This is a genomic window from Streptomyces gilvus (assembly GCF_022513565.1).
Classification (GTDB): Bacteria; Actinomycetota; Actinomycetes; order Streptomycetales; family Streptomycetaceae; genus Streptomyces; species Streptomyces gilvus.
Map to the genome: position 1 here is coordinate 286,882 of NZ_JAKWBE010000005.1, position 42,717 is coordinate 329,598.

General features: G+C 69.8%; 34 protein-coding genes and 1 pseudogene (1 of these 35 only partly in view). 14 read left to right on the forward strand and 21 right to left on the reverse strand.

Annotated elements, in window-relative coordinates; genetic code table 11:
* The 5 genes in view from sbnA to MKW14_RS11325 are tightly spaced (at most 37 nt apart) and all read right to left on the reverse strand, a layout consistent with a single transcriptional unit that may run on beyond the window.
* Window positions 1-38 carry the 5' end (the start) of a 2,3-diaminopropionate biosynthesis protein SbnA gene (sbnA, locus tag MKW14_RS11305; RefSeq protein WP_240861756.1) on the reverse strand. It extends 928 nt beyond the left edge of the window, so 38 of the gene's 966 nt are visible here — the first part of the coding sequence; the start codon lies at window positions 36-38; its stop codon lies beyond the left edge, outside the window.
* 36 nt (window positions 39-74) lie between these two features.
* Window positions 75-1,148, reverse strand: a complete 1,074-nt coding sequence (sbnB, locus tag MKW14_RS11310; RefSeq protein ID WP_240861758.1) for a 2,3-diaminopropionate biosynthesis protein SbnB — start codon at window positions 1,146-1,148, stop codon at window positions 75-77.
* Window positions 1,145-2,149, reverse strand: a complete 1,005-nt coding sequence (locus MKW14_RS11315) for a TauD/TfdA family dioxygenase (protein ID WP_240861760.1) — start codon at window positions 2,147-2,149, stop codon at window positions 1,145-1,147. Before MKW14_RS11315 ends, sbnB begins: the two co-directional genes overlap by 4 nt.
* Window positions 2,146-4,284, reverse strand: a complete 2,139-nt coding sequence (locus MKW14_RS11320) for a non-ribosomal peptide synthetase (RefSeq protein ID WP_240861762.1) — start codon at window positions 4,282-4,284, stop codon at window positions 2,146-2,148. Before MKW14_RS11320 ends, MKW14_RS11315 begins: the two co-directional genes overlap by 4 nt.
* Window positions 4,285-4,321: 37 nt before the next feature.
* Window positions 4,322-6,787, reverse strand: a complete 2,466-nt coding sequence (locus MKW14_RS11325) for a Pls/PosA family non-ribosomal peptide synthetase (protein WP_240861833.1) — start codon at window positions 6,785-6,787, stop codon at window positions 4,322-4,324.
* A 498-nt stretch (window positions 6,788-7,285) separates the two neighbouring features.
* Here MKW14_RS11325 and MKW14_RS11330 point away from each other — a divergent pair, with 498 nt between their 5' ends.
* Window positions 7,286-8,422 (forward strand): YihY/virulence factor BrkB family protein, encoded by a 1,137-nt coding sequence (locus MKW14_RS11330; RefSeq protein WP_240861764.1) that lies wholly within the window; start codon window positions 7,286-7,288, stop codon window positions 8,420-8,422.
* A gap of 4 nt (window positions 8,423-8,426) precedes the next feature.
* On the opposite strand, the gene MKW14_RS11335 is transcribed toward MKW14_RS11330, so the two are convergent.
* Entirely contained in the window at window positions 8,427-8,921 is a 495-nt protein-coding gene (locus MKW14_RS11335) for a hypothetical protein (RefSeq protein ID WP_240861765.1), read from the reverse strand.
* 23 nt (window positions 8,922-8,944) lie between these two features.
* On the opposite strand from MKW14_RS11335, the pseudogene MKW14_RS11340 reads away from it, so the two are divergent.
* Both MKW14_RS11340 and MKW14_RS11345 read left to right on the forward strand, forming a co-directional pair.
* Window positions 8,945-9,157 (forward strand): annotated as a pseudogene (locus tag MKW14_RS11340) (cupin domain-containing protein); the annotation flags it as partial.
* 48 nt (window positions 9,158-9,205) lie between these two features.
* Window positions 9,206-9,886, forward strand: coding sequence for a helix-turn-helix transcriptional regulator (locus MKW14_RS11345; RefSeq protein ID WP_240861767.1), 681 nt, complete (start codon window positions 9,206-9,208; stop codon window positions 9,884-9,886).
* Here the strand turns inward: MKW14_RS11345 and MKW14_RS11350 are convergent.
* Together MKW14_RS11350 and MKW14_RS11355 are read right to left on the reverse strand one after the other, a co-directional pair.
* Window positions 9,875-10,270 (reverse strand): VOC family protein, encoded by a 396-nt coding sequence (locus MKW14_RS11350; protein WP_240861769.1) that lies wholly within the window; start codon window positions 10,268-10,270, stop codon window positions 9,875-9,877. The two genes, MKW14_RS11345 and MKW14_RS11350, sit on opposite strands and share 12 nt — an antisense overlap.
* Window positions 10,271-10,396: 126 nt before the next feature.
* Window positions 10,397-11,029, reverse strand: a complete 633-nt coding sequence (locus MKW14_RS11355) for a VOC family protein (RefSeq protein WP_240861771.1) — start codon at window positions 11,027-11,029, stop codon at window positions 10,397-10,399.
* Window positions 11,030-11,090: 61 nt separating this feature from the next.
* On the opposite strand from MKW14_RS11355, the gene MKW14_RS11360 reads away from it, so the two are divergent.
* The gene (locus MKW14_RS11360; RefSeq protein WP_240861773.1) at window positions 11,091-11,765 is read left to right on the forward strand and encodes a hypothetical protein; all 675 of its coding nucleotides are present in this window, start codon (window positions 11,091-11,093) and stop codon (window positions 11,763-11,765) included.
* On the opposite strand, the gene MKW14_RS11365 is transcribed toward MKW14_RS11360, so the two are convergent.
* On the reverse strand, window positions 11,766-12,788 hold the full coding sequence (locus MKW14_RS11365) for a DUF5954 family protein (protein ID WP_240861774.1): 1,023 nt from the start codon (window positions 12,786-12,788) through the stop codon (window positions 11,766-11,768). It abuts the gene before it with no gap.
* 98 nt (window positions 12,789-12,886) lie between these two features.
* Here MKW14_RS11365 and MKW14_RS11370 point away from each other — a divergent pair.
* A protein-coding gene (locus tag MKW14_RS11370; RefSeq protein ID WP_374116554.1) for an IS5 family transposase occupies window positions 12,887-13,761 on the forward strand; the annotation gives its coding sequence in 2 pieces (ribosomal slippage) (window positions 12,887-13,280 and window positions 13,280-13,761; 876 coding nt in all).
* Window positions 13,762-13,765: 4 nt separating this feature from the next.
* On the opposite strand, the gene MKW14_RS11375 is transcribed toward MKW14_RS11370, so the two are convergent.
* Complete coding sequence (locus MKW14_RS11375; protein ID WP_240861776.1) at window positions 13,766-14,263, reverse strand: GNAT family N-acetyltransferase; 498 nt, start codon at window positions 14,261-14,263, stop codon at window positions 13,766-13,768.
* A 224-nt stretch (window positions 14,264-14,487) separates the two neighbouring features.
* Between MKW14_RS11375 and MKW14_RS11380 the strand changes: the two genes are divergently transcribed.
* Window positions 14,488-15,135, forward strand: a complete 648-nt coding sequence (locus MKW14_RS11380) for a ThuA domain-containing protein (protein ID WP_240861778.1) — start codon at window positions 14,488-14,490, stop codon at window positions 15,133-15,135.
* Between the two features lie 179 nt (window positions 15,136-15,314).
* Here the strand turns inward: MKW14_RS11380 and MKW14_RS11385 are convergent, their stop codons facing one another.
* From MKW14_RS11385 to MKW14_RS11420, 8 genes are all read right to left on the reverse strand, one after another.
* Window positions 15,315-15,797, reverse strand: coding sequence for a carboxymuconolactone decarboxylase family protein (locus MKW14_RS11385; RefSeq protein WP_240861780.1), 483 nt, complete (start codon window positions 15,795-15,797; stop codon window positions 15,315-15,317).
* A gap of 227 nt (window positions 15,798-16,024) precedes the next feature.
* Window positions 16,025-17,068, reverse strand: coding sequence for a LacI family DNA-binding transcriptional regulator (locus MKW14_RS11390; RefSeq protein ID WP_240861782.1), 1,044 nt, complete (start codon window positions 17,066-17,068; stop codon window positions 16,025-16,027).
* A 193-nt stretch (window positions 17,069-17,261) separates the two neighbouring features.
* Window positions 17,262-18,842, reverse strand: coding sequence for a glycoside hydrolase family 43 protein (locus tag MKW14_RS11395; RefSeq protein WP_240861784.1), 1,581 nt, complete (start codon window positions 18,840-18,842; stop codon window positions 17,262-17,264).
* Window positions 18,839-19,744: a carbohydrate ABC transporter permease gene (locus MKW14_RS11400; protein ID WP_240861786.1), complete on the reverse strand. Its 906-nt coding sequence runs from the start codon at window positions 19,742-19,744 to the stop codon at window positions 18,839-18,841. The genes MKW14_RS11395 and MKW14_RS11400 overlap by 4 nt, the downstream gene beginning before the upstream one ends.
* Entirely contained in the window at window positions 19,744-20,628 is an 885-nt protein-coding gene (locus MKW14_RS11405) for a carbohydrate ABC transporter permease (protein ID WP_240861788.1), read from the reverse strand. Before MKW14_RS11405 ends, MKW14_RS11400 begins: the two co-directional genes overlap by 1 nt.
* Before the next feature lie 19 nt (window positions 20,629-20,647).
* Window positions 20,648-21,982: an ABC transporter substrate-binding protein gene (locus tag MKW14_RS11410; RefSeq protein ID WP_240861790.1), complete on the reverse strand. Its 1,335-nt coding sequence runs from the start codon at window positions 21,980-21,982 to the stop codon at window positions 20,648-20,650.
* A gap of 524 nt (window positions 21,983-22,506) precedes the next feature.
* Complete coding sequence (locus MKW14_RS11415; protein ID WP_240861792.1) at window positions 22,507-23,592, reverse strand: LacI family DNA-binding transcriptional regulator; 1,086 nt, start codon at window positions 23,590-23,592, stop codon at window positions 22,507-22,509.
* Window positions 23,593-23,942: 350 nt separating this feature from the next.
* A complete protein-coding gene (locus tag MKW14_RS11420) occupies window positions 23,943-24,956 on the reverse strand; it encodes a hydroxyacid dehydrogenase (RefSeq protein WP_240861794.1) in 1,014 nt (337 codons plus the stop codon).
* Between the two features lie 476 nt (window positions 24,957-25,432).
* On the opposite strand from MKW14_RS11420, the gene MKW14_RS11425 reads away from it, so the two are divergent.
* From MKW14_RS11425 to MKW14_RS11455, 7 genes are all read left to right on the forward strand, one after another.
* Window positions 25,433-26,827, forward strand: a complete 1,395-nt coding sequence (locus tag MKW14_RS11425) for an extracellular solute-binding protein (RefSeq protein ID WP_374116555.1) — start codon at window positions 25,433-25,435, stop codon at window positions 26,825-26,827.
* A complete protein-coding gene (locus MKW14_RS11430) occupies window positions 26,824-27,816 on the forward strand; it encodes a carbohydrate ABC transporter permease (RefSeq protein ID WP_240861797.1) in 993 nt (330 codons plus the stop codon). The genes MKW14_RS11425 and MKW14_RS11430 overlap by 4 nt, the downstream gene beginning before the upstream one ends.
* Complete coding sequence (locus MKW14_RS11435; RefSeq protein ID WP_240861799.1) at window positions 27,813-28,670, forward strand: carbohydrate ABC transporter permease; 858 nt, start codon at window positions 27,813-27,815, stop codon at window positions 28,668-28,670. Before MKW14_RS11430 ends, MKW14_RS11435 begins: the two co-directional genes overlap by 4 nt.
* A 43-nt stretch (window positions 28,671-28,713) precedes the next feature.
* Window positions 28,714-30,240, forward strand: coding sequence for a glycosyl hydrolase family 28 protein (locus MKW14_RS11440; RefSeq protein ID WP_240861800.1), 1,527 nt, complete (start codon window positions 28,714-28,716; stop codon window positions 30,238-30,240).
* A complete protein-coding gene (locus MKW14_RS11445; RefSeq protein WP_240861802.1) occupies window positions 30,237-33,578 on the forward strand; it encodes a putative Ig domain-containing protein in 3,342 nt (1,113 codons plus the stop codon). The genes MKW14_RS11440 and MKW14_RS11445 overlap by 4 nt, the downstream gene beginning before the upstream one ends.
* A gap of 25 nt (window positions 33,579-33,603) precedes the next feature.
* Window positions 33,604-34,863 carry an alginate lyase family protein gene (locus MKW14_RS11450; RefSeq protein ID WP_240861805.1) on the forward strand — a complete coding sequence of 420 codons (1,260 nt, stop codon included), beginning with the start codon at window positions 33,604-33,606 and terminating at the stop codon, window positions 34,861-34,863.
* A 137-nt stretch (window positions 34,864-35,000) separates the two neighbouring features.
* Window positions 35,001-36,584 (forward strand): carboxylesterase/lipase family protein, encoded by a 1,584-nt coding sequence (locus tag MKW14_RS11455; RefSeq protein WP_240861808.1) that lies wholly within the window; start codon window positions 35,001-35,003, stop codon window positions 36,582-36,584.
* A 188-nt stretch (window positions 36,585-36,772) separates the two neighbouring features.
* On the opposite strand, the gene MKW14_RS11460 is transcribed toward MKW14_RS11455, so the two are convergent.
* Both MKW14_RS11460 and mmuM read right to left on the reverse strand, forming a co-directional pair.
* Complete coding sequence (locus MKW14_RS11460; protein ID WP_240861809.1) at window positions 36,773-37,828, reverse strand: LacI family DNA-binding transcriptional regulator; 1,056 nt, start codon at window positions 37,826-37,828, stop codon at window positions 36,773-36,775.
* Between the two features lie 165 nt (window positions 37,829-37,993).
* Window positions 37,994-38,923, reverse strand: a complete 930-nt coding sequence (mmuM, locus tag MKW14_RS11465; protein ID WP_240861811.1) for a homocysteine S-methyltransferase — start codon at window positions 38,921-38,923, stop codon at window positions 37,994-37,996.
* Window positions 38,924-39,056: 133 nt separating this feature from the next.
* On the opposite strand from mmuM, the gene MKW14_RS11470 reads away from it, so the two are divergent.
* Window positions 39,057-40,523: an APC family permease gene (locus MKW14_RS11470; protein ID WP_240861813.1), complete on the forward strand. Its 1,467-nt coding sequence runs from the start codon at window positions 39,057-39,059 to the stop codon at window positions 40,521-40,523.
* Window positions 40,524-40,760: 237 nt separating this feature from the next.
* Here MKW14_RS11470 and MKW14_RS11475 read toward each other — a convergent pair.
* Window positions 40,761-42,717: autotransporter-associated beta strand repeat-containing protein (locus MKW14_RS11475; protein WP_240861815.1), on the reverse strand; the 1,957-nt coding region annotated here is incomplete at its 5' end.

The window sequence follows — 42,717 nt, forward strand, 5'->3', positions numbered from 1 at the left end:
TCCTCGTTGAACTGAACAGGGTCGGAAATGACGGGCATGATGCCCCCTTCTCATGCGTCACGCAGCCGGGCCGGTCAGCCGTACCGGCGCAGCTCGTGGAAGAACCCCTCGACGACGTCGAGCCCGCCCCGGCGGGCCACCTCGTCGTGGACGAACCTGCCGACCGCCAGGTCGAGCACCCCCAGTCCGAACGGCGAGAACACCACCGTCCGGTCGTCCGGGACGCTCACCCGGCCGGTCAGCACGTCATGGAGCGTGCCGTCCAGGAAGTCGCGGCCCCCGGTGAGCTGTTCGGCCAGATGCGGCGAGGTCTGCGCCTTCAGACAGTGCTCGACGTCGTCCACGTAGTTGGCCGAGTCCAGCAGGATCCTCGGATCGAGGTCCCGCAACGACACGTGCAGCACCAGCGGACGGTGCGCGAACCACGACGGGTCGTGGATGTGCGGCTCGGCGGCGACCGTCGCGAAGACCAGCAGGTCCGAGGCGCGGACCACGGACTCGGCGTCCTCGTGCACACCGATCCTCCCCTTCGCGCCCGTCCGCTCCAGATAGCCGCAAAACCCCGCCGCGCTGCGCGACGACACGTCGTACACGCCCGTCTCCTCGAACTCCCAGCCGGTGGCCGTGAGATGGGTGTGGATGTAGCGCGCGATCAGGCCGGTTCCCACGAACCCCACCCGCGTCGGCCGCGGTCGGCTCCGGCTCAGCCGGTCGGCCGCCAGCGCGGCCGAGGCGGCCGTGCGGGTGGCACTGATGACCGAGCTCTCCAGACAGGCGAACGGGTAACCGGTTTCGGGATCGTTGAGGATCAGCACCGCCGAGGCGCGCGGCAGACCGGACCGTGTGTTGTCCGGGAAACTGGAGATCCATTTCAGTCCGTCCACCCGCAGCGGTCCGCCGAGCGAGGCGGGCAGCGCGATGATCCGGGAGGCCGGACGGTCCGGGAAGCGCAGGAAGAACGACGGCGGGTTCACCGACTCGCCCGCCCCGTGCAGGAGGTACACGGCCTCGACGAGCTCGGCGATCTCGGACTCCCGCCCGTGCAGGACCTGTTGGACCCGCTCTCCGGAGATGACGGAGAAGGACGGTGCCGCGGCGGTCATACGGTCGGTGGTCATACGGTCGGTGGTCATACGGTCGGTGGTCATACGGCCCTCACCTCGAAAGTCGGCGCGCAGTCGGTCAGCCGTACGGGATCACCGAGCGCGGCCAGCACCTCGCGCGGGCCCTCGAAGGGCTCCCGGCTGTGCGCCGTGCGGATGTTGTCGACGAGCAGCAGATCGCCGGACTGCCACGGCTCGCGCAGGGCGTGCGCCTCGTACACCTCGTTGATGGCGCGTACGACGCCCTCGTCGAGCGGATCGCCGTTCCCGTGGCGGGTGTTGAAGGGCAGCCCGTCGGGGCCGTACACGTCGACCAGGTACTCGCGCACCTCCGCGTCCATGGTCCACTCGTTGAGGAAGGCGATCTGGTTGAACCAGCAGCGCCGGCCGTCAGCCGGGTGCCGGACCACCGCCGGGCGGTGCTGCCGGGTGCACAGGGAGCCGTCGTCCCGCCAGGCGAACTCGATGGCGTGGGCGCGGCAGTGCCGTTCCACGGCGGCCCGCTCGTCGGTGCCGAAGGCCTCCTCGACCGTGGCGCCGATCTCGTCGTTGTACGTCCGGGTCAGCAGCCAGCCCTCCCGCTCGAACCGCTCGGTCAGCTCGACGGGCAGCGCCTCCAGCACGGACGGTGCGTCGGCGAGGGCGGTCGCCCCGCCCGACTCCGGCGCCTCCAGACAGGCGAAGAGCAGCACACCCGGGAACTCGAGCGAGTAACTCAGCTCGTGGTGCATGCACATCTGCTGGTTGGGCGGCCACTTGGAGGAGGAGTACACGCCGTCCCCGTAGGAGCGGCGGGGCGCGAACGGCTCGCGGTCGGCCATCAGCGCGTCGGTGAGGTGCCCGAACACCGCCCGTACGGCGGCCGGTTCGGTCAGGCCGAGCCCACGCACGAGCAGGCTGCCGTGCCCGGCGACCGCGGCACGCAGCACGTCACGGTGCTCGGCGGCCCAACTCGCCGCACCGGCCTCCGGCTTGGCGTGCAGGAGCGGTGGGCGGCCGGGGGCTGTGTCGATGTCGGGCGAAAGAGCCGGGGAGACGTGCGTCATCGCACAGGTTCCTTTCCGTGGCGCTGGTGCAACAGGCCCGCCAGGTCGGCGAGGACCGGGTGGCGGGTGACGTCGTCGACGGTGACCGCCCGGTCCAGGGCGATCGCGAGCTTCACGGCGGACAGCGAGGTGCCGCCGCGGTCGAAGAAGTGGTCCCGGCGGCCGATCCGGTCCGCGGGAATGCCGAGCACCTCGGCCCAGGCGGCGGCCATGCGCCGCTCCCCGGGGCCGTCCGGACCACCGGAGGTGTCGCATTCCGGCTGCCGGTCCGCGGAGGTTTCGCGATCCAGCCGGTCGGCAAGGCAGGTGAGGGCCTTGCGGTCGGTCTTGCCGTTATCGGTCAGGGGCAGCCGCTCCCGCCAGTGCACGACCGCCGGCACCATGTACTGCGGCAGCGACTCGGCCAGCCGAGCCCGCACCCGGTCGGCGCCCACCGGATCGGGCCCCGTGCAGAACGCCACCAGCCGCGCACCCCCCACGACGACCACCGCGCCGTCGCGCACACCGGCCACCCGCAGCAGCGCGTTCTCGATCTCGCCGATCTCCACCCGGAATCCGCGCACCTTGACCTGGCTGTCCCGGCGCCCGAGGAACTCCAGCTTCCCGTCCGGCCGCCAGCGCCCGTGATCCCCGCTGCGGTACAGCCGCTCTCCGGGCCGGTACGGGTCGTCGGTGAAGGCCGCCTTGGTCCGCTCGGGGTCGTTGACGTACCCGCGGCCCACGCACACCCCGGAGAAGACGATCTCGCCGGGCGCGCCCAGCGGCACGGGCACCAGGTCCTCGTCGACGACGTAGACGCGGACGTTCGCGATCGGCCGCCCGAGCGGCACCCGGGCCCCGTCCGGCGCCCGGTCCATCACCTCGTGGTTGGTGTCGTCGGAAGTCTCCGTCAGGCCATAGGCGTTGACCAGGCGGATGCCGGGCTCGACGGCGAACCAGCGCTCGACCAGCTCCCGCTTCACCGCCTCCCCGGTCACCGACACACAGCGCAGGTCCGGCAGTTCGCGCGGCCGCTGCTCCAACTCGGCCAGCACCGCCTCCAGATACGACGGCACCACCTGCAGCACGTCGACGCGGCCCCGCGCGATCGTGTCCACGAACCGCGGCACGTCGAGGATCGTCTCCTGCCCGACGATCAGCGTCCGCCCGCCGGTCAGCAGCGCGGAGACCAGCTGCCACAGGGAGATGTCGAAGCACTGCGGCGCGGTCTGCGCGACCGTCCGGCCGGCGCCGACGCCCAGGTCGGCGATCTTCGCCAGGACGTGGTTGACGAACCCGGCGTGCTCGCACATCGCGCCCTTCGGCTCACCGGTGGAGCCCGACGTGAAGTAGATGTAGGCGAGTTGGCCGGCCGTGACGGGCAGTCCGAGATCGCGCTCGGCGTGCCCCTCGCCGTACGCCATGTCCACGAACAGCTTACGCACGCGCCCGCCCACCCGGGTGTCGCTGCCGTGCTCGGTGAGGACCAGGCCGCACTGGGCCCGCTGAAGCGTCCGCGCGATCCGGTCGGCCGGGAAGTGCGGCTCGACGGGCAGATAGACACCGCCCGCCTTCAGCACGCCGAGCACGGCCGCCGCCCAGTCCAGGTTCCGCTCCATCACCACGGCGACCACACCCTCGTGCCGCAGCCCCCGGGCGAGCAGCGCCCGCGCTATGCGGTTGGCACGGGAGTTCAGCTCGCCGTACGTCCACCGCCGGCCGTCCTGGACGACGGCCACCTCGTACGGGTGCAGCGCCACCCGCTCCTCGAACAGCTCGTGCACCCGCCGGTCCGGCAGCGGTCGGCACGGACCCGCCAACTCGTCCAGCTGGAAGCGGAGTTCCTCCTCGGAGAGCAGGGTGGGCCGGTGCGGGTCGGTGAGGGCGGTGAGGTGGTATCCGGCGACACGGGCGGCGGCCCGGGCGTCGAGGAGGTCGGTGCGGTAGCGCAGCCGCAGGGTGCGGCCCTGGAGACCGACCTGCAGACCGGGGTCGGCGAGGGCCGGGGTTGCGTGTTCGCCGGAGAGTTCGGCGAGCACCCTTTGGTGGGCGGCCGCGAGGGCCGACGGATCGCCCGGCACGCTCTCCGGCAGTGCGATGTCGTACTCCGCGACGCCCGGTACCGGGTCGAGCGTCCAGCGCGGGATGATGTCCATGGATCTCTTCCCCCTGTTTTCTTTCCTTGCCGTCCGGTCAGCCGTGCCGTGGCGCGACCGCCGGGTTTCCGCCCCATCGCGCGCCGGCCGGCATCTCCTCGCCCTTCATCAGGAAGGAGTCGGGCGCGAGGACGGCCCCGTCGCCCATGGACACGCCGTAGTGCACGAGCGCTCCGGTGCCGAGCGTGCAGCCGGCGCCGATGGTGATGTGGTCGGACTTGAAGGTGCCGTCCTCCTGGGAGTGGGCCTGCACCTTGGTGTGCGCGGCGAGCGTGCAGTCGTCGCCGATCGCGGCGAGGGTGCGCTCGGTGATGTAGCAGCCGTCGTCGAAGACACGCCGCCCGAGCCGCACCCCCAGCGCCCGCCAGACGAGGTTCTTGAACGGTGTCCCGTTGAGGACGACCAGATGGTTGTCGGGCACCTTCCACAGCCGCTCGTGCCACCAGAAGTACGGGTCGTAGATCGAGCACAGCTTCGGCGCCAGCGGCCGGAACCGGCCGATCAGCCGCTCCACGAGCACGTAGTAAGCGGTACTGAAAGCGAGTCCGACGATCAGGGACGCACCGATCAGCAGGCCGCCGACCGTGCCGTGGCTGCCGTACAGATCGAAGGCGGCGAAGCCGATCACGCCGAGCACGAACCAGTCCAGCCAGCGCAGAAACAGGAACAGACCCATGGAACGGAGGTTGAACCGGTTCTTCAGGGCCAGCCTGCGGCGCAGTTCGGCCCCCTCGCGCAGATGGTCGAAGCGGCTGTCGCGCTCCACCGAGCGCGGGATCTCGAAACAGGGCGAGCCCAGCAGGCCCACGCCCTCACGGATCTCGCCGTCCAGCGGGACCATCACCTTCGTCGCCAGCAGACAGTTCTCGCCGGTGCGGCCGCCGCTGGGGTAGGCGATGTTGTTCCCGAGGAAGTTGCGCCCTCCTATCGTCGCGCGGGAGACACGGAACGACGTGCCGGAGAAGTCGGCGTTCACGACCGACAGCCCGTCGGCGACCATGGTGCCGCTGCCCACGGTGGCCAGGTACGGCGTCTCGTGCCGCACCTCGGCGCCGAAGTTGGAGCCGGTCTGCTCCACCCGCGAGAGGTCGTAACCGACGGCGCGCAGGTAGGGGACGATGTACGAGCTGTCGCCGCACACCCACGTGAAGAACTTGATGTTGGTGACGCGGGCGATCGCACGCTGCACGGAGTAGTGGAAACCGTAGAGCGGATAGACCCGGTCCGCGCGCAGCAACGGGCTCAAAGCACGTGGCAGCAGGGACACGGCGGCGAACCCGAGGACCACGTAGCCGGCGTAGGCGACGAGCGACAGGCCCAGTGCCTCGCCGTAGAAGCGCCCCGTGGTCAGATCCTGGGAGGTGGGGTCGAGCAGGGCACCCAGGGCGGGGACCACGGTCAGCAGCAGATAGGTCCCGCCCACCGCCAGCGGGACGTAGAGCAGCAGCGTCCGCAGCAGGCCGGCCAGCGCGTAGACCGCGCGGCGCCGGGTGGAGCAGGGAGCCGGCGGGACGCGGACGTAGTCCACGTCGGTGGGCTGGGCGGGCGAGCCGTGCCACCGCTCGCCCGGCGGGACCGCCGCGCCGCCGTAGAGGGCGGAGGAGTGGCCGAGCTGGGCGCCGTCGCCCATCGTCGTGCCGATCTCCAGGACGGTCTTCTCACCGACATACACCTCGCTGCCCAGCGTCACCCGGCCGGTGCGGATGCGTCCGGCACGGGCCTGGTAACAGAGGTAGAAAGCGTCTTTACGGATCACCGAACCGGCGCCGACGGTCAGCAGGTCGGTGCAGACCGGCACCGAGTGGGACAGGATTGTGACGCCCCTGCCGATCCTGGCGCCGAGGGCCCGCAGGTAGAGGACGTACAGCGGGCTGCCGGTGAACAGGAGCATCGGGCTGGCGTGCAGCAGCGCCTTCACCGTCCAGAAACGCACATAGGCGAGGCTCCAGACCGGGAAAACGGTCTCCTTCCACCGCCCCACCAGCAGCCATTTCGCGGCCACCGGCAGCAGACACGCCCCCGCGAACACCGCCGCGCCGAACACCAGCGACCGGACATAGACGTCCACCGCCCCGTCCACGGCGGAGATCCACTCGTAGCCCCGGCCCAGGACCACCCCGGCGAGCAGGCAGTACCCGGCGAAGAACAGGAACTGCAGGGTGCCGCACAGCAGGTAGCGCGGCGTGCTGCCCGGCAGGGCCGGCTCGGCGTCGGCGTCGGCGTCGGCCTCGGCTCCGGCCTCGGCAGGGGATGGGGCGGGTGCGGGCAGTGTGTCGAGGGCCGCCGCGAGCCTGCGGATCGTGGGATGGCCGTACACGTCCTTCATCGACACCGACGGCAGGTCCTGCCGTTTACGGACCCGGGCACAGAAGTGCGCCATGACCAGCGAGTTGGCTCCGAGATCGTCGAAGAAGTGACTGTCGACGGGTATGTGTTCCCTGCGCACGACACCCGCCAGCACCTCGGCCAGGACGTTTTCGGTGACGGTCTCGACTTTTCCCACCACGAGCGCTCCTTACGGTTTTACATGCCTTACGCCTTTTGCGGCTCGCTCGGTTCCCATGGGATTTCCCGGAGAGAAGTACGGTGTCGTCCCGTCCGCCGTTCACGACTGGGTCCGAATCGGTGCGGAAGTGAAATGAGTGGTCAGGAGAAAGGGATGGGATGAGTTCTGTTCGTGACCACTGATGTCCCCCGTGTCGTGTGCGCCTGAGCCGTTCTCGGCATGCACAACGAATACGGTCCGAATTGTTTCGGAAAGTTCATGCACGCTTCAAGAGGGTTCGGGTCATTGGCGATTTCCGGACCTGGTGGAAACGTCGATCAACGGGACGACGTGTGCCGTTTACAAAAGACGACAGAATGATGGGGGAGCAATCCGGCCAACGCGGACATGACAGAAAAAGGGGGATCTGTCGGCGATCCGTTTCCGCCGTGTTGCCGGTGCGAAGCCCGGGACCAGGGGATGAGTGGAGCCGCGCACGGCGGATACCGTTAGGTCGTGCAGCCAGCAAGTGAACCTTCCGAACGGCCCTCCGGCCGCCTCCACCGGGCGCGTGCCCTCTACCGGAACGTCTCCAAGCGCCGGACCGCCTGGCTGCTGCTCAAGGACACCGTCAACTCCTGCATGGAGTACCGCATCCTGGGCCTCGCGGCCGAAGCCGCGTTCTTCACGCTGCTGTCTGTGCCGCCGCTGCTGCTCAGCCTCATCGGCCTGCTCGGCTACGTCGACGACTGGACCGGCACCGACACCATCAGCAGCCTCCAGAACAACATCCTGGACGCCTCCCGCACCGTGCTCTCCGACAAGGGCGTCACCGAGATCGCCCAGCCGATCCTGCACGACGTGGTCAGGGGCGGCCGCCCCGATGTCATCTCGGTCGGTTTCCTCTTCGCCCTGTGGTCGGGATCCCGCGCCGTAAACGTATTCATCGACACCATCACCGTGATGTACGGCCTCGACGGCGTGCGCGGCATCGTCAAGACCCGGGTGATGTCGTTCCTGCTGTTCATCGTGGCCCTGGTGATCGGCTCGATCGCGCTGCCGCTGATGGTGGCGGGCCCCGACGCCGTCGTACGCATCGTGCCCTGGTCGGAGACGCTGGTGCAGGTCCTGTACTGGCCCGTCGTCATCGTCCTGTCGATCGTTTTCCTCACCACGCTCTACCACGTGTCCGTGCCCGTGCGTTCCCCCTGGATCGAGGACGTGCCCGGCTCCCTCGTGGCCCTGGCCATGTGGGTGCTGGGCAGTTTCCTGCTGCGCATCTACATCACGCACACCATCGAGGGAGCCACCATCTACGGCTCCCTCGCCGCGTCCGTCGCCGTGCTGCTGTGGATCGGCGTCGGCGCCTTCGCGGTGCTCGTCGGGGCCGCGGTCAACGCGGCCATCGACCGGGTCTGGCCGGCCGCCGCGACGGCCGCGGCCCGCGCCGCCAACGAACGCCTGCGCGAGGCACAGCTGGCCGAACATGTGGCCCGCACGGCCGCGGGCCTGGAGACCGACCCCGACGACCCCGACATGCCCTCGGAGTTCCCCGAGCGCTGGTCGCGTTTCCTGCCGCCGGAGGACGTCACCTCACGCCTGCGCACCCACGTCAAGAGCACCCACCCGCCGCACAAGCCCGAAGATTCCTGACCGCTCACCCCTTCCATGCGCCCGCCATCGCTGCCTTTCCGGCGAAGTCCGCGAAATCGCGCGGCTCGCGCCCCAGCACCCGCCGAACCCCGTCCGACAGATACGCGTTCCGCCCGTCCAGCAGCGACTCGAACAGCTCGACCAGGAACGCGACCTCCTCCGGCGCCACCCCGAACCCGGCCAGCCGCGCGCCGTACTCCCGCGCCGGCACCGCCCGGTACGACAGCTCACGCCGCGCCGCCCGCAGCGCCTCCTCGGTGGGCCGCGCCCGCTCCTCGCCCCGCGCCGACAGCAGCACCAGCCTGCGCACGCCGAGCCCGACCGCCTCGTGCGCGAACAGCCCGACGTTGCGCGCAGCCTCGGGCGCACCGACATCGGTCGGACAGACGAGATACGCCGCGTCCGCGCCCCGCAGCGTTTCCGCCCACGTCGACCGCTCCGTCCAGTCGAACCCCTGCGCGCATGAGGCCGCCCGCACGGTCAGCCCGGCGGCACCCATGTGCCCGCGTCCACGCTGACCGCATGGACGCTCTCGCCGGCCTGCTGGAGGGCCCACGCGCGCGTGGCGCCTTCATGATCCGCGCCTGCTTCGACCCGCCGTGGGCCGTGCGCGTCGCGGACCGCGCCCCGCTCACGGTGATGCTGATGGTCCGCGGCGACGCCTGGATCACACCCGATGAAAGCGCTCCCGTACGGCTACGCACGGGCGACCTCGCCATCGCCCGCGGACCGGACCAGGGTTTCCCTTAGAGGCGCGGACCGCGGGCGCGTAGGCTGATCCCCGTGTACCGGGAGAGGCCCTCTTCGCTCAGCGGGGCGGTGCTCTGGACGAATACCCCGTCCGAGGCCGGCGTGGGACGCGTGCTGCCCGACGGATGCATGGATCTGCTCTGGCACGAGGGACGGCTATTGGTCGCCGGGCCGGACACCCACGCCTATGTCACCGAGGGTTCCGCCGGAATATGGGCGGGAATCCGTTTCTACCCCGGCACCGCACCCGCTCTACTCGGCGTACCCGCCCATGAATTGCGCGACCGGCGCGTCGAACTCGCGGATCTGCGGCCCCTTTCCGAGGTTCGTCGGATCACCGCCCTTGTGAATGCGGCCGCTGATCCCGAAAGCGGTCTCGAAAAGCTCGCATTGCGCATGGCGGCGGACAAGGAACCGCCCGATCCGCTGCTACGGCGCCTCGTCATTGCCCTCGACGCGGGACGGCCCGTAGCTGCCGTCGCCGATGAACTCGGTTTCAGTGTGCGGCAGTTGCACCGACGGGCCTTGACCGCCTTCGGATACGGACCCAAGACCCTCGGGCGGGTGCTGCGCCTGCAGCGGGCCCTGAAGCTCGCCCGGCGAGGCGTGCCGTTCGCGGAGACGGCCGCGCTCGCCGGGTTCGCGGACCAGGCCCATCTGGCACGGGACGTACGGGAGTTGGCGGGGCTGCCACTCGGTGAGCTACTGGGGTAGCTGGGCGAACAGGTCGACGCCGTTGCCGTCCGGGTCGTGGACGACCGCGTACCGCATGCCCCAGAACGCGTCCCACGGCTTGAGCTCGCCGTGGTGACCCGCACCGACCAGGTCCTCGTACACGGCGTCCACCTCGGCCGGTGACCCGCACCGGAAGGCGAGCGAGATCCGGCCGCCACCGCTCGGCGGCCGCCATACGGAGTGGAAGGAGCGGATCGTCTCCTCGGTGTCCAGGGCGAGCGTCAGACCACCGGGCAGCTCGGCCTCGACGTGGGGCTGCTCCTCGGCACCCTCCGGGAAGACGAGGCCGAGGCGGCGGTAAAAGGCGAGCGAGGCCGCCATGTCGGAGGCGACCACGCCGATCACGGCGAAATGTGGAGTCATGGGGCCACCGTAGGCAGGGGGGACGCCGATGGTCTTGAAGGAATCGGACATCGTGGGCGGTGGGCGGTGGGCGGTGGGCGGGGTCGTTGGCTGCTGGCTCACCGCTCACGGCTCACGGCTCACGGCTCACGCGAAGGTGACCGGCCCGAGGGGTGTGTCCACCGTGAAGGTGATGCTCAACGGGCCCTGTATCAGGGTGAGTTCGGTGTCCAGTGCGGAGAGCAGCGGGCGGATCTCGTCCGGGTCGGGGGCGCTGGCGGTCAGTTCCAGCAGGGGAGTGGTGGGCAGGTCGGTGGCGGTCGGGTGGACGGACGACCCCCAGTCGATGAGGAACGGCACCAGGCCTGAGGGGTGCTGCGTGTCGCCGTCGGTCAGGCGCCACCGCAAGAGGGTGCCGTCGGGGCGGCGACGGCTCATCGGGCGGATGTCACCGGGGTCGTAGCCCCGGGCCCGGGCCGCGGCCACCGCCGAGTCCAGGTCGGGCGGACTGATGGCCCAGGTCACGGTCCGGGCCGAGGCCAGATCGTCCACCGCGAACGGGCGGGGGCCGTCCGGCCGCATCTGCTCGGGGTCCGGACCGACGATCTCCAGATAGCGTGAACAACCCAGCGAGACAAGGTGGTTGCGGGTTCCCAGCCCGACATGCGCGCCGCCGGGAGCGGGCTCCACGCCGGTGCGCTCGGTGAAGTCGGCGACGGTCGCCGCCAGATCGGGGGTCGCGAGGACGAGGTGGTCCAGATGTGCGGGGATGGCGTTCATCGCAGCCGACACTACGCAGCACCGGCTCCACTGTGGAACACCTGTGCGGCAGGATGGGGGCATGATCCGTGCCTGGCGCACCCTGCGCGTCCTGCCGCCGCTCCTGTTGTTGCCCGCGCTGCTGCTGACCGGTTGCGGCACCGAGAAGGCGTCGGCCGGCACCGGACCCGGCGACGGTTCTTCCACCGCGGCCGCCGACCCGGCCGAACTCGCCGCCCGCGCCAAGGCGTTGGGCATCGCCCCGGAACTCGTCTACGTCACCGAGGCCCCCGGCTACACCCTCGCCCCGCAGTCCGTGGGCGTGTCCGGCGACGACGGCTTCTCCGCCGCCTACTGGTCGGAGCGGACCGGCACCCAGCTCGAACTTCGCGTCGACCGGGTCACGTTCACCGCCGGCACCTGCGCCCAGCAGCCGGTAGGCGGCAGTGACGCGTCCGTCGGCCTCACGAAGTGCACCCGCGACGGGGACGACTGGTACCGCACCGCCGGGACCTGGAACGGGTACGCGGTGCCGAAGCAGGGCTACACCATCCTGCTCAGCGGCTCCGGCGTAGCGCGCGAGACCCTGCGCGACGCCGCCCTCGCCGTCCACCGGCCCTCCGCCGCCGAACTCGACGCTCTGCTGCCGCCCGCCCCCGCACCCGGGGCGACCTCCCCGGCGCCGGTCAGGCGTGGCGACCTGCCGCCGAACGGCGACGGAGCCCCCAACAACGACGTTCCCTGCGAGGGCTGTTGATCAGCCGTCGTAGGTGAGGTTGCCGTCCTCGTCCATCGTCGGATGCATCTTCATGGGGCCGTAGTCGTCCACATCCGAAGGGCGCGGCGGCTCCGGGCCGTCCGGTCCCATCCGCAGCAGGCGCTCGATGCGGCAGATCCTGAACAGCCGGTCGTCGACAAGGAACTCGTCGGCGCGGCCGAGGACCCGGAACTCCTCGGCCGCCTTCGCGTAACGGGCCTTCTTCGCCTCGTCGAACCCGAACAGCAGCGCCCAGGTCTCGGCCATGCCGTCGTACAGCATCCGCCGGGCGGCGTGCGGGGTGGGCAGGAGCGTGCCGCGCGGCTGCCAGCCGCCGTCGTCGTCCCGCTCGACCACACCGAAGCCCGTGGGCAGCAGCACCAGTTCGGGGTGGGTGGTCACGGACCGCTCGGAGTCCGTGATCACCTCGCCGGGGAAGCGGTCGCCGGCGTAGACGAAGTTCCGCAGCCCCAGCCGCAGCGCACCGGCGGCCGGGCCCTCGGTGCGCTGCGGGTCGAGGACGAACCCGACGTCCGGCGACGAGGTGTCCCGCCCCTGACGTTCCCAGACCCGCTCCAAGGGCTCGCGGTCGGTGGGCCGGGGCGGCTCCAGCCCGTCGTCGCCGGCCCGGGTGAACTCGTCCCCGCGCACCACGCGGTAGCACACCCCGCACGCCTCGATCTCGTTCACCGGTTCCCGTGTCAACACGTCGACGGCTGCCAGCAGTTCGCGGCGCTCGACGCGGTCGTCGGTGTCGTCCTTGGCGCGGAAGAAGAGATACGACTGCAGCCCGTCCCGCGCCACCTGCGGCATCCCGTCCACCACCGGCTTCAGCACCCGCCACTCTGGTCCGGCCGCCGGATCGCGCACCGCCACCCCGAACACCGGTCCACGCAGGGCGAAGTGCGGATACCGCAGCGAGGCCTCCATCGCGTCGTGCTCCCGCACCCAGGCCGCGGGGTCGTCACGCCGGACCAGTTCGTCGTGGAGCGCGTCGATCTGTTGCCGCCAGTCGTCATTCATGCACGCATTGTCGCGGGGACGGGTCCCGGGCGGTGGACGAAACGGTCCAACTAGGGCGTGTTGCGAAAGTAGATCAAGGTCGTGGATGATCACGCGTCGTGGGGCGTGGAGATCTGACGAACGGCCAGTGGGCCCGGCTGGAGCCGTTGTTGCCGACGGGCAAGAAGCCGGGCCGTCCGCAGACGTGGACGCGGCGGCAGCTGATCGACGGCATACGGTGGCGGACCAGGGCCGGTGCGCCGTGGCGCGACGTGCCGGAGCGGTACGGGCCGTGGGACCGGGCCTACGACCTGTTCCGGCGCTGGCAGCGCGACGGCATCTGGAAGCAGATCTTCGTACAGCTGCAGGCCGAGGCCGACGCGAAGGGGCTGATCACCTGGGACGTCAGCGTGGACTCCACGATCGCGCGGGCCCACCAGCATGCTGCCGGGGCCCGCAAAAAGGGGCCGAGCAGAAGGAGCCTCCTGGCGGCGTCGACACCGAGCCCGACGACCACGGCCTGGGGCGCTCGCGAGGCGGGCTGACCACGAAGCTGCATTTGGCGGTTGAGCAGGGGCAGAAGCCGTTGTCGCTGTTGGTCACGGCAGGCCAGCGACACGACAGCCCGCAGTTCCAGCCGGTTCTGGAGGCCATCCGGGTACCCCGCCTCGGCCTGGGCCGGCCGCGCACCCGGCCGGACAAGGTCCGCGCTGACAAGGCATACGGGTCACGCGCGAACCGCGCCTACCTGCGCCGGCGTGGCATCCGTTGCACGATCCCGGAGAAGGCCGACCAGGTCCGCAACCGCAAGAAGCGTGGCTCCCGCGGCGGCCGACCGCCGAAGTTCGACAAGGCCGACTACAAAGAGCGCCACGCGGTGGAGTGCGGGATCAATCGCCTCAAGCGCCACCGGGCTGTGGCTACGAGATACGACAAGCTCGCCGTCCGATACGAGGCAACCGTGCTGGTCGCAGCTATCAACGAGTGGCTGTGACCACTCACACGGCACGCTCCATGCACACCAGTTGATCCCGTTCCTCCCACGATTCGGCGACGGTGAAGCCGAGCCGCTCGTACAGGGCGATGGCCCCTGCCCGCCACTTCCATACCGACAGCCGTACCGTGCTGACGCCGCTTTCCGCGGAATGCGCAAGCGCGGCGCTGACCAGGCCGGACGCGATGCCCCGGCTCCGGAATGCCGGGTCTGTCCAGAGCCTCTTGACCTCCGACCGCCCACCGACGGGGGCGGTCACCACCAGGCAGCCCACGGCTGTTTCGCCGCTCAGAGCCATCAGGACAACATCATCGGCAAACGCGCCCCGCGGGTCCAAGATTTCTGCCCGGTAGCGGTCCGGCAACCCATCCACATCGACAGCGGCCTCGCCCTTTTCGGCCTCCGTCCGCAGATGGTAGGCCGCCAACAACTCGGCCAACCGATCCACGGAAGGGCCCTGACCTGGCCAGCGGACGATGGCAACCTCGCGTTGATCAGTCATTGCGCCAGCATCACACGACCCGTACCAGACACCGAACGAGCCCCTTGATCCACTTTCGCAACACGCCCTAGTCGCTTTGTTGCGCCGGTTCACCGGTCCTGCAGGAGAATTGCGCGTCGATCTGAGCGCCGGTCCGTGGGCCGCCGGTCGTGAAGTACTGGCCGTCGCCCACTTGTCACGGCACCAGACCACCGCGCAACCCCCGGCGGCTAGGCTCGGATGCCATGATCCCCCGACTCCTCGTGTACACCCGCACCACCGCCTACCGCCACGACTCCATCCCGGCAGCCGTCGCCGCCGTACGCACGCTCGGGGACTTCGACGTCGACCACAGCGAGGACCCAGCCGCCCTCGAGGAGCCCCTGGATCGGTACGCGGCCGTCGTCTTCCTCTCCACCAGCGGTGAGGTGCTCACCCCGGCGGGACGGGAGCGGCTCGCCGGGTACGTGGAGTCGGGCGGCGGGTTCGTCGGGGTTCACGCGGCGGCCTGCACGGAGTACGAATGGCCCTACTACAGCGAGCTGTTGGGCGCCCGGTTCGACCGGCACCCGGACTACCAGCCGGGAAAGGCCGTGGTGGAGGACCGCGAGCATCCCGCGACCCGACACCTCCCGGCCGTCTGGGAGTTCACCGACGAGTGGTACGACTTCCGCACCAACCCCCGCGGTTCGGCACGCGTCCTCGTCCGCGCCGACGAGTCGTCGTACCACGGCGGCGGCATGGGCGCGGACCATCCTCTGGTCTGGTGCCGTGAGCAAGGCGCCGGGAGGGTTTTCTACACGGCACTGGGGCATGCCGCCGAGGCGTACGACGACACCGGTTTCCGCGCCCATCTGCTGGGCGGCATCGACTGGGCGGCGCGGCGGACCTGACCGTGCCGGGCCCGCTCCACCGCGTCCCACCAGGTCCCCGTACGACCCGCCCGGCGCCGGGACTATGCCGTACCCGGTGCGGCATGCGCGGACGGGACTACGGCCCCCAACCCGCGCGAATGCCGCTGTGCGCCGTGCGCTCCCCGCGTAAGGCGGCCTCTGCGAGACCCCCGCGCGCGTCAGCCGAACATGCCGGGCTCGTAGTCGCCGGCCGGCTGCTGGACGATGACGTTCAGCCGGTTGTAGGCGTTGATGAGGGCGATGACCGACACCAGGGCGGCCAGCTGGTCCTCGTCGTAGTGCTTGGCGGCGTTCGCCCAGGCCTCGTCCGTGACCCCGCCCGCCGCGTCCGCGATCCGGGTGCCCTGCTCCACGAGCTCCAGGGCGGCGCGCTCGGCCTCGGTGAAGACCTTCGCCTCCCGCCAGACCGCGACCAGATGGAGGCGCTGCGCCGTCTCACCCGCCGCGGCCGCGTCCTTGGAGTGCATGTCGGTGCAGAACGCGCAGCCGTTGATCTGGCTGGCGCGCAGCTTCACCAGTTCCTGGGTCGCGGCCGGCAGCGTCGACTCCGACAGCGCCTTGCCCGCCGCGTTGAGATTCCTGAGGACCTTGCCGGCGACCGGGTCGTTGAACAGGCTCTGCAGGTTCAAGCGAGCTTCCACGATGAACTCCCTCTGCCGTTTCGGTGGTTACACCTCCTTGACGGGGTGGGGTGGTGGGGTGTGACACGGGGGAGTGTGACGTGCGTCTCTTGCTCGGGGCGCGCAGTGGTATGTCACATATCACCGGGTGCGAGGCCAGTGGTATGTCACATGCCACTGGCTGCGAGATCCCGGTGCCATGTCACATACCACCGCCCCTCCGCGCCCCCCCCGCGCCGCTCCGCCCCTCAGCCGCGCGGCCCCGCCGTACTGGCCCGTTCCACCAGCCGCGTCGACAGTTCCGTGCGGGTGCCCTCCGGGCGGTCGCCCTCCATCATGCGGACCAGCAGATGCAGGGCCGTCGCCGCCATCTCCGCCAGCGGCTGGCGGACGGTGGTGAGTCCGGGGCTGGCCCAACGGGACTCGGGAAGATCGTCGAAGCCGACGACGCTGATGTCGTCCGGCACCCGCAGACCGCGCTCGGCGAGCGCCCCGTACACACCCAGCGCCATCCGGTCCGAGCAGACGAACACCGCCGTCGGCGGCTCGCGCAGATCGAGCAGGTCGAGCATGCGGCGGTGCGCGACCGACTCGTCGAAACCGGCGTGCCGGACGTACTCGGGACGGTGGCGCACCCCGGCCGACGCGAGCGCCGAACGGTAGCCGGCCACCCGCGCGCTGCTGCACATCTTGCGCTGCTGACCGGCGATCACGGCGATCCGCTCGTGTCCGAGGGAGAGCAGATGCTCGGTCGCCGTCACCCCGCCCTGCCAGTTCGCCGCGCCCACCGACACCACACCCGCGGGCGGTTCGAGCACCGGGTCGATCAGCACGTACGGAATGCGGTGCTGGTCCAGCCAGGCGTACTGGGAGGGCGTCAGTTCGGTCAGGTTGAACAGCACCCCGGACGAGCCGCGCGCGATGAGCTTGTCCAGCCAGCCCCGCTCCGGGCGCCCGCTCCGGGTCCGGGTGAGCCCAGCCGAGACCACGACCTCCAGCCCGGCGTCGTGCGCGGCGGCCTCCACACCGTGCAGCACCGCGCCCGACGCGGAACTGTCCAGCGAGTGCACGACGAGGTCGACCAGGCCCGGCACCTTCGCCGCGTCGAAACGGGGTCTGCGGACATAGCCGAGCCGGTCCAGCGCCTCGGTCACCCGGCGGCGTGTCTCCGGCGCCACGTCCTCCCGGCCGTTGACCACCTTGGAAGCCGTCGGCACAGACACCCCCGCCTCACGGGCCACCACGGCCAGCGTCGGACCGGCGGCCACGCTCGCACTTCCGGTTCGGACCATCGGGGACCACCTCTCCGGCCCGCCCGAGGGCCATGAAAAGTTTCGACCAACGCGAAAGCAGTAAGCGCTTCCTACCCTAGGTTCACCGGATGAGCACGGGAAGAGGCAGGACTTCGCAAGGTCTCTACGGCCCCGGACTTTCGAAACTTCGAACGTAACGGCGGCTTCTGTGACGCTACGAGCGTTACGAGTGCTACGAGCACGTGAGCCGGAAACCGGTGAAGTCGGCCGTGAACGCCGCATCGACCAGATCCACGGCATGGATGCCGGCCATCGACCCGGTGAAACGGAGCTTCGAGCCGTGGTCGTCGGAGAGTCTGCCGAAGTCCAACGGCTCCCCGACCGGCACACGACCCCCATCGCGGACGTACCAGAAACGCGCCTCGGCACCGTTTACCGTCACTCCCAGTGTCACCGGAGTGTCCACGGCGACGTCCAGCACGGCGACCGTACGGGTGCTCGTCTCCTCGCGTTCCACGAGCCGCAGCACCGTACGGCCGCCGCCCTGCCACTGCTGTCCGCGCTGCTCCTCGCCCTCGGCCTCCGCCCAGGTGAGGTCCAGGCTCAGATACGCCTCGGCGTTGTACCGGAGCACCAGCCCCGCGGCCTGAGTGAAGGTCTCGGGCCTTGCCTCGACGGTGACTTGGGCCTCCGCGCGGTGCTCGGTGATCCGCTGGGCCAGCAGACTGTGCGCCCACCGCGACTCGGGACCGTGCCGCCCGCGCAGCCGGATCCAGCCGGGACGCGAGACCGTGTCGGCCCAGGACGGATCGGGCGCGGCCCGCAGACTGCTCCACGGCCAGCCCAAAGTCCCTTCCGCGACCCCGGCTTGGGGATCGGGGCGGGTCGGTACGGCGACCTCGACCGCAGGATGGTGACCCCCGTGCACCATCCTGGGCCACCCTGCCGCGTCCCACTCCACCCTCTGGATCGCCGTCTCCCGGCCCAGGGTGCAACGGAGGCCCTCCGGCGTCCGCAACGGACGGGCCGTCAGATGACTCAACACCCATTCACCATCCGGCAGTTGGACCAACTCCCCGTGTCCCGCCTTCTGCAGCGGCAGTGAGGGGTCGTCCCGCGAGGTCAGCAGCGGCCGGTCGTCGAGCTCGTACGGCCCCGTGAGCACCCGGCTGCGTGCCATCCGTACACCGTGCTCGAACCCCGTACCGCCTTCGGCCAGCACCAGGTGGAACCAGCCGTCACGGAACAGCAACTTCGGCCCCTCGATAAGCCGTTCGTGCTGCAGAAGCAGATGGGTACCACCGACCGGGCTCAGCGTCCCCCGGTCCAGTTCGGTCAGGACGATCCCGGCGAACCGGCGTCCACCCGGTCGGTGGTCGTTCTGCAGGTTGAGCAGCCACAACCGGCCCTCGTGATGGAAGAGCGCAGGGTCGAAACCATGACTCGCGACCCGCCGCGGGGCCGTCCACTCGCCGTCCACCTCGGTGGCCGTACAGACGTAGGTGTCCGTGTCGAAGTACGGCGTGCCCACCGACCGTACGATCGCGTACACCACCCAGAAACGCTCGCCGTCCCAGCTCAGCGACGGCGCCCAGACACCGCCGGAGTCGGGGACGCCGGCCAGCGAGTCGCCGGGAACGGCACCGCGGACGTGACCCGCGTACGCCCAGTTGGCGAGGTCCCGGGAGCGGTGGATGGGGATGGTCGGGAACCACTCGAAGGAACTCGTCGCCACGTAGTACTCCTCGCCGACCCGCACCAGTGACGGGTCCGGCGCGAACCCCCGGACAACCGGGTTGTGCAGCATGGTCACTTGAGGGCTCCCAGCGTGACCCCGGTGCGCCAGTAGCGGCGCATCGCGACCATCATGACCGCCATCGGCACGATGGACAGCAGCGCCCCGGTCAGCACCAGGCCGGTGAGGTCGACACCGGACTCCAGCCGGGTGCCGGACCAGTTGTACAGGCCCAGGTTCAGGGTCCAGTTCTCCTTGCCGCGCAACAGGGTGAGGGGGAGGAAGAAGGCGTTCCAGGTGTTGACGAAGGCGAGGAGGAACACCGTCGCGCCGCCCGTCGTCATCATCCGCAGCACGATGCTGAAGAAGATCCGCAGTTCTCCCGCGCCGTCGATCCGGGCCGCCTCCAGCAGTTCGAAGGGGATCGTGGCCTCGGTGTACACCTTGGCCAGATACACGCTGAACGGGTTGATGAGGCAGGGGATGAGCATCGCCCAGGCCGTGTCGACCAGCCCGATCTTCGAGAACAGCAGATACAGCGGCAGGGTGAGCAGGGCGATCGGTATCAGAAACGAACCGACCACGCACGCGAAGACGATTCCACGCCCGGGGAAGTCGAACCGGGCCAGCCCGTAGCCCGTCGCGAGCGCGAGGAGTGTGCCGGCGAGGGAGCCGACGCCCGCGTACAGCAGCGAGTTGGCGGTCCAGCGCAGGAAGATGCCGTCCTGGTAGGTGAAGACCTCATGCAGGTTGTCCCACAGGTGCATGCCCGAGAACCACAGGCCGTTGCTCTGGTACAGATCCGTGCGGTTCTTCGTGGCGGCGACCAGCAGCCACCACACCGGAAACAGGCTGTATGCGCTTGCGAGAACCAGACCGACCAGTAGGAAACGCTGACCGCCGCGCGAACCGGACGTGGGATCAGGCCTGCTGAAACGCCGTACCTGGCGCGTCCGCGGACGTTCTTCGGTGAGCGTCATCAGTCCGCCTCCCTCGAGGTGAGCCGGTAGAAGAGGAAGGAGGCAACGCCGAGGATGAGGGCGAGCAGCACCGACAGAGCCGCGGCGTAGTGGTAGTTGCCGGCGTTGAACGCCTGGTTGTAGATGATCATGATCGGGGTGAAGCTGTCGGTGACCGTCTGCGGCGTCACGTTTCTGAACAGCGCCGGCTCGTTGAAGATCTGCAGCATCTGGATGATCGACAGCATGCCCGTCAGGACCAGCGCGCCGCGCACGTACGGAATCTTGATGCTCAGCGCGATCCGCCGCTCGGAGGCCCCGTCCAGCCGCGCGGCCTCGAACAGCTCGCGCGGCACGCCCTGCAGCGCCGAGTAGATGATCACCATGTTGTAGCCGACCCCGTGCCAGGTGAGTAGGTTGCCGATGGACGGCCACACCATCGAGGGCGCGAAGAAGTTCCAGTCGAAACCGAACACCTTGCCAAGGGGCGTCAGCGGACCGACATCGGGGCTGTAGAGGTTGATCCACACGATCGCGGCGACCACCCCGGGGATCATGTACGGCACCAGCAGCATGATCCTGAACCGGCTCGCCGCCTTTGAGGCGAGCGAGTCCAGGAACAGCGCCAGGACCAGGCTGACCAGCAGCATCACCGGGATCTGCACACAGGCGAACAACACCACCCGCAGCACCGATCCCATGAACGCCGAGTCGGTGAAACCGTGCCGGTAGTTGTCCAGCCCGGCGAACCTCTCGGTGGCGCCACCGAGCCCGAGTCCGGACTGCTGCTCGCGGTACAGCGACTCATAGACCGCGTACCCGATCGGGAGCAGATAGAGAAAGACGAAGCCGAGCTGGAAGGGCACCGTGAAGGCGGCGCCCTTCCAGCGCAGGGAGCGGATCATCGGTACTCGCCCTCTGCCTCTAGCCCTTGACGCTGATGCCGCGGGACTTCAGGTCCTTGACCGTCCATTGCTGCATGTGCGCGAGCAGATCGGTGACCTTCTCCTGCTTGTTGACGACCTTGGCCCAGCCGGCCTGCATCTCGGTGAACATGGCGGTCCAGTCCGGGCCGAACGTCCAGTCCGTGGTAACCGTGTTCAGGCTGTCGGTGACGACCTTCTGCGCCGGCTGGTAGTTCTGACCGAGCAGCTTGTCGGAGATCGACTCGGCGACGTACGCGTTGCTGTCCGCGAGCGCGGGGAACACGCCGTTGCCGGTGGTCGGGCTCGCCATCGTCTTCACCGCGCCGGCGTCCGTGGACATCCACAGCGCGGCCTCGGCGGCCTGCCGCACGTTCTTGCACTGCTTGGTCACCAGCGTGACGCTGCCGGTGAGGTTGGTGCCGGCCGGGGTCTTGGCCGCCTCGCCCGGGAACGTCGGCCACGGCGAGAGCGCCCACTTGCCGAAGGACTTGGTGAAGTTCTGCACCATGCCGGCCATCTGCCAGGTGGAGATCTGCCGGGTCGCGGTGCCGCCGTTGTCGTAATTGCGCTGCACGGCCGCGTAGTCGGCGAACGACAGCTTGGAGTCCAGGTCGTTGTCCATGATGTCCTGGATCACCTTGGCGGCCTTGAGGGTGCCGGCGTCCTGGAAGTCCACCTTCCAGGAGTTGCCGTCGATCGCGTACCAGTGGGCGCCGGCCTGCATGGCCAGCACCTCCAGGGTGCTCGGGTCCTCTCCCGCGAAGTTGGTGATCTTGATGCCGTGCTTCTTCAGGACCTTGCCGGCGGCGATGAAGTCGTCCCAGGTCGCCGGGGGCTTGAGCCCGTACTTCTGGAAGATGTCGGTGCGGTAGATGGTGAAGTTCGGCGCCGAACTGGTGGGTACGCCATAGGCCTTGCCCTGCACCTGGGCACTGGCCCACGAACCCGGATTGAACTTGCCCTTGCTCGCGTCGACGTACTGGCTGATGTCGGCGAGCGCACCCTGCGACACCCAACTCGTGACGTACTCGGCGGTGTTCTGCACCAGGCACGGCGCGTTGCCCGCCTTGACCGCGTTGGTCAGCTGCTTCTGCATGGTCAACTGGTCGGTGACCTTGGTGTACTTCAGCTTGACGTCCTTGTGCGAGGCGTTGAACGCCTTGACGACGGCCTCCTGGCCGTTGGCCCAGCCCCAGAAGGGGAGGGTGACCGGACCGGACGACTTGCTGTCGCCGCCGGAGTCCGAACCGCCGCAGGCGGAGAGCAGACCCGTCAGCGCGACTGACGCGACGGCGGCGTGGGCGAACCTTCTCCGAGTGCTGGTGAAGTTCATCTGACCGTGATCCTTCGGGGATTGGGCGTTCTCAGAACAAGAGGACGGCGGCTCGGGGCGCTGGCCAGAAACGGCGGCCGGACAACCGTCGGCTCGCGGTTGCGGGGGACCGACCCAGCGGAAGCTGTAGTAAGCGGTTGCCGTGACGGTAGGCCGATGGGCAGGGAAGTAGCAAGAGGTGTGCTGGAAATTATTGGTTCCAGCTGGGAAAAGCGCTGGTGAGCGCGAGAAAACGGTTACGAAAAGATTGCTTCAGCACTGTTGATGGGCCCGCTTGGATCGGCCCTCGGAGCGGTGTGCGGTGTCGGAGGCTCACTCAGGGCGGGGCCGGAGGGGAACGCAGGGGGGCGGCCCGGCGCTCAGGGAGGTCCGAAGTGCTGACCAAAGGAGGGCTGGGGGCGGTGCGCGCTGCTCAGAAGGTGCTCAGAGCACGTGTTCCGGGCGCGCTCAGTCGGTGAGTGCGCGCTCGGGGCGTGAACCCCACGTTCCCCGGGGACTTGCTCCGCGCGCTCCCCGGGACGTAGTCACCCCCGGCGCGGCGGCGCCACCGAATGGCGTACGACGACATGGGTGCCCAGCACCAGATGGTCGCCGTCAGTGCCCTTGCGGCGGCCGGCACCGCCCTCGCGCCGGTCCGCCACCGCCCGCAGAGCCACCCGGCCCATCTCCTCGTACGGCACGTGCACGGTGGTGAGCTGAGGCGTGAGCTGGGAGGCGAGGGGGATGTCGTCGTAGCCCACGATGGACACGTCGTCGGGCACCCGCAGCCCCGCCGCGCGCAGCGCCTGCATCGCGCCCGCCGCCACCACGTCGGTCCCGGCGAGCACCGCCGTGAAGCCCGGAGTCACGCGCAACGCCGCCTCGACAGCGGTGTACCCGTGCTCGTCGTCGTACGGCCCGTGCCGCACCAACCCCCGGTCGAACGGCACCCCGTACGCCTCGAAGGCCCGCCAGGCGCCGCTCAACCGGCTCTGCGCCGTGGTGAGTTCGGCCGGTCCGGGCAGCACCAGGATCCTGCGGTGTCCGGCCGACAACAGATGGCTGGCCATGGCGTAGGCGCCGCCCTCGTTGTCGTAGTCGACCGTCGTGGCCGGGACGTCTCCCTCCAGGGGCGGCCTGCCCACCAGGACGAGATGGGAGCCGGCCGCGTCCAGCGAACGCGCGAAGCGGGCCATGCGCAGCTGGTACTCGTCGTAGTCGTAGGCGCCGCCGAGCAGCACGACGGCCGCCACCCCCTGCTGGCGCATGAGGTTGACGAGAGCGAGCTCGCGTTCGGGGTCGTCGCCGGTGGTGCCCACGAGCGACAGCCAGCCGCGCAGCGTCGCCGCGCCCTCCACGCCCTTCGCCACGTGGGCGAAGGCCGCCCCCGTGATGTTGTTGATCAGGATCGCCACGGTCGGGGTGCCGCCGCCCGCCAGGGAACGGGCGTGCGCGTTGGTCACGTAGTCCAGGTCGCTGACGACCTTCATCACCCGCCGGCGCAGATTCTCCGAGACGGGGTAGTTACCGGACAGCACACGGGAGACGCTGGCTACCGAGACGCCGGCTTGCTCGGCCACGTCACGGATGGTCGCCCGTGCGGTGTCACCTGGGGGTTTGCGCTGGGTCACCGTGGGACTCCTTCGGGGGGTGGCGATTGCTGGAACCGTATCCCATGGGTTACAGCCGGAGACGGGCCTGTGGATGACCGCGCATCTGTGGAAAACGCCTTGCCGTGCCCATGCCGTCGCCGCGGTGCATCGACCCGTACTCGCTCCGCCAGATCGGCACCCACGCGTCCGGCCACATCGGCGTCCACTTGCTCGCCCACATGGGGCGACACTCGTTCCGTCGGGTCAGGCCGAACTCGCCTCCGCCGGGCCACCCTCGCCCGACGTCCGGCCGCGCTCGCCTCGCCTCGGGTCGCGTCCGCCTCGCCTCGGGTCGCGCCCGTCTCGCATGAGGCCGGCGCTCGTCTCCGTCACGCCACACGGGCCAGGTCCGCCTGCCGCACCTCGTGGATCAGGGGCAGGCCCGAGGCCAGACGCTCCAACTCCTCGACGACGATTCGGCCCAGTCGTTCCAGCTCGTTGCCGAGCGAACCGGCGATGTGCGGGGTGAGAAAGACATTGGGCAGGCGGTACAGCGGTGACCCGGCGGGCAGCGGCTCGGGTTCGGTGACGTCGAGGACGGCGTGCAGCCGCCCGGAGACCAACTCGTCCGTCAGCGCCTCGGGATCGACCAGCGCCCCCCGCGAGGTGTTGATCAGCACTCCTCCGTCCCTGATCAGCGCCAGCCGCCCCGCGTCGAGCATGCGATACGTCTCCGGGATGTCGGGCGCGTGCAGGGAGACGATGTCGCTGTGTCTCAACAGGTCGTCCAGAGGGAGGAGTTCGGCGCCGAGCGCGGCCGCCTCGGCCGCGCTCACATAGGGGTCGTGCAGCAGGACCGTGAGGTCGAAGGGGCGCAGGAGTTCCAACAGGCGGCGGCCCACCCGGGACGCGCCGATCACCCCGACGCGGCGGCCCAGGTTGCCCGTGGCCGCGGTCTCGGTGTGGGGCGGATAGGCATGGGTGGCGCGGAAGCGCTCGCGGTGGGTGAAGGTGTCCTTGCCCGCGAGCAGGATCATGGCGAGCGTGTACTCCGCCACCGGTACGGCGTTGCCGGTGACAGCGCTGGAAACGGTGACTCCGTGTTTCCACAAGGCTTCGCCCACCAGGGAACGGACCGAGCCGGCCGCGTGCAGGACGGTGCGCAGGCGGGGGGCCGCGGTCAGGACGCTCGCGTCGAGGTGGGAACAGCCCCAGCCGGTGACCAGGACCTCAGCGTCGGCAAGGGCTTTCGTGGCCGCCGAGTCCGTGAAGTCCTGCACGATCAGCATCGGGTCCAGGTCGGAAGCCTGCCGCAGCCGGCTCATGAGCGGGGGCGGGAAGAGCAGGGGGAGGTGCACCGGATCCATCGCGAACACGGCCCTCGGCGGCTGGGGGTGGGGCATGGCTCTCCTGACACGCTGGATGGAAACAGTTTCAGAAAGCGCCTTCTACCGTAGATCTGCGGGGAAGGCGTGGTCAATCGTGAGGGGCTGGATAGGTGAGCCGGTTGGAGGGGGGGAGCACGGGCTCCCGCCGGTGATTGCTTCGAAATCGGTTACTACGGTTTCTCCAGCAACGGTGATGGTCGGCGATGGATTTGGCAACCGGTTGCTGCCCTGACCTGCGGCGCGGCTGTTTTGGACCGTGACGCTCAGGCCGACCACAGTTTTCGAAAGTTCGCCGGACCCCTTGACGTGCTGTGCTCTCCGACGGAAGCTCCCTGCACCGCTGTAGCAACCGGTTTCTGAGCCGTTCGCACGCCGCTCGGTGGTATGTGACATAGCACTGAACGTCACAGTGCTATGTCACATACCACCGCAGCCCACCCCACCGCGTGCTCAAGTCCCCTTCCGTCCCAGCGAAAGAGAGTGGGTCGTCCATGCACTCCCAGGCTGGTGCTCCCGGTGCCTCCGGTGCCCCTGGTGCTCCCGGTCATCCCGGTGCCCCCCTGAGTCGCCGCCGCTTTCTTGCCCTCTCCGCAGCCGGTGCCACCGCCGGTGCGGCATCCCTCAGCGGCTGCGCACTGCAGGTCTCCTCCGCGGCGAGCGGCGCCGGAGAGACAGTCACCGTGATGGCCAAGTCCGGCGACATCTCAACGGATCTGATCAAGCAGGCCCAGAACGACATCGGCGTCAAGATCGAAACGGTGCTTTACAGCATCAGCAAGCTGATCGCGATGATGACCAACGGCAACCCGCCGGACCTGGTGCGCGGGGTCGGCGCGGTGGACGCCCCGTACTTCGCGGCACGCGGCGTGATGGAGAACCTGGACCCGTACTTCGCGAAGAGCACCGTCCTGAAGTCCGACGACCTGGATCCCGTCAACGACCTGTGGCGGTACGACGGCCGCACCCAGGGCAAGGGCCCCCGCTACGGTATGGCGAAGGACTTCTCCCAGGACTCCATGTTCTGGTACAACACCGCTCTGTTCGACCGGGCGGGCGTCGAGTATCCGCCGGAGCTGGAACCGGTCACCTACGAGGAGTGGCTCGACAAGGCCAAGCGGCTGACCCGGCGCAAGAACGGCGCCACCACCGTCTTCGGCGGCAGCTACAACGGTGTGCTCACGCCCAACATGCTGGCGAGCCTGACAGTCGCGGCCGGCGGAAACCTCTTCACCGACGACTACTCCCGGGTGGACTTCACCAGCCCCGAGGCCCGCAAGGCGCTCGGCTGGTACATCGACTACTGCCGGACCAGGGTCGGGCCCAGCATCATCCAGCCCGACCCCAACACCTGGGACGGTCCCACCTTCCAGGCGAACAGGCTTGCGATGTCGAACTCGGGCTACTGGCTCGGCGGCCTGATCAACACCGACAAGAAACTCGCCCCGCTGTCCCGGCTCGCCCCCGCCCCCGTCTTCGAGGGCGGCAGGAGGGTCAGTCCGTGCCAGGCCGGAACCGGATTCTGGATACCGAGCAAGTCCCACAACAAGGACGCCGCCTGGCGGGTCTTCGAGTGGTTCTTCGGCGAGGCGCCGGCGAAGGCACGCGCCTCCGGCGGCTGGGGCATCCCGACCCTGAAGTCGCTGCGCTCGCTGATGCCATCCCAAGCGCCTTACCAGAAAGAGGTCTTGAAGGTGCAGAAGGCCGAGCTGAACCACTTCTCGGTGATCGCCTTCACGCCCTACGCCACCGCGGACTCGCTGTACGCCCTCTTCAACCAGATCGCCCCGGCCGCCATGAACGGCCGGATGTCCGTCGACAGGCTCGCCGGACAGCTGAACTCGGCCATGAACGAGCAGCTCAAGCGCGGTAAGGAGCAGGTGGGATGACGGTCGATCAGATGTCCTCGGTCACACGGCCTTCCGGCTCCGCGCAGGTGGCCGGCCGGGTGTGGCCCCGGAGGCGTTCCTCCGTGGCCGCGCGCAGGCACCGGGCGTTCTACATGTTCGCCTCTCCCTGGATCGCCGGGTTCGCGCTGCTGACCGTCGCGCCGATGTCGTACGCGCTGTGGCTGAGCTTCACCACGTACGACGGCATCTCGCCCAACTGGCACTACGTCGGACTGGGCAACTACCGCGAGTTGTTCTCGGACGCTCAGACCTGGGACTCCCTCGGCCGCACGGGGCTGTTCGCGATCACATCGGTGCCGCTGTCGATCGTCGCCGGGCTCGTGCTCGCCGTCCTGGTCAACCGGCCGATCAGGGCGCGTGGGCTGTTCCGCACCCTGCTCTATCTTCCCGCGGTGGTGCCGCCGGTGGGTGCGGGCATCGCGTTCAAGCAGCTCTTCGACCAGAACTCCGGTGCCGCCAACGGGGTGTTGAACCTCTTCGGTATCGACGCCCTCGGCTGGCTCGCCGACCCGTACGCCCGCTACGTACTGATCATGACGGTGCTCTGGACGGCCGGAAACATCATGATCATCTCGCTGGCGGGGCTCCAGGACATCCCCCGCGAAGTGCTCGAAGCGGCCCGCATCGACGGTGCGAGCGCCTGGCGGAGCTTCCGCAGCATCACCCTGCCGCTGCTGTCGCCGGTGCTGCTCTTCCAGACCGTGACCGGCGTCATCGCCTCGGTGCAGACCATCATGCCGCTGCTGCTGGCCCCCGACCCGACCCCGGCCGGTATCACCGCTCTCCCGCAGTCCAACTACCTCTACATGATGCATGTGTTCGCGCAGTACTTCGCGTTCGGCCGCTACGGCTACGCCTCTGCGCTGCTGTGGGTGCTCTTCGTCCTGATCCTCGTCGCGACCGGACTGATCTTCAAGTCGACGTCCGGCGTGGTGTTCTACAACGTCGACCCGGAGGCGAAGAAGTGACCGCCACCAGCGTGACCCCCACGTCCGCGCCCCGGACACGGGTCAACCGTCTAGTTCTCTACACGGTCCTCGTCGTGATCACCGGGCTGTTCCTGGGCCCCTTCGGCTGGCTGGTCCTCTCCGGCCTCAAGACTCCCGCGGAGCTGGCGGCCTCGCCGGTGCACTGGCTGCCCGCACACGTTCAGTGGCACAACTTCGCGGACGCCTTCGATCTCATCGACTTCCTCGGCTACGCCCGCAACTCCCTGATCATCGCGTTGATCTACGCCACCCTGGTCACCCTCAGCTCGGCCTGGGTCGGCTTCGGCTTCGCCCGGCTCAGCGCACCGGGGAAGAAAACGCTCTTCGGCATCCTCCTCGGCTCGATGATGCTGCCCCAGATGATCACGCTGTTGCCGACGTACCTCATCTTCGCCAAGCTCGGCATGGTCGACACGTACTGGCCGTGGGTGCTCTGGGGCCTGTCGTCCGCCCCCTATCTGGTCTTCCTCTTCCGGCAGTTCTTCGCGGGGCTCCCGCGCGAATTGGAGGAAGCGGCGATCGTCGACGGCTGCGGCTACGGGACGATCTTCTGGCGGATCTTCCTTCCGCAGTCCTGGCCGGTCCTGTCCGCGAGCTTCGTGATCGCCTTCACCTGGACCTGGGGCGACTACATCGCCCCGCAACTCCTGCTCTCCACCGACCGCACCACCCTCGCGGTCGCCGTGATGTCCACCTACGTCACCTCGGCCGGCACCCCCGTCACCAACCTCCAGGCCGCGGCCTCGGTGATGTACGTCGTCCCGATCCTGCTGATCTTCCTGATCGCCCAGCGCGGCTTCGTCGCCGGGATGTCCACGACCGGTCTCAAGTAACCGCTGTCATCCGTTTCATCCGTTTGTTCGCTAGGAGTCCTGCATGAACACGCCCTTGTCCCGCCGTACGGCCCTCCAGGCGGCCGGCGCCACCGTGCTCGCCGCCGGCCTGTCGTCAGGCCTGACCGCCACGACGGCGCAAGCTGCAGATGACAACTCCGTGCCCCAGCTGGTCACTTATCCGCTCCCCGCCACCATGCCGACCAACACCAGCTTCAGGGTGCGGGTGCGCACCGCCCCCGACGGGGACTGGCAGACCCTGGACATCTACCGGCCGCAGCTCGAGGAGATCAACCCGACCACGGGCTCCGGCAAGGTCTACAACTCCTCGATGGTGTACTTCGACTTCCGGGGCTCCGTCGAGATCGAGGTCACCTACCTCAAGGGCGGCACCACCAAGGCCCGGGTGAGACCGGACGCACTCGGCATCAAGCCCGAACTCGGTGGCGACACGCTGGTGTTCACGCTCGACGAGCCGAAGGACGTCGTCGTCCAGATCAACGACGAGATCTTCGACTGCCTGCACGTCATCACCAACCGCGTCTGCCCCAACCCGCCCTCGCCCGACGATCCGGACGTCATCTACTTCGGCCCCGGCGTGCACAAGGTCACCGGCAACGTCCTCACCGTCCCCAGCGGCAAGACCGTTTACCTCGCCGGCGGCGCCGTCCTGCAGGCACAGGTGTACTTCAAGAACGTGGAGAAGGCCGCCCTCACCGGCCACGGCATCCTCAACGCAGGCCCCGGCGGCATCCTCTGCGAGGGCAGCAAGAACATCCGCGTCGAGGACGTCATCATCCTGAACCCGAACGGCTACTCGGGCACCTTCGCCATGAGCGAGAACGTCCACGTCAAGAAGGCGCGGTCGTTCAGCTCGAAGGGCAACGGAGACGGTTTCGACGTCTTCTCCTCGACGGGGATCGTCTTCGACGGCTGTTTCATGCGCAACTCCGACGACTGCTTCGCCATCTACTGCCACCGCTGGGACTACTACGGCGACACCCGCGACATCACCATCCAGAACTGCACCCTGTGGGCTGACGTCGCCCACCCGATCAACGTCGGCACGCACGGCAACACCGACGCCCCCGAGGTCCTCGAGAACCTGGTCATCAGGAACATCGACGTCCTCGACCACCGCGAGCCCCAGATGAACTACCAGGGCTGCATCGCGCTGAACCCCGGCGACTCCAACCTCATCCGCAACGTCCGGATCGAGGACGTCCGGATCGAGGACTTCCGCTGGGGCCAGGTCATCTACATGAAGGTGATGTTCAACCCGAAGTACAACACCTCGGTCGGAGCCGGCATCGAAGACGTTTACGTCAAGAACCTCAGCTACACGGGCACGCACGCCAACCCCTCCCTCTTCCTCGGCTACGACGCCGATCACGCCATCAAGGACGTCACGTTCGAGAACCTGGTGATCAACGGCCTGGTCGTCGCCGACTCGATGAAGAAGCCGAGCTGGTACTACACCACCGACGAGATCCAGTGGTACTACAACGAGCACGTGACGAACCTCAGGTTCATCACCACCGCCGAGGCAGAGGCGGGGGCGGCGTCGTGACCATCCCCGCACCGAGCCGCCGGAACTTCCTCGGCGGTACGGCGGCCGTACTGCTGGCGTCGGGCGTGAGCGGTCTGCTCGCGCCCGGCGCGGCCCGGGCGGCCGGCCGGAACGACACCGGCGCCGCCCGCCGTGCCTTCGCCCATCCCGGACTGCTGCACACCGCGGACGACCTCGCCCGGATGAGGACAGCCGTCGCCGCGAAGCAGTCCCCCGTCTACGACGGCTACCTGGCCCTCGCGGCGCACGCCCGCTCCCAGTCGACGTACCCCGTCCAGAACACGGGCCAGATCACCACCTGGGGCCGCGGCCCCACCAACTTCCAGAACCAGGCCGTCGCCGACTCGGTCGCCGCCTACCAGAACGCCCTCATGTGGGCCGTCACCGGCAACAAGGCCAACGCCGACAAGGCGCGCGACATCCTCAACGCCTGGTCCGCCTCCCTGACGGCGATCACCGGCGCGGACGGTCCGCTCGGCGCCGGACTGCAGGCCTTCAAGTTCGTCAACGCGGCCGAGCTGCTGCGGCACACCGGTTACGACGGCTGGGCAGACGCGGACATCGCCCGCTGCGAGGCATCCTTCCTGGACGTCTGGTATCCGGCCGTATCCGGTTACATGCTCTACGCCAACGGCAACTGGGACCTGACGGCGATCCAGACCATCCTCGCGATCGGCGTGTTCTGCGAGGAACCGGTCCTCTTCGAGGACGCACTGCGCTTCGCCGCGGCCGGCGCCGGCAACGGCAGCATCCTCCATCGCATCGTCACGGATGCCGGCCAGGGCCAGGAGTCCGGCCGCGATCAGGGCCACGAACAGCTCGCTGTCGGCCTGACCGGCGACATCGCCCAGGTCGCCTGGAACCAGGGCGTCGACCTGTGGGCGTTCGACGACAACCGCATCCTCGCCAACTTCGAGTACGCCGCCCGCTACAACCTCGGAAACGACGTTCCCTTCGTCCCCGACCTGGACCGCACCGGCAAGTACATCAAGAAGACGGTTTCCGCGATCAGCCGCGGCTCCTTCCCGCCGATCTACGAGATGGCCTACGCCCACTACACCGACGTCCGGGGCCTCGACGCCCCGTACACCAAGGCCGCCGTCTTCCGCGGCACCGGCGGCGCCCGTGTCGTCGAGGGCAGCAACGACGACCTGCCCAGCTGGGGCACCCTCGCCTACGCCGGCGCGACAGCGCCCGCGGCCACCGCGCCGACGGCTCCCGCGGGAGTCGCGGCGGTGGGTGACGCCGGAGCGGTCACCGTGAGCTGGCTGCCGTCCACCTGGGCGACCTCCTACACCGTCCGCCGGGCCACCAGGCCCGAAGGGCCCTACGAGGAGCTCTCCACCACCGTCGACAAACCGACATACACGGACTCCGGCGCCCGTACCGGACAGACGTATTACTACACCGTTTCCGCCACCAACTCCCAAGGGGAGAGCGGCGACTCCAGTGCCGTCTCCGCCACCGCCGGACTTCCCACCCCCTGGGCCACCCAGGACGTCGGCACCGTCAGGATTCCGGGTTCCGCCCTCTTCGACGGCGAACGGTTCGTGCTGGAGGCGAGCGGGACCGCGGACACCTACCGCCTGGCGTATCTGCCGCTGCGCGGCGACGGCAGCGTCACCGCGCGGATCGTGTTTCCGCTCAGTTCCCAGTACTCCAAGATCGGCGTCGCCCTCCGCGCCTCCCTCGACGCCGACGCGGCGCACGCCGCCATGCTGGTCCAGGGGCTCCCGCTGTACACCTGGAGCGGCGTGTGGAGCGTACGACCGGCCGCCGGGGCGGACGCCTCGGCGACCGGCAGCACACCCGTGCCGCCGACGCAGCAGGACGCGATCACCGTGAACGCGGGCTTCCCGATCTCCAGCCTCGGCGCGCTCCCCGAGTCCGCGACCCCGCTCGAGGCCCCCTATGTCGAGGGCGCGGGAGACGGTTACCGACTGCGCGCACCGTACTGGGTCCGTGTCACCCGAAAGGGCCGCCGCTGCACCGGCGCGCTCTCCCCGGACGGCATCCGCTGGACCGAAGTCGGCTCCACCGAGGTGCAGTTGGGGAGCACGGCTTACGCCGGACTGGTCCTCACCTCCTGCCTCGGCGTCGACGAGGACTACGCCGAGACCGGCACCGGCGCCTTCGACAACGTCACCGTGACCTCGGCCTCCGGCGAGGTGTGGTCCGTCCCCCGCCCCGCCGCACCCTCCGCCGGCCTCACGGCGTCCAGCGGCGCCGACGCCGTCGAGCTGGCCTGGACCGACCCGGACCCCTCGGCCCGGTTCAAGGTGCTGCGCGCCACGGACGCCGACGGGCCGTACCACACCATCGCGACCGGCGTCGGCGCCGTCGGTTTCGGCACCCGCGTCAGGTACACCGACGCCACCGGCTCACCGGGGACGACGTACCACTACGCCGTCACCAAGACGAACGCCGGCGGACGCGGCCCGCTCTCCCAGCCGGCCGCCGCCCCCATGCCGAGCCCGACCACCCCCCAACCAACCTCCGCCGCAACAGCGTTCGCCAACAAGGGCGTCCCGTTCCAGCACCTCCTGCGGGCCACCCACGACCCCGTCCGCTTCGCCGCCACCGGTCTCCCCGACGGCCTGCGCGTCGACCGACGCACCGGACTGATCTCCGGAACCCCCACCGAGACGGGCGAGTTCACCGTCACCACCACCGCGGGCAACGCCACCGGCGACGGCACCGCGACCCTCACCCTCACCGTCGGCACACCCCCGCCCGCCCCCTGGACCTACGGCGACCTCGGCGACGTGATCCTCGACGACCGCGCGTACGGGACGCTCGGCGTGGTCGCCATCCGTACCCCGGGCAGCACCTCCTACGACGGCGGGACCTTCACGGTGCGTGGCGCGGGCGTGGACCTGAACGTCAACGGCCAGGGAATGACAGGGCAGTTCGTGCGACAGTCCGTCACCGGCGACTGCACGGTCACCGCCCGACTGGTCTCCCGTACCGGAGCGAGGGCCGACCGGGTGGGGCTGCTGATGGCCAAGTCCCTGTCGCCCTTCGACCAGGCCGCCGGAGTCATCGTGACCGGCGGGACCGGTGCGCAACTGATGCTGCGCAAGACGGTCGCCGCGGCCTCCGTCTTCTCCGGCACCGCCACCGTCCAACTGCCCCTGCTGCTGCGGCTGAAGCGCACCGGGACCGTCTTCGCCGCGGCCGTCTCCACCGATGACGGCGCCACCTGGACCGCCCTCGCCTCGGGCGAGATCCCGGGGTTCGGTGACGCCCCCTTCCACGTGGGCCTCGTGGTCTGCTCGCGCGACCCCTTGGCCCTCGGCACCACCGAGTTCGACGAGGTGAGCATCAACCCCGACTGATCCCCCATGGATTGGAGTCGCACCGATGAGCCGCACTTCCCCCCACCGACCCTCCGAACCGGGCGAGTTGAGCCGCCGCGGTCTGCTGAAGACCGCGGGCGGTCTCGGCGCCGCACTCGCCCTCGGAGGGGCGGCGGCCGCGCTGGCGGACACCCCCGCCGGCGCCGCCCCCGCGACCTTCACCCACCCCGGCATGCTGCACAACGCCGGCGACATCAACCGCGCCAAGGTCAAGGTCGCGGCGAAGACCGACCCCTGGCTGTCCGGCTGGAACAAGCTGACCGCCAACTCCCACGCGCAGTCCACCTGGACGCCCAACCCGCAGTCCACCATCATCCGCGGTGGCACGGGCGAGAACTACGGCATCCTCTACAACGACATCGCCGCCGCCTACCAGAACGCCCTGCGCTGGGCGGTGGGCGGCACCGCGGCCAACGGCGACACCGCGGTGAAGATCCTCAATGCCTGGTCGTCCACCCTGACCACCGTCACCGGCAACGCCGACCGGTTCCTCGCCGCGGGAATCTACGGCTGGCAGTTCTGCCAGGCCGCCGAACTCATGCGCGGCTACGCCGGGTTCGACCTCGCGGCCTTCCAGGACATGATGGTGAGCGTCTTCTACCCGCTCAACAACAGCTTCCTGACCAACCACAACGACGCCTGCATCACCAACTACTGGGCCAACTGGGACCTGTGCAACATGGCCTCGATCATGGCCATCGGCATCCTCACCGACAACGCCGCCAAGTACGACCAGGCCGTCACCTACTTCAAGTCCGGCGCCGGCAACGGTTCCATCGCACACGCCGTGCCGTACCTGTACACCGATTCCGACGGCTACGCGCTCGGCCAGTGGCAGGAGTCCGGCCGCGATCAGGGACACTCCATCATGGGCATGGGCCAGATGGGCGCGATCTGCGAGATGGCGTGGAACCAGGGCGACGACCTGTACTCGTACGACAGCCGCCGCTTCATGAAGGCGGCGCAGTACGTCGCCAAGTACAACCTGGGCCAGGACGTGCCCTACACCACCTACACCTGGGGCACCGGACAGAACTGCGCCCAGTCCTCCCAGACGGTCATCGGCTCCGGCTCCCGCGGCCAGATCCGCCCGGTCTGGGCGATGCTCCACTTCCACTACAACCGTCGCCTGTATCTCGACGACAAGTACATCTCCGCCATGTACTACGACCTCGTCGCCCCGGAGGGAGGCGGCGGCGACTACGGCTCCACCAGCGGTGGCTACGACCAGCTCGGTTTCGGCACCCTGATGTACGCGAAGTAACCGGTTGCGGTAGGTAGCGGTAGGTAGTCGTCCACCGCGAGTAGCCGCCGAATCGCGCTCTGCGCCGGAATATCGCCGCATTCTGTGGTGCTCTGTTGTTACCGGTGCAGTTGCGCGGTGAGGAGGCTGGTGGGCACATGACGGCAGCAGTCCGGGAACATCCCGTGGTCAGCACTCCCTACGGAGCGGTCCGCGGCCGGTACGAGCACGGGATCGCGGTGTTCCGCGGCATCCCCTACGCCGCGCCGCCCTTCGGACCGCACCGGTTCCGGCCGCCCGTCCCGCCCGAGCCCTGGGACGGGGTGCGCGACGCGGGCGCCTTCGGGCCGACGCCGCCGAAACCGCCGTACTCCGAGGCCTTCGAGAAGTACCTGTCCGACCCCGTCGTGCCGGGCGACGACTGCCTCAACCTCAACGTGTGGACCCCCGAGCCGGGCCCGGGCGCCCGGCTCCCTGTCCTGGTGTGGCTGCACGGCGGCGCTCTGACCAGGGGCTCCTCCGCCGTGCCGGTCTACGACGGCCGTACCTTCGCACGCGACGGAGTCGTCCTCGTCTCGGTGAACTACCGACTGGGAGTCGAGGGCTACGGCCTGTTCCCGGACACCCCCGCCAACCCCGGTCTGCGCGACCAGCTCGCCGCCCTCACCTGGGTGCACGAGTCGATCGCGGCCTTCGGCGGCGACCCCGACCACATCACCCTGGCCGGCCAGTCCGCGGGGGCGATCAGCATCGGCGCCCTCCTCGCCGCCCCGCAGGCGCAGGGGCTGGTACGACGGGCGGTCCTGCAGAGCGGGCCGCCCGAGGCGTTCGAACGGGACAAGGTACGGCGGATGGTGCGCCGCATGGCCACCCGGCTGAAGATCCACGCGACCGCGGCCGCCTTCGCCGAGGTCGACCGTGACCTGCTGCTGCGCACCCAGGCCGAGGTCGGAAAACTGAGCAGTCCGGTGCTCGGCGGCCCCTCCTTCGGCGTCGTCGTCGACGGCGACCTCGTACCGCGCGACCCCCTGGAGGCGCTCGTCGACGGCGACGCCGCACGAGGCGTCGACCTGATGCTGGGCTGGACCAGCGAGGAGTACCGCCTCTGGCTCGTCCCCGGAGGCCTGCTGGAACGCGTCGACCGGCTCGGCGCCGTCGCCCTCGCCGGCGCCATGGCCCGCTGCCACTGCGGCACCGAGGTGCCCCGCGGCTACCGCGCCCTCCACCCGGAGGCCGGCACCGCCGAGATCGTCGGCCAGATCGTCACCGACCACCTGCTGCGCATCCCGATGCACCACCTGGCCGACGCCCGCCCCGAGGCGTCGTACGTCTACGAGTTCGCCTGGCCCTCCAACCTCCCCGGCCTCGGCTCCTGCCACGCGCTGGAACTCGGTTTCGTCTTCGACAGCGGCGACGTGCCCGAATCGCGCAAGCTGGCGGGCGAGGGCGCGCCACAGGAGCTGGCCGACGCGATGCACGGCGCGTGGGTGCGCTTCGCCACCGACGGCGATCCCGGCTGGCAGCGCTGGGACGCAACCCATCCGGTACGGATCTTCGACGCGGGCCAGCCGCGCACCACCCTCGGCCCGCGCGACGCCGAGCTCGCCCTGTGGGCGGTCGCCGAGCCCGCGACCCCGGAGCCCGTGGCGACGGGCGCGTCCGACGGCGCGCCCCTGCGCACCGTGGAACTGCGCTCGGCGGTCCGCCGCCTGCGCCGCTCGGCCGGCTCACGGCGACACTGACGCGTCAGCCGGGTGTGGGGGCGCCGTGAGACCGTTTTCAACGCCTGGACGGCGCTACGGCCCTACGGCGCTACGGCCCTACGGCGCTATGGCCCTACGGCGCCACCGCGCCAGGGACGGGAATCCGACGCCGACGTCGCTATGGCCCGGCGCCCGTGCCGACGCCCCTTGTACCCCGCGGTGCGCCGCTACGAGGCAGGCGGTGCGACCGAGCCCCGTACGACGACGTGCGTGCCCAGCAGCAGATGCTCGTCCGGGGTTTCCGGTGTGCGGCCCAGCGCCGTGCGGACGGCCAGGCGGCCCAGTTCCTCGTAGGGGACGTGGACCGTGGTGAGGGCGGGGTGCAGGTCGCGGGCGAAGGGAATGTCGTCGTAACCGGCCAGCGAAACATCGCCTGGCACGTCGATGCCCGCCTCGTGCAGGGCGGTCAGCGCACCGGCCGCCACCATGTCCGTGGCGGCGACCACGGCCGTGAACTCTAGCCCTTCCTCGAGGGCCTCGCGCATCAGCCGGTGCCCGGAGTCCCGGGTGAAGTCGCCGTGCCGGAGCAGGACGGGGTCGGGGTCCAGCCCACGGGCGCGGTGTGCGGCGAGGTAACCGCGTTCACGGCCCTGCGCGGTGGTGTGGTCCGGCTTCCCGCCGAGGAAGAGGACACGCCGGTGGCCCTGGGCGAGGACGTGGGCGACCAGGGCGTAGGCGCCGCCTTCGTTGTCGTACTCAACAACGGTTACCGGGGCGCCGGGGCCGAGCGGAGGGCGGCCGCACAGCACCAGGCGGGAGCCGACCGAGGCCAGGGAGTCGGCGACGCGGCGGGTGCGCTCCCGGTACTCGGGGGTGTCCGCGGTGCCGCCGACCAGGATCACGGCGGCGGCGCGCTGGGCCCGCATCATCTCCACGAACTCCAGTTCGTGCTCGACGTCGCCCTCGGTCCCGCACACCAGGCACAGATGCCCGAGCCGGGTCGCCTCGCGCTCCACGCCGTAAGCCATATGGGCGAACGACGGCCCGGTGATGTCCTCCAGCACGAACGCGAGGGTGGGCGTCCCGACCCCGGCCACCGCCTTGGCCCGCGCGTCGGCGACGTAGTCCATCTCCCGCACGGCCCGCATCACCCTGGTCCGGGTCGCCGTGCTCACCGGATACACCCCGCCGAGCACCCGCGACACGGTCGACGCGGACACCCCGGCCCGCGCGGCGACGTCCCGGATGGTGCTCCGGCCGGCGTCCTCGCTCTTCCTGGTCATCCCACCCCCGCCTAGGGACAGTGGAAACGCGGACGGCAACCGGTTTCCATCGGTGACCCTAGCGCCCGGCGGGGATGCTGCACAGTGCCGCGGTCGCAGGCTGGACAGCGCCGCGGTGGGGCGGGGCGGTGGGACCGTGGTATCGAGGTGGAAGTACCTACGAACTCACTCGGCGCCGCTCAACACCCCGGCGATCCCGGCGATGGCCTCCGGCCCCACGCGGCAGCACCCGCCGATCAACCGCGCCCCGGACGCCCGCCACCCCGCCACCTCCTCCGGCGTGAAGGACGACCGCCCCTTCCACGACCGGGCCTCGGCATCCCACGCCTCCCCGCTGTTCGGATAGACGACGACGGGCTTGCCGGTGACCCGGGCGGCGATCTCGACCGCGCCGTCGACGTCGCCGGGCGCGCAGCAGTTCACCCCCACCGCGACGATCTCCGCCGCCTCGGCCGCCACGGCGAACGCCTCCTCCAACGGCTGCCCGGCGCGGGTCCGGTCGCCGTCCACGGTGTACGACAGCCAGGCCGGCACCCCCAGCCCCCGCACCGCCCGTACCAGCGCCAGCGCCTCGTCAGCGTCCGGAACCGTTTCCAGCGCGAGTACATCGGGACGGGCCCCGGAGAGCACCTCCAGCCGGGGCCGGTGGAAGGCCTCCAACTCGGCGACGCTCAGCCCGTATCGCCCCCGGTACTCGGAACCATCGGCCAGCATCGCCCCGTACGGTCCCACGGAAGCCGCGATCCACAGCGGTCGCGTCACGCCCTTCGCCTGCGCCTGCGCCTGCCGGGCCGCCTCCCGCGCCAACTCCACGCTCAGCGCGATGAGTTCGGCCGCTCGTCCCTGATCGATGCCCCGCTTGGCGAAGCCCTCGAAGGTGGCCTGGTAGCTGGAGGTGATGGCCACGTCCGCGCCGGCCTCGAAGTAGGCGAGATGCGCTTCGGTGATGGCCTCGGGCCGCTCCGCGAGCAGCCGGGCCGACCACAGCTCGTCGCTCAGGTCGTGCCCGGCGGACTCGAGCTGGTTGGACATGCCGCCGTCGAGCACGACGGGGCCGGCGGCGAGGGCCGCGGCGAGGGTGGTGTCGCTGGTCATGCCCTTGACGGTAGTCGAGGCGGAGCCGGAACCCACACCCGATTGTGTCCACTCAATGAACAGAATGCCCATCATGTGGAATGCCGGGTTACGATCACGGCCCTCCCGTCCCCGCTCCACCCCTGGAACAGCCATGACCGCCGCCAGCCCGACCGAGGCCCCCGAGCCGTCCCAGCCGTCCGACGCGCCCGCGTCATCCGACGACCTCAAGGCGTCCGGACCATCCGATGCGCCTTCCGCGTCCGCCCCGCGCCGACGGACTTTCGGCCTGGGCGCGGCCACCGCGCTGGTGATGGGAAACATCATCGGCGGCGGCATCTTCGCGCTGCCCGCCGCTGTCGCCCCGTACGGCACGGTCAGCCTGGTCGCCTTCGTCGTGCTGTCGGTCGCCGCGGTGCTGCTCGCCCTGCTCTTCGGCAGCCTCGCCCGCCGCAGCCCGGTCACCGGAGGCCTGTACGTCTACCCGCGCGACGCCTTCGGCCCCTTCGCCGGATTCCTGTCGGCGTGGTCGTACTGGACGATGTGCTGGGTCAGCATCGCGGCCCTCGCCACCGCGGTCGTCGGATACGTCGACGTCCTGATCCCCCTGCACGGAAACCACGTGCTGGAGGCGGTCGTCGCCCTCGCCGCGCTGTGGCTGCCGGCCGCCGCGAACTTCGCCGGGACGCGCTGGGTCGGCGCGGTGCAGATCGTCTCGACGGTCCTGAAGTTCGTGCCGCTGCTCCTGGTCGCCACCATAGGTCTGTTCTTCGTGCGCGCGGACAACTTCGGCCCCTTCAACGCCTCTCACGACAGCGCGCCGGGTGCGATCGCCGCCGCGGCAGCCCTGCTTCTCTACAGTTTCCTCGGTGTCGAGTCGGCCGCGGTCAGCGCGGGCGAGGTGACGGACCCCGAGCGCACCGTCGGCCGCGCGAGTTTCCTGGGCACCCTGGCCTCCGCCGTCGTCTACATCCTCGGCACGATCGCCGTCTTCGGCCTCGTCCCGCACGACAAGCTGGTCGACTCCGGTGCGCCCTTCGCCGACGCCGTGAACGCGATCACCGGCGGCTCCTGGGGCGGTACCGCGATCGCCCTGGTCGCCGTCGCCTCGATCACGGGCTGCCTCAACGGATGGATCCTGCTGGCCGCGCAGATGCCGTACGCCGCCGCGCGCGACGGACTGTTCCCGAAACCGTTCGCCCGCGTAGGCAAGGGCGGCGTCCCCGGTTTCGGCGTCTGGGCGGTGGCGGTCCTCGGCACGGTCCTGATCGCCCTGAACTACACGGCGGGCCCCGACACCACCTTCCGGGTCCTGGTCCTCATCACCACGTTCACCGGGTGCGTCCCCTACCTCCTCTCGGCCGCCGCCCAGCTCTACTGGCTGGCCCAGGGCACCCGGGCCCGCGTCCGCCCGGCGGGCCTCGCCCGTGATCTCCTCGTGGCCGCGCTCTCCTTCGCCTTCTCCTTCTGGCTGATCGCGGGAGCCGGTTACGCGGCCGTCTACCAGGGCGTGCTGTTCCTCTTCGCCGGTATCCCGGTGTACGTGTGGCTGCGCGGCCGGCAGAAGGAAGAGGACCCGGCCCCGGAAGCGGACCGGGATCCAGCCTTGACGGATGCCTGAAACCGTTCTCCCGGAGGCGGAGGCGGAGGCCGAGGCCGAGGAAGGGGCGCGTGCGGTGCTCGGCGTCGGCAAGGTGATCGCCGGCTCCGCCGGCACTGGAACCGCAGTCGGCGCGAGGCCCACAGCTAAGAATCCGGCCTCGCGCAGGCGCGGCAGGTATGGACGGTGAGTCTCACGCCGCAAGGAGCCGCGGTGAACGGCTCGATGTGAGCCCGGCGACCCGCGGTCCGCGCGCCCCTAACCCTGTGCCGCATGCCGCCCTCCCCTCCGCCGCCCACCGCGCCGCTTCACCGCGGGCACCACGAGCCCGATGAGCAACCCGACCGCCAGCGCGTACGGCCACCAACCCAGCCCGCTGCTCGCGGTGTTGGCGGTACGGGGAGCGGAGGCCACCGACGCACCGGACGGTGTGGCCGAGCGGACCGCGGGCGAATGCCCTGCGGAGATCCCGGCGGACAGGACGACGTCGTTGCCGTCGCCGCCCCGGTAGCTGATCCGGTACGTCGTGTCGGCGAGTTCGAGCCGTGCCCCCTCCTTCAGGCCCTGGAACGTGCCGCGGGTCTTCGACTTCCCCGTGTTCTCCAGCACCGTGATCTCCCGGGCCGGTGCGGATCCGGCGGCCGCCACATCCAGGTCCCCGGCGAGCCGGACGGCCCCGCCCACCTTCAACGGCCGCGCACCCAGCACAAGTCGGCCCTTCGTACTCTGCGCGTACGCACCGGACACCGTGACTCCGCCGACGACCACGCCATCGTTGGTGACGGCCCCCTTCACCGTGCCCCTGCCGCTCAGCGAGGTCACCACCCGCAGCCCCGTCGCCCCTGCGTCCAGCCGCGACCCCGCTCCCGCGAGCCGAATCGCCCGGCTGTGCACGAGGGTTGCCCCGCCGCGCAGGGCCAGCGTGCCCTTCTCCACGGTCGTCGCCCCGGTGTACGTCACCGCACTCCCCGTGAGCGTGGTGGTCGCGGCACCGGACTGCACCAGCGCACCCGATCCGTTGATCCGTGACAGGGAAACCGGTGTCGAGACGTTCTGAACGACGAGCGTGCCGTCGTTCAGCACCCGGCGCCGAGCCGTTCCCGTGAGCAGGGAGCCGTCACCGCCGCTGCCCGATCCGACCCCGAGCCGCAGCACCGCGCCCTTCCGCACCGTCGTCGAGCCGTCGTAGTACTGCTTCGCGGCGAACGTCACGTCGTTTCCGTGCGTCCCCGCGATCACCACATCGCCCGCACCCGGCGCGGAGAGCGTGTCGTGGTACTGGCCACCCCCGATCGGCGCACCCAGTGTGACGGGGCCGTTGTAGTCGAAGGTCAGCGTGGACCGGCGACCGCTCTTCTCGTGCAGGTTGATGTAAACGGTGTCTTTCGTCCCCGGCATGAAGATGGCGTGCGTCGTGCCGTCACCCCACTGCACGTCGGCGCCCTCGATGTTGGTACCTCGCTTGTTCAACTGGTGCGGAATGGCACGCCAGTTGAGGCTCGGGTCGCTGAGCGAGGGGTTCGTGTCACCGCCCCGGTCGCTGTAGCTGTACTGGCCGGTGAGGACGACCTTGCTGCCCGGCCGGGTGTGGACGTTGACGTCACTGCCGTACGCCCGCTGGTAGAAGTTCTGCCGCAGGGTGATCGTCTGGTACAGCGGGGTGTCGATGATCCAGGACCCCTGGTTGAGGACGGCGCGCGCGTTGGGCAGGGCGACCGGGTACTCGGGGCGGCCGACCGCCATCCCGGTGCCGTTGTCGATGACCCCGGAGAAGGGATTGGTCCCGGCGAGGTCGAGCGTGCCCCACATGTTCCGGGGCTGGGTGACCAGGCCCGAGCCGCTGATCGTGCCGATGTTGAAGGTCCGCGTCAGCGACAGCCGCAGGGTGCCGTCCACCCGGACGTTGAGCTGGTTCAGCTGGTAGCCGGGCGTGTTGTACGGGAAGTGACCGATCAGACCGGTTCCACCGCCCGTGCCGTACTGCAGGGTCGCCCCGCGCTCCACGGTGATCGCCGGCGGGTCGGGGTTGCTGACCGTCGTGTACGGGTGATTGCCGCCCTGGGTCCGCACGACCTGCCGTTGCCGTGACCGGGGGAGGGTGAAGTCGCTGTCCCTGGTGAGGACCAGCGTCCCGCCGCCGCGCACGGTGAGTGTGCCCTCGCCGCGGAAGACGCCGTCGTATGTCGTCGTCCCGGAGGGGACGGTGACCACCGTG

Bases quoted from the DNA above. Each gene is read 5' to 3' on its own strand.
- MKW14_RS11315 (WP_240861760.1), bottom strand. From the start codon at position 2,149: ATGACGCACGTCTCCCCGGCTCTTTCGCCCGACATCGACACAGCCCCC.
- MKW14_RS11380 (WP_240861778.1), top strand. From the start codon at position 14,488: ATGATCCCCCGACTCCTCGTGTACACCCGCACCACCGCCTACCGCCAC.
- MKW14_RS11420 (WP_240861794.1), bottom strand. From the start codon at position 24,956: ATGCCCCACCCCCAGCCGCCGAGGGCCGTGTTCGCGATGGATCCGGTG.
- MKW14_RS11455 (WP_240861808.1), top strand. From the start codon at position 35,001: ATGACGGCAGCAGTCCGGGAACATCCCGTGGTCAGCACTCCCTACGGA.
- MKW14_RS11440 (WP_240861800.1), top strand. From the start codon at position 28,714: ATGAACACGCCCTTGTCCCGCCGTACGGCCCTCCAGGCGGCCGGCGCC.
- MKW14_RS11430 (WP_240861797.1), top strand. From the start codon at position 26,824: ATGACGGTCGATCAGATGTCCTCGGTCACACGGCCTTCCGGCTCCGCG.
- MKW14_RS11350 (WP_240861769.1), bottom strand. From the start codon at position 10,270: ATGACTCCACATTTCGCCGTGATCGGCGTGGTCGCCTCCGACATGGCG.
- MKW14_RS11410 (WP_240861790.1), bottom strand. From the start codon at position 21,982: ATGAACTTCACCAGCACTCGGAGAAGGTTCGCCCACGCCGCCGTCGCG.
- MKW14_RS11360 (WP_240861773.1), top strand. From the start codon at position 11,091: ATGATCCGTGCCTGGCGCACCCTGCGCGTCCTGCCGCCGCTCCTGTTG.
- MKW14_RS11460 (WP_240861809.1), bottom strand. From the start codon at position 37,828: ATGACCAGGAAGAGCGAGGACGCCGGCCGGAGCACCATCCGGGACGTC.
- MKW14_RS11375 (WP_240861776.1), bottom strand. From the start codon at position 14,263: ATGACTGATCAACGCGAGGTTGCCATCGTCCGCTGGCCAGGTCAGGGC.
- MKW14_RS11390 (WP_240861782.1), bottom strand. From the start codon at position 17,068: ATGGTCCGAACCGGAAGTGCGAGCGTGGCCGCCGGTCCGACGCTGGCC.
- MKW14_RS11425 (WP_374116555.1), top strand. From the start codon at position 25,433: ATGCACTCCCAGGCTGGTGCTCCCGGTGCCTCCGGTGCCCCTGGTGCT.
- MKW14_RS11365 (WP_240861774.1), bottom strand. From the start codon at position 12,788: ATGAATGACGACTGGCGGCAACAGATCGACGCGCTCCACGACGAACTG.
- MKW14_RS11450 (WP_240861805.1), top strand. From the start codon at position 33,604: ATGAGCCGCACTTCCCCCCACCGACCCTCCGAACCGGGCGAGTTGAGC.
- sbnB (WP_240861758.1), bottom strand. From the start codon at position 1,148: ATGACCACCGACCGTATGACCACCGACCGTATGACCACCGACCGTATG.
- MKW14_RS11400 (WP_240861786.1), bottom strand. From the start codon at position 19,744: ATGACGCTCACCGAAGAACGTCCGCGGACGCGCCAGGTACGGCGTTTC.
- MKW14_RS11470 (WP_240861813.1), top strand. From the start codon at position 39,057: ATGACCGCCGCCAGCCCGACCGAGGCCCCCGAGCCGTCCCAGCCGTCC.
- MKW14_RS11355 (WP_240861771.1), bottom strand. From the start codon at position 11,029: ATGAACGCCATCCCCGCACATCTGGACCACCTCGTCCTCGCGACCCCC.
- MKW14_RS11335 (WP_240861765.1), bottom strand. From the start codon at position 8,921: ATGGGTGCCGCCGGGCTGACCGTGCGGGCGGCCTCATGCGCGCAGGGG.
- MKW14_RS11320 (WP_240861762.1), bottom strand. From the start codon at position 4,284: ATGGACATCATCCCGCGCTGGACGCTCGACCCGGTACCGGGCGTCGCG.
- MKW14_RS11405 (WP_240861788.1), bottom strand. From the start codon at position 20,628: ATGATCCGCTCCCTGCGCTGGAAGGGCGCCGCCTTCACGGTGCCCTTC.
- mmuM (WP_240861811.1), bottom strand. From the start codon at position 38,923: ATGACCAGCGACACCACCCTCGCCGCGGCCCTCGCCGCCGGCCCCGTC.